Below are 57,671 nucleotides of genomic sequence, written 5' to 3' on the forward strand. Positions count from 1 at the left end.
CAGTGACTGACACTCCGCCTTCGCGGGCAAGCCCGCTCCCACAGGGGATTTGTGTCAGGCGCTGATTCTGTGGGCAATACAGGGCCCATGTGGGAGCTGGCTTGCCTGCGAAAGCGGGAGTGCAGTCACAGATGCAGTAACTGACACACCGCCCGCAGGCAAACCAATCAGAAGTAATACGGGAATTTCAGGCTGAACGTAAAGTCCGGCGCATCATCGGTCATCCCAATCGCCAGGTTCGGCACGATGGTCAGGTTATCCGAGGCGGCAATCGTCATGCCCACGTTGAAATAGCCGGCGTTGGCATCGCTGGACACCACTGATTGCCAGTCGCCGCCATCGGGCTTGAGCTTGCTCTTGCGCTGCACCAGGTCGGAAACCGAGAACGACATGCTCATCTTCTCGTTCAAGGCAAAGGCGACGCCGACCCCGAATTGGAAGCTGTCGCCCAGGCGTACCTTGCCTCCTACCTTCTGATTGACTTCGCTGCTGATGTCATCGAAAGAATCTTCAAAGTTGTGGGTGTACGACAACGAACCGAACAGCACGGCCGGGTCGAACGTCTTGACCAGGGAGATGCCCGGTGTGACCGACCAGACCCCGTTACCCGTGGGCAGGCTTTCGGGCACGTAGAGGTTATCGTTGTTAGGTTGCTTGACCAGTTTGATGCCGAAGGGCTCTTTGCCCGTCGGGGCCTTGACGCGCACCGATACCACCGCATCGGGCAAGGTCGGGGTTTCGTCGAGGAACTTGTAGGCCACGCCAAAGTTGACATCGCCGATGGTCGGGTCACGAGTCACGGAACCTTCGGAGGTGGCCGTGGCGTCGTTGCCGGCGCCGCCCGACTGGTAGGTGGACTCGCGGTACACCACCGGTACGTTCAGGTCGAACTGCCAGCGGTTGTCGACGTTGTAGCGCCCGGTGAGGTCCAGGGTCCAGCTGTCGGACTTGATCCGGTCCAGGTTGATGTTGCCCAGGAAAATCGAGTCCAGCGCCAGGAAACCATTGAGCGTCAACTGGCGCGCGTCATAACGTGCATAGGTGATGCCGGTTTCCACGCTGAACTTGCCATTGCCGAAAAAGCCGCTGGCCTCGTTGTACAGGTTGCTCACACTTTGCGCAGGGGCCGAGTCGTCCTTGAGGGCCTGGCCGTAGGAGCTGCCACCCCCGCCAGCGCCACCGGATGCCGCGGCTGCGCCCGTACCGCTAGCCGCGACAGTGTTAGCGCCGTTCTTGAAGTCGGCCGGTGATTTGGCCAGGCGCCTGGGGGCGGGCGTTGCCGGTTGGTCCTCGACCTGGCGCACACGTTGCTCCAGCACGGCCAAGGCTTTTTGCTGCACGTCGTAGCGTTGCTTGAGTTCCAGCAGTTCCTTCTTCAGGGTTTCGATGTCAGCGTCTGGCGCGGCATACAGCACGGATGCGGGCAAGAGCGTACTCAAACAAACCACCGCACGTAGCGATAACGATCGATGCATGAAATAAGCCGTCCTTTTCTAATGCGTAAGTGTCGAGGGTCAGCGTAGTTCAATAACCGAGCGTGCGTAGGCCTTTGAGTTGATCCAGGTTGCAGTTCAACGCGGCGTTGTTCAGCCCGTTATTGTTCATCACCACGTTGATCTGGGTGATGTTTCTGACAAGGTTGCTATCGCCGGTCAATACCGTGCCCTGCAGCACGTTCCCCGCGCCGATCTGTTGCAGGCTGTTGCCCTGGTTGTGATTGGCCTGGATGGCCATCTGCACGCCGCCACTGTTGGCCGATACGCTGACACGGCCCGCGGCGCTGTCCCCGGTCACTGTACCGCCCGCCACAAGCACCTGGCCGGACTGCAGGTTATTGGCGGGGCTAACCCCATTTTCGACGTTGATGCCCACATTGTTGTAGGCGGCGTTGCCATCGCCGGCGGTGCGTACACTTTGGGTCACGCCCTGGCCGCTGCCGAGGCCGGCACCACCGACCACATTGCCGGTGCCCGTGTTGGGGCGCGTGCCGGTACCGGTCGAGCCGGTGGTTTGCACGTAGAACTGTGGGGTAATGGTGGTCTTGTCGATCTGCATGTTGGCCGTGCCGGTGATGTTGCTACCTTCGGCATTGGTCCAGGTGCTGCTCATGACAATGCCAAAGCTGATGATGCGTCCCGGCATCACATAACGGCCGCGCAGCTCGGCCATTTCGGCGTCCTTGAGTTCGATGGGCTTGAACCCCGAGGACGCATAAGCAGGCATTGAGGCGGCCAGACACAAGACCGTCAGCCAACGGGAAGTGTTCATCTGCTGCTCCTGGGGCGTCCTGCCCCTTATTGCGCTTCTAGAAGAAGTCGCTCTGGATAAAACCGAAATCCATCAGCTCGGCATCGCCCACAGGCCTGAACTCATTCATCTGGCTCTTGGCGGTCAGCGGCAGGGGCGGGTCGAGCAAGACGTTGGCCTTGTCGTAACCCTCGCCCAGTACGGCGAAGACAATGCCATTCCAGCCTTTGACGAAATCGTCATGGGAATAGCGCTTGTGGCCCAATACGGGGTCGCCGATGTACACCCAGTCCTTGTCGGCCCGTTGCAACACCACGAAGTGCTTGTAGCCGCGGATTTCCAGCAGCACCACCACGGGGATTTTCACGGTCAGCAGGGTCTCGGGCGCGATCTTGTAGCCCCGGGCACGCATGCCGATGCTTTCGAGGTAGCGCTTCATGTCCAGCATGGAAAAACCCTGGGTTCGTACCAGGTCCTGGTCGGCGGTGACCAGCATGCCTTTGATGATGTGTGCTTCGTCGACGTCCAGCCAATAGGCCTGGCGCAGGATGGTGGCGAGTGCCGCGGCACCGCAGCTGAAATCGGTTTTCTGTTCCACCAGGTTGGCGAACCGGCGCTCGCGAATACTCTCGACCTTCTTGAAAATCACCGCCCCGCCGGGCATGGCGGAAATCGCCATGGTGCCTGCCCAGGTCGTGCCGGTGAGCAACATCAAGAGGGTAAGGGTCGCGATACGCATGATCGAATGACCTGTTGGACACTGGAATAAAAAAGGGCCTTGTCGCCAAGGCCCCGTTGGATCAGAAGCGCACGCCGCTGGCGCAGACGCTGCAACCTTGGCCGATCGACAGGCTGTTGCTGCCTTGGTTGCCCGCACCCGATTGCAGGTTGACACCTACGTTGCCGGAGTTGCGGTTAACCGAGTTGTCGAGGCTTGCGTTGTTGGACACGTACTGAGGCTTGCCATAACCATGGCTGCTGGCGGCCGTGTTCAGGTAGCTGTTGTTGAGCGAGTTCTGCTCGGTGTTGGACGCTGCTGCGATGTTCTTGCCGTCAGCGGTGGTGATGGCCAGGTTGTTTTTACCCTGGTTACCCTGGCCGGCCTGGCCGTTGTAACCCACGTTGCCGGAGTTGCCGGTGATGGAACCGTCCAGGGAGGCGTTGTTTTGCGTGCCTTTGTTGACGAAGTTGTTATGCGAGCTGCCTTGGTCGACATCGATCACGGCAAACACGGTGGCGAAGTCGCCTTTGGCACTGGAAATGGCGCCGGCGTTGTCAGCCTGGTTGCCGGAACCTGATTGTGCGTTGACCCCGACATTACCGCTGTTGCTATTTACCGAGTTGTCGGCTGATGCGTTGTTCTCGGTGTTGGTGTCGTCGAATTTGTTGTGTTCGCTTTTCTGTACGTCAGTGACCACAGCGGCCACAGTACCGGTGGGTTGTGGGGTTGGATGCCAGCCACCCGCTTGAGCAGCAGCAGCCATGAGTGCGGCGAGAGCGAAAACCATTGGTTTCAGAGCCATTTGAGGTTTCATGGTGTTTCTCCTTGCTTCTAATTAGTTGGTTAAGTGTTGGTACGGTCTAACGAACGTCTACCAAGCGGTTACTTGATAGTGATGCCCAGGGTGTTAGCCACTCGGTTCCCCACCCCGGCACTCTGGTTCACCTGTGTCACTCCTCGGCTGCCGGTGAAGGCCTGGTCGCTGGTCACGACCTGGCGGCTGCCAGTGGTGCGGGTGAGCCCTGAGTCGGTTGCCAGCGTCGTCGTGTTCTGTTGCAACAGGACGCTGTCATCGATGCTCTGCGGGCCAGGGTTGAGGCTGATCCGCACAGCGTTGATGGATTGGTTATGAGCCCCGGCAGACTGGTTGATGCCCAGTACGCCGTTGCCACTGCTGAATGAGTTGCCCTGGATCGCGGCCTTGGCGTTCAGGGACGGGTCGACCTTGCCGTCGACGCGCTGGATGTCGACGTTGGTGGCCTGGCCACCGAGCGCGATGGCGCGGCTGTTGGACATTTGTTGCCCCGTGCCGGCGGCCTGGTTGATCGACAGCACGCCGTCGTATTGCTGGCCGCTGTGGTTGATCACGGCGGTGTTGTCGGCCATGGCCGAGGCGCTGCCCAGCAGGGCAAGCACCAACAGGGCGCGCTTCATCACTTGCCCCCCATCATGCTGCCGAGGTTGTTGAGCGGCGCCATGCCACGCTGGATCGAGTCGCTGATCTGCCCGCCCATGCTGCTGCCGCTGCCCGCACCATGGCCTGCCGCTGCGCCAGCGCCAAGTGTCGACATGCTGTTTTGGGTGGCGCCCAGGCCCGACAGGCTGCCGTTGGGCTGCAGGGAGCGGGCGAGGCTGGAGCCACTGCTGATGCCGCCGATATCCCTGTCGCTGAGTTCGCCGGTCAAAGCGTTGTTGATCTCTTTGCTGGGGTTGGCATTTGCGGTGTTGGGGTAGGGATCGGGCAGCGAGGTGCGCCCGTACATGTGGCCCTGCACCGTACGCCCGGTCACGATCACACCGTCACCCGCCTGGCTCGTCAGGCTGACACCTGCACTGAGCACGCAACTGATCAGCAGTACGTTTATCGACGAGGTGTGTGTGAGTGTGTTCACGGCGGCAGTCCTTATTCTTAACGCTGACCCTAAACAGCGTTGTCAGGGAAAGAGCAGAAGGCGTGCCGCTTTTTATTAGATGTGGTTATTCAAGGGGTTGGGAGAAAGTCGAGGCAAAGTGATGGCAACCCTGTTTCAGGGGTGAAACAGTCTCAAAGGCGTGAGATAGGCCCATGCTCATCTCACGCTGTCTCAGTCATGTAACACTGCCTGTGACAGAACCATGAATCCGCATACGGCGGGCGATGCAGGTGAGGGAGGTGTTTCAAAAATGGACACCTGCGGCCCAAACGTCCCGCTTCGTGCGAGCGGGCTCAGCCCTTGGGGGCTTTACGGGGAATGGAGTTGAGCACGGGGTTGCCGTCCTGGTTTTGGGTCAGGTACACCGGCAACACCTTGGGCAGGGAGGGCACGAGGTTGTTGACCTCATTGATGTTGTAGATACCGCCGACGCGAATCGCGCCGGTACTGGCGTCTGCGAGCATCACCGGCTTTTTCAGGTAGCGGTTGATCAGGGGCAAGGCGTCCGTGAGGGTCAGGTTGTCGAGCACCAGCTTGCCCTGGCGCCATGCCAGCGCGGTGTCATCGGGATTGATAGCGGCGACCTGCGGGGTCGCGTCACCCTGATGGAAACTGGCTTGCATGCCTGGGCTAAGCGGCACACTGGCATGCTCGCCGTCGCTGGAGAGCTGCACCGAGCCCTCCAGTAACATCACCCGCACCTGATTTTCATATTCCCAGACATTGAATTGCGTGCCGGTCACTCGCACCTGGCCTTCGCCGGCCCGCACGATAAACGGGTGGTGGCTGTCGTGCGTGACGTTGAAGAACGCTTCGCCCTTTTTCAGGGTGACACGGCGCTGGTCCTTGTAATGGCTGTAGACCAACTCGGTGCCCAGGTTCAACTCCACTTGGCTGCCATCGCCCAGGGTGACTTTTTTCAAGCCATTGGCTGCTTCGAACCGTTCATAGGAGCTGGGCAACCAGCCCGCTTCCCAGCCGGTGAAGGCGGCAAGCGGCAATGCCGCCAGGCACACCGCTGCGGCCACCGCGTAGGTGCGCAAGCGGCTGGCTGGCTTCTTGATTGGGACCACCACCGCCTCAGGCTTGTCGCGGGGCAGGTGGTCGGCCACGTCCCAGATCTCGAGCATGGCTGCATATTCGAAGGCGTGCAGCGGATGGGCATCGTGCCACTGGGTAAAAGCCTGACGTTCGCCCGCCGTGCAATCTGCAGCATGCAGGCGCATGCACCAATGCGCGGCGGCGTCGGTGATGGCGTCATATTCGGTTTCTGAAAGGGGCTTTTCGCTCATTAACTCATCCTGATTTCCCACATTCTAACCTCCCAAGGTGGACGGCGAGAACTGCATCATGGCGATTGCACATCAATTGGAACTTATTCTTGTTTGTGTGCGCCTAAAAATTCAGGAATTAACCTGTCGTCCACTATGGAGTACGAAAATGTTGAAGAAAACCTTGATCGCCCTGTGTGCTACTTCCGCGCTGTTGAGCGCTGGCGCCGCCATGGCCGACAAGCCGGGTGCAGGCTGGATCACCATTGAGAAAGCCATCGAGGTGGCGAAAACCAAGGCCGGCTACATTGAGGTCTACGCCGCTGAAGCGGATGACAATGGCTATTGGGAAGTCAAAGGTCGCAAGTCCGATGGCATCGTGTATGAGGCGCGCATCGATGGCGCTTCCGGTAACGTGCTGCGTGACCAGAAAGACTGATGCACTCGCCGGGGGCCGTTCAGGCGCCCGGCTCCACCTGGCGGCCAAGATGGGTGATCAGGTACGTCACCGAGTCGGCGTTGGCCAGAATGGTGTCAATCCGTTTATCAGGGACTGACATGAAAATGATCCTCGCGTCCTGCAAGGTCTTGGCGCCGGTGGCCTTGAAAATTTTCTTTTCAATTGCAGAACCTGGTTTGAAGTCTTCCCACAGTTCGGTGAGGGTGTCTTGAGTCTTGAACAGCATCGTTGCAGGCGTCATCGTCGATAACGCGGTGCTGCGCAGATCCTCCAGGGTGGTTTTAAGCACTTCGGCGCCGGGCCTTTCGATATTGATCAAGTCTGGGAAGGGTCGCATGCTGTCCAGGTAGGCAATGTCCACGGTGTCGAGCTTCAAGTGCGATAATTCGTGAATCAGCGTGCTGGCCCTGGCGTGCGTCGATATGTTGAACGCTACATTCTCCAGCAGACGGTTCTGGTAGACGTCCAGATTGGGGTCGAAGAATCGGCTCAGAAGATACAGCTTGCGTTCTGTGTCAGCGGGAATTATGAATGCATAATCCGACGCCGGATCCTGTCGGCTGGTGCCCGCGACAAAACGCATGGAGTTCGGACCGGTCAAGCTGGGGTCGGTGAGTTCATCGATGATCTCGTCGATTATTTTTGTGACTCTCAAGACCTGGTCCGGGGTCAGTGTGACGACACCAAACATTTCCCCTAAAAATCGCCCAACCCGGCTGTCAGGGTCGCGTTGTACAGCAAATTGCGCAACGTTGCGGCGGCAGTTCAGCGCGTAATAAGTCGCAAAGTTCAACGCTTCGGTGATGGCCTGGGCTTTCCAATAGGTCAACGCGCCAATATCGCGGATACCGACCGCTTCAATGTTGATGTCCCGTACCTCATTGCGCCACGTCTTGAGGTACGACTGGGCCCTGCCGAAGCGCGGCTCCTGGCCGTCCAGCTTCAGTACCCATATGCCCTGCGCATTACGGCCGATGTACGGCCCCACCTGCTCGTCGTTGGCGAGGCGCCAATGTTGTGCGGCGTTCTTGACGCTATACACCTTGCCGGCCAGCGGCACGTAGTATTTCGCGTTTTTCTGGTCTTCATACACCTGGCTGAGCGTGCTCTTTTTCAGGTCTTGCAACGCCACGTCCTGTGCCTCGAACGGTTGCAGCCGGGTGCGCGAAGGGCAGGTGACATGCCAGGTGGCGAGGGTGGTGGCTGCGGGCAGTGACTCATCTGTCAGCTCGGCCAGCGAGCGCTCCTTTTCAGTGGGTGGGGCAAGGGCGGTGCCGTCCACCGCACTGCGCAGGGCGGCCATTTGCGCCACGCCCCTGACGAAATCCTTGAATGCAGCCTGCCACTGGTGTAGCTGCAAGGCTTCGGCCGAGCGCTTGAACAAGGTGTAGCTACGCCATACCACCAGCGGGTAGGCGAGTTTGCCGGCCATGAACTGCACCGCCGTCGGGATTTGCGTGCCGAACAAGCGGGTCGCATGATCCCACAAGGTCTTGGTGCCTTCTTCGAATTGGCTGCCCAGTACCTTGAGCAACATCAATGTGTTCTCGCTGAACAGGTAATGCAGCACATTGCCCGTCACTGCCGAAGCGGCCAGGCGGATATCGGACGGGCTATGCTGGTTGTTTTTCAGCAAATGGCGGTAAGTGGCCTGGTGCGGATCTTCCATGTGCATAAGCACCCAGTCCTGCAGGATGCCGGGCCTTTGTATCTCATCCAGCAAGGCCGTTTCATCCGCGTATTCCTTGAACACATGCTGTTCGCTGTACGGCGCGTAGAGCACCCATGGACCCTCGCCAGGAAACTGCGGGCCGATCAGGTACACACCCAGCACCTTGGCGGTACTGGCGCCTTCGGTGGCGATCAGTTCCAGCGGTCGAATCATCGCCGTGGTCCCGCTGAGTGACGCTCGGGCCACGGTGTCCGGCATATCGAAAATCTGCTGGACCAGGCTCAAGGCTCGGGTGGAAAGTCGCTCCTGCAAACGTTGCTCGTCGGCGTGTTGCAGCGCTTGCCACGGCAACTGACGGCAAAACAGACGCCTGCGTTGGCGTGCATCATCGGTTTGCGCCTCAAGGTGGCTTCGCACCTGTTGCTGATAAGCGCTTTTGAGATCCAGCTGTCGCACCATTTGTATCACGGCACTTGCGTCCAGGGCTTGCGGTAATGGCTTTGCCGTGCGTGAACGTGGGCGGATGTGTTGAACTGTCAGATTTGGCCAGTGCCGCAACGCAAAGTCGGTCAGGTTGTCGACATTCACATCGAGCACTGCATCGGTGGGGAGCAGGATGTGATCGGGGTTGAGCGCCTGGCCGGGAAAGCGCGCCTCAAGCAGCGTCATCAGCGTGGTGAAGGCATAAGCACGCAGGGGTTGGATGTCATGCAGGTAGTCATGTTCCTCGTCGGCGTTGTTGCAGTACTGCTCCAGAAGCTCAGCCTGGTGGATTTGGTCCTGGGCCGGCGCCATACCCAGCCACACCGGCAGTGCCTGCTGGTTGACCATGGCATCGGCCAGTGTGATTGCCCTGCCAAGGTTGGTGGGCGGAGGCTGTTCGATGACGGCGTCCAACCGATCCTGCAAGGCACGGGCGCGCAGGCCCATGGATTGCAGGTGATCCACGCCTTCCATGACCGCGTCGTTGTAGCTGTTTACTCGGTCATTCAACAGGTCCTGATCAATACGTTGCAGCGGGCCCTGGCGAAATGCCTGATGGGGCTCGCGCAAGCTGAACGGCAGATTTTCCAGCAGGCTCAAGCTGTTGATCGGGTGCGCCAGGCGCTGGGTGATTTCATCGCGCAGGGCGTTGATCGAGGCAAAGACTTCGTAGCCCAGGCGCGGGGTCCAGAGCAGCGCCTGGCCCGAGCGCTGCGGGTCGATACCGCCGCGCTCAGTAATCACGAACGTATTGGCCAGCGGTTGTGGCGTATCGACGGCGTTCAAGTCCAGCGTCAACCCATAGGCATCCGGCAAAAATCCGTTAAGGCCATGGCGTGTCAAGCGCGACAGACTGTCGGGCTGAAGTAGCGTGTCGAGAATGGCCTGGCTTGTGGGCGCCAGGGTTTTATCCAGCGACCTCAGCTCGGCTTCGCTGCGTAACCCCACCAGCATCGAGTGGGCGTGTTTGGCGTGAGTCTTGACCAGAAACTCGTGGGGTTGCTGGCGCATGGCGTGCTTGGAAAACAGCAGCAGGACGCGCTCGATGACGGTGTTGAACGTCTTGAGCGTCATGCTTGGCAATTGCACGAAGACATTGCCTTCGCCCCGCGTATAGAACTTCGTCCTGGACGAGAAGGGCACCGCAGGCGCCTCTTGGGCCAGACGTTCAATGAAGTGCTCAAGCATGCTCAATGACTGCACTGTCGCACGCTCTTCACGCTCCTGGGCACGCGTGGCGTAGGTATTGATAAACACCTCTTCGGCTTTGACTGACTGTTGCTGCAGTTGCAGTTCAGCGTTGAGCGTGTCAGCGACGATGCTACGTAAGGTCGGGTGGTGCGCGCGCTCCATCGCCAGCGCACGCTCAATCGCCCGCAGGTTCTGAAGCTGCAGCCGGGCGCGCTCGGCCTTGACGGTCGTAGGGCGGCCATTACCACGGGTGACCGGATGCAAGGTCCAGCGCCCGTCGGTCTCTAGTGTGGCCAGTTGATTGTCCAGCAAGGCACGTACGTCCAGGGCACTGTCCAGCAGGGCTGTGAGGTCCACTTGGCCATCGCTGCGCCGGTAGATTTCCAGGGCGTGGTTAAGGTTGTCCGTTTGCTTGCGCGCAATGTCTTGTACCAAGGTCACGAACACATTGCCGGGTATCGGCCTTGCCGCGATGGTGATCGGGTCCAGGCCGAGCAGCGTGTCGCGCTCATCCAATGAGAGGAAGTTGAGCCATTCGTCCTCGTAGCCTTCGGCCTTGAGCATGCTCAGTAACCGGTCTTTGAGGTCGTCGAGGTTTTCCAGCACCTGTAACCCGCGCGATTGGGTGTAGAGGTACGCGTGGTGCTCGGTGATCATCAAGGTGCTCGCTGGTTCAACGAAATGTTGATGAGGGGCATAAAGGCGCACCTTTTCCACGCTGAGGTTTTCGGCATGGGCGCTGCGGGCGCTTTGGTCGCTGAGGAACAGGGCCTGAAGTGCGTGGCTTTCCTCGGCGGTAATAATCTCGCCCTGGCGCTTGAGCAACACATCGAGGCGAAACTTCTGCGCCACGCCTTGAGCAAAAAAATCCACGCGCGAGGTGCCGCTGTCGATATCTTCATTCCAGTAGGTCTGCAACAGGCTTTCCAACAGCTTCGAGAAAGTACTGGAGCTTTGTTCGATCAAGGCCTCCCAACGCCGGTGATCTTCTTCCCGTTCGGAGGCAGTGAAACCAGTGGTGTCATGTTTTGGGTTCGAGTATTCGCGTATCTGCCCTTTGGGCCACCTGTGACGCACATAAAATTGCAGCAGCGCTTCGCTCAAGGTCTGCGAGTTGACCCAGCGTGGCGTTGCTTGCTCAGCTTCGCGGGTTAAGACATTGACCCGTGTGTCCCGTTGATCCAGGTGTTTGAAATGGGGGCGGGCCATGACGCTCAGCAGCGTGTCGAGCATGTCAGGCAAGGTCGGGGTTTTTTGCAGGTGGTCGAGCATGGCCTTGACGTTATCCAGCTGGCAGGCCTGGAGCATGCGTGCTTGCTCCGGCATGACTTCACCTTCGATGAGCTGAGTGGTCAACACCATGGGCGTGTCAGCGCCCAGCGCATTGCGTTGGTCCATCGACAGGTAGCTCAGCAAAGGGGCGCTCTGCAGTGGGTCTTCCAATTGCTCGATCAATTCACTCAGCAGGGCAGCGTGGCTGTCATAGACCTGTATGCCGTTATCCGGCATGTAGAGCAATGCCTTGGCGGCGTCGGGTGTCGGGCTGATCGCGAACGCGCCGGCAAGGGGAATGGGGGGCTTGCCGGAAATGTTGATCAGGACCTTTTCAACGCGCATGGGGTGATCATGCCGGCTTGTGTCCTGCCGAGACTCGTCGGTAGCCAGGTAAAGGTTGTACAGCCAATCAAGGTCTTTGGCGGTGAGCCCCAGCGTACGTTCACGAGCGGTGGGCGAGGCTTTGCCTTGGGGTTTGAGAAACTCAGGGAAGAAATACGGGGGCGTTAAGCGAACCACAGCCTGTCTCCGGCGTGCCAGGAAAAGCACAGGGTAGGCAGGCGTCCGTGGTGCAAGGCGGTAAATATTCAGCGCTGCGCACGTTGACAACGCAGAGTGTGCGTGGTGTTTAATCGAGGGTCTGGATGTCCCATTCGTTGCCCCTTCCAATCATAAAAACGGAGCTTCAAATGTCTGCGCAGTCCCCGACAGTTGCCACCGCTTGTGCCTCGATCCGCTTCGCTGAACTGGAGGAGTTACTTCATCAGGTGTTCGTTCGGCACGGCACATCGGCGCAGGTTGCTGCGATTCTTGCGCACAACTGCGCAAGTGCCGAGCGTGACGGTGCCCACAGTCACGGTATTTTTCGCATCCCCGGTTACCTTTCGACGCTGGCCAGTGGATGGGTCAACGGCACCGCCGTCCCCAGCGTGACCGATGTGGCCTCAGGCTTTGTGCGCGTCGATGCGGGCAATGGTTTTGCCCAGCCGGCCCTGGCGGCGGCGCGCCCGTTGCTGGTGGAGAAGGCACACAGCGCCGGCATCGCGTTGCTGGCAATCCATAACTCCCATCACTTTGCTGCCCTGTGGCCGGACGTCGAGCCGTTTGCCGAGGAGGGGCTGGTGGCACTCAGCGTGGTCAACAGCATGACCTGCGTGGTGCCCCACGGCGCGGATCGTCCGTTGTTCGGCACCAACCCCATCGCGTTTGCGGCGCCCCGGGCCGACGGTGCGCCGATTGTGTTTGACCTGGCCACCAGCGCCATCGCCCATGGCGATGTGCAAATCGCCGCGCGCAAAGGCGAGCGGTTGCCACCGGGCATGGGCGTCGATAGCCTCGGGCAGCCGACCCAGGACCCTAAAGCCATTCTGGAAGGCGGCGCACTGTTGCCATTTGGCGGGCACAAGGGTTCGGCACTGTCGATGATGGTGGAGTTGCTGGCGGCAGCGTTGACGGGCGGCAACTTCTCTTTTGAATTCGATTGGACGGACCACCCAGGCGCGCGCACGCCGTGGACAGGCCAGCTTCTGATCGTGATCGACCCGAGTAAAACCGCTGGGCAAAGCTTCGCCCAACGCAGCCAGGAGCTGGTGCGGCAGATGCATGCGGCGGGGTTGCGTCGATTGCCGGGGGACCGACGCCATCGTACGCGGGCGAAGTCGCAGGAAACCGGGATCGAACTGGACGCGCAGGCGTTGCGCGAGTTGAGGGCGTTGGCGGCGGGGTGAAACAGGCTGCGCGGGGGGGCGCAGCCTGAATGGATCAGTTACGGCGACCCAGCAACAGGCCGACCACCAGGCCAAAGCCTGCGGAAATGGCCACGGTCTGCCATGGGTGCCCGCCGATGTAAGTCTCGGTGGCATCCACGACCGGCTTGCTGCGTTCACGCACATTGGACACCGATTCCAGGGCTTGCTTGAGTTTGATGGCAACCTGCTCGCGCAGGGTTTCACCTTCCTCGCCCACCAGGGATGCGCTGCTTTTGAGCAGTTTGTCCGACTCTTCGATCAACGCGCTCAGTTCGCTGAACGCTTGGTCCTTGATTTGATCTTCGACAGCTTGGGCGGCGGTTTTGCGGGCCATTGAGTGACTCCTTGCAGGTGGATGTGGCAGTGAACAATGGAGTATCGGGGGGTGGCAAAAGTTGCAGTTTTTTTCCCCACGCGCTCATCCGAGGCAAAATCCGGATCGGGAACTTTGGGCCTACAGTGTAAGATGTCACCTATTTGTGCAGCAGGTAATTCAACATGAGCTTCAATCTCGCCAACAAGACCCTCGCCGAACGCGCCGAGCTGGAAGATGAAAAGTCGCGCCTCTACGACCTGTGGCAAACCAACCTGGGCAAGGCCAAGGGCGAAGCCGCGCGCTTGTTCGGTGAGCGCGCCAAGCGCAAGGGCAAGTGGGCCGAATGGGTGCGTGCCGAACTCGACGGCATGTCGCCGCCGGAGTTTTCCAACATGGTGCGCAGTGAAGTCAACAAGCTGATGGCGGCGGCGAAGTAAAGCACGCCACAATCGCTTCGCGCACCTTGAGCAACAGCGGGTCCAACTGAGCCTGGGTGCGCCAGCCCAACTCCACCGGGTAATGCGGTAGCGCCAGCGGGCAGGGCAGCACGCGCAGGCCGGTCATTTGCGCAATGGCGTGGGCTGCATGCCCGGGAATGGTTGCCACGGCGGTGCTGCCTTGGAGCAGATACGGCAGCGCGGCAAAGTGGCTGGTGGACGCGCACACGTGGCGGCGCAGCCCGTGGGCGGCCAAACCTTCATCGGTAATGCCGATAAACCCGCCTGACGACACCAATACATGTTCCCGTGTGACAAACCCCTGCAGGTCGATAGCCTCCTGGCCCGGCGCCAGGCTATGGGGGTCTACCAGGCAACGATAGTCACCTTCCCCCAGCACCTGTCGGCTCAGCCTGCGCTCGGTAAAACCGCCGGCGGTAATGGCCAGGTCCAGCGTGCGGTCGAGCAGGGCGGCGGCGACGATCTGGCTGTAGGTCTGGCGAAAGATCACCCGTAGTTTGGGCAGGCGCAGTGCGATGGCCTCCATCAGGCTTCGGCCATAAGCAATCTCGAAGTCATCCGACAGCCCCAGCACCACCGAGCGGCCCTCGTAGTGCGAGTTTTGCGGGCTGATCATCGCCAGGCTCTGGCGGCAGCGATCCAATGCCTCACTGATCACCGGTTTCAACTGATTGGCTCGCAATGTGGGCGCCAGGCCGCGTCCGGTGCGCACGAACAAAGGGTCGCCGTACAGCTCACGCAAGCGCCGTAGGCCCGCGCTGATCGCCGACTGCGTCACACCCAGTCGCAGCGCCGCACGGCTGGCACTGGACTCGTCGTGCAGGGCTTCGAAGGTTTTGAGCAGGTTGAGGTCAACCTGGGCGATATTCATTTGGCTCATATCATTTAGCACTGAGGTGGGCTTTATTCATGATCGAGTCTGGCCAGAGAATGGGCAACCCCTATCTATCGGAGTAAGCCTGATGCCCGTATCGACTGTCGCAGCCCTGCAAATCGGCGCCTTGCCTGGCGGCAAGGCTGACACCCTGGCGCAGATCCTGGCCTATGAGGATCAAATCCAGCGCAGTGGCGCGCACTTGGTGGTCATGCCCGAGGCGTTGCTGGGCGGCTATCCCAAGGGCGAAAGCTTTGGCACGCAATTGGGTTATCGCCTGCCCGAGGGCCGGGAAGCCTTTGCACGGTATTTTGCCAATGCCATTGACGTGCCGGGGCCAGAAACCGAGGCGCTGGCCGGGATGTCGGCGCGTACCGGTGCCAGCCTGGTGCTGGGCGTGATTGAACGCAGTGGCAGTACGCTGTATTGCAGCGTGCTGTATTTCGAACCCTCGGGCGGCCTGGTGGCCAAGCATCGCAAGCTGATGCCGACCGGCACCGAGCGGCTGATCTGGGGCAAGGGCGACGGCTCGACCCTGCCGGTGATTGACACCGCGGTTGGGCGTATCGGCGGCGCGGTGTGCTGGGAAAACATGATGCCGTTGCTGCGCACCGCGATGTACGCCAAGGGCGTCCAGGTGTGGTGTGCACCCACCGTGGACGAGCGCGACATGTGGCAGGTGAGCATGCGCCATATTGCCCATGAAGGGCGTTGCTTTGTGGTCAGCGCCTGCCAGGTGCAGGCATCGCCTGAAGCCTTGGGTGTGGAGGTTGCCAACTGGCCGGTGGACCGTCCGTTGATTGCCGGCGGCAGCGTGATCGTTGGACCCATGGGCGATATTCTGGCGGGGCCGTTGGTGGGCGAAGCGGGGTTGTTGACGGCGCAGATCGATACTGATCAGTTGGTGCGGGCCCGCTACGACTACGACGTAGTGGGGCATTACGCCAGGCCGGATATTTTTGAATTGGTGGTCGACGAGCGCGCCAAGCCAGGCGTTCGCTATATCACTGACTGAACGCAATCAACCTGTGGGAGCAGGCAAGTCAGCTCCCACATGTGGTTTTCAGCCACTTACCAGGTGGCAGTGTTCGGTAAGTCCAGGGTGCCACGCTCCACAAAACGCATGGTGCCAAACAGGCCACCCGCCAATTTGCCGCGCAGCACGTAGGGCAGGTTGTTCAGGCTTTGGGTCTGGCTAAGGCCCAGGGTCTGGCGCAACACCGAAAACGCCGAAACGCTGACCGGCACCATCAGTACGGTTTCGGAAAAGCGTGGGATGCTCCCAGCCTGATCGCTGACGCCAGAAGCGAGTGGCCGGCCATTGACCTCCAGATCCAGCGCCACGCCGTTGTAGTCGATTGCCGCTTCATTGGGGTTTTGCACCCGCAGCTTCACGGTAAAGCGCACTTCCAGGTCCTGGCTTTGCAGCGGCTCGATGCCCACCACATTGATGTTCACCGGGTCGCGGTTGGGGAACAGTGCGCAGGCGCTCAAGGTCAGCAGCAACAGCGATACAACCATGAGCTTGCGCATAAAGAAATGCTCCTACTTTGGGGTAACGTCCGGGTCCTGCATGACCTTGAGGGTAGAGGACTCCGGCTCGAATTCATCTTCTTCCAGCTCTATGAACTCTTCGGGCAGGAAAATGTTCAGCAGGATTGCACAGAATGCGCCCACGGTGATCGGCGATTCGAAGATGTTGTGCAGCGCCTTGGGCAGCTCGCGCAGCACTTCCGGCACGGCGGCGACGCCCAGGCCCATGCCTAGGGAAATCGCCACGATCAGCACATTACGTCGATGCAGGCCCGCTTCAGCGAGGATCTTGATGCCGGCCACGGCCACGGTGCCGAACATGATCAGAGTCGCGCCACCCAATACGGGCTTGGGCATCAGTTGCAGTACCGCGCCGATCATCGGAAACAGCCCCAGCAGCACCAGCAGGCCAGCAATGAAGTACGCCACGTAGCGGCTGGCCACGCCGGTCAATTGGATCACGCCGTTGTTCTGGGCAAAGGTCACCATCGGCAGGCTGTTGAACGTGGCGGCCATCGCCGAGTTGAGGCCGTCGGCCAGCAGGCCGGACTTGATGCGCTTGATGTACAGCGGGCCCTTGACCGGTTGCTGGGAAATCATCGAGTTGGCGGTCAGGTCACCGGCGGCTTCCAGGGGCGAAATCAGGAAGATCACCGCCACCGGGATAAACGCCACCCAGTCGAACGAGAAACCATATTTGAACGGCACGGGCACGCTGATCAGCGGTACTTGGGGCAGGGCGGCCATGTCGACGCGGCCCAGCAGCCACGCTACTACAAAGCCCAGGGTCAAACCGATCACGATCGAACCCAGGCGCAGGAACGGGTTGTTGAAGCGGTTGAGTACCACGATGGTCAGCAGCACCAACGCCGCCAGGCCCATGTTGCCCGCCGCGCCCAGATCGCTGGCACCATAGCCGCCAGCCATGTCGGTGACGGCCACCTTGATCAGTGACAAGCCCATCAAGGTAATGATGGTGCCGGTGACCACCGGGGTGATCAGTTTGCGCAGTTTGCCGATGAATTGGCTGAGCACCACTTCGATAAACGCCGCGAAAAAGCAGATGCCAAAGATCGTCGAGAGGATCTCATCGGTGCCGCCGCCCCGGGCCTTGACCATAAACCCGGCGCTCAAAATCACACTGATAAAAGAAAAACTGGTGCCTTGCAGGCACAACAGCCCCGAACCCACCGGCCCGAAGGTGCGCGCCTGCACAAAGGTGCCGAGCCCCGAGACAAACAGCGCCATGCTCACCAGGTACGGCACTTCGCTTTCCAGCCCGAGTACGCCGCCGACGATCAGGGTGGGCGTGATGATGCCGACAAAACTCGCCAACACATGCTGCAACGCGGCAAAAATCGCGGCGGTGAAGTGCGGGCGGTCTTCGAGGCCGTACATGAGGTCGGATTTATAGCGCGGGCGGGGGGCTTGAGCGTCAGACAAAATGATGGCTCGGGTCAGAAAATGGAGGCGCAGGATGCCAGAAAGTGCCAGGCGCCTGAAGTGTAAAAAAATATTTATAAAAACCCTGCGCTAAAGCCGTGGCCCAGCCGATATCAAGCATAGGCCCACACTACAACGACAACAGTGGTGACCAAGGTCTGGGCAGCGCGTTGACGCTGACGGATCGTTTCGCGGCAAGGACGCTCGCAAACACTACTTCTGAGAGCAGCCCTATGTCCCTCCGTCACCTGAATATTGCCCCTCGCGCGTTTATCGGTTTTGCCTTCATTGCGGTTCTGGTGGTGCTGCTGGGCGTGTTTGCGGTCAACCGCATGACGCAAATGCGCCAATCCTCCCAGGACATGAGCGCCAACCAACTGCCCAGCATGACCCACCTGGGCACCATCACCGAAAACGTGCTGCGCATGCGCATTCTGTCGTTTCGTGTGCTGGTCAACCGCGAGCCTGCCGCCTTGCAGGAAGCCGAGACCCGCATCGGTGTGTTGGCTGACAAGGTCAAGACCGCCCAGGCCAAATACGCCACGCTGCCTGCCGGCCCGGAGGAGGCAGCGCTGTACAAGACCTTTGGCGTGACCCTGGACAATTACCTCAAGGCCCAGGCCGAGATGGTGGCATTGTCTAAACAGGGCAAGGTCGATGAGATGCGCGCCCTGATCAACAGCCGTATCAAGGACGGCACTGACCAGATGGGCGAGCAACTGAACAAGCTGATTGCCATCAATGCGGCCGACGCCAAGCAGGCCGACGAGGATGCCGGGCAAAGCTACGAAGGCGCGATCACCGGTGTGGTGGCAGTCTCCGTGGTGGCGGCATTGCTCACCGTTCTGCTGGCCTGGTTGCTGACCCGCAGTATCGTGACCCCGTTGCGCAAGGCTGTGGAAGTGGCTGAAACCATTGCCGCCGGCAACCTGAGCAAAACCATCGAGGACGATGGCAAGGACGAACCGGCACGGTTGCTCAGTGCGCTGTCGACCATGCAAGCCAGCCTGCGCCAGACCATCCAGCACATCGCCGGTTCGGCCACGCAGCTCGCTTCGGCGGCGGAAGAGTTGAGCGCGGTCACCGAGGAAGCCTCCCGTGGCCTGCAACAGCAGAACAATGAAATTGACCAGGCCGCCACGGCCGTCAATGAGATGACGGCGGCAGTGGAGGAGGTGGCGCGTAACGCGGTTTCCACCTCCGAGGCGTCCGGGCAGTCCAACCAGGCCGCGCGGGAAGGCCGTGATCGGGTAATGGAAACCGTCGGCGCGATCCAGACCATGACCCAGGACGTACAGAATACCTCCGCGATGATTGAAGGCCTGGCCGCTCAGGGCCGGGATATCGGCAAGGTGCTGGATGTGATCCGTGCGATTGCCGAGCAAACCAACCTGCTGGCGCTCAACGCGGCGATTGAAGCCGCCCGTGCCGGCGAGGCCGGACGTGGCTTTGCGGTGGTCGCCGATGAAGTGCGCGCCCTGGCCCATCGCACCGCGCAGTCGACCCAGGAAATCGAGAAAATGGTCGCCGGCATCCAGAACGGTACCGGTGAGGCGGTGCAGTCCATGCAACAGAGCAACCAGCGCAGCCAGACCACCCTGGAAATGGCACGCGCAGCCGGCGCCTCACTGGAGCAGATCACGGCGTCTATCAGCCTGATCAACGAACGCAACCTGGTGATTGCCAGCGCGTCGGAAGAACAGGCCCAGGTCTCCCGCGAGGTGGACCGCAACCTGGTCAACATCCGTGACTTGGCCACCCAGTCGGCGGCGGGCGCCAACCAGACCAGCGCGGCCAGCCATGAGCTGTCGAGGTTGGCGGTGGATTTGAATGGGATGGTGGCCAGGTTCGTCGTCTAACAGCCGCCACAAAACCCTGTGGGAGCTGGCTTGCCTGCGATAGCAATCTTACAGTCAGCACATCATGGGTTGGCTTACCGCTATCGCAGCATAGGGATCTACACAACTTGGGCCGGTGCTGACCTGTGGCGAGGGCGCTTGCCCCCGTGACGGACTGACAGCCGACGCTGATCTAACTGACGCGCCGCAATCCAAATGTGGGAGCTGGCTTGCCTGCGATGGCGGCCTTACAGCCGACCAGGATGTTGGATCTGACCGCGTACATATCCGTTCCTGCGGTAACGGCCACCTATGGTTCCGCTCTTACAGCGGGTCACTTTTGGAAAGGCCCAAAAGTAACCAAAAGGCCTTCGCCCCACCACTCGGCACCTCGCCTAGGCTCGGTGTGCCCGAACGCAGGCTTGAAGTCGTGGGCCGCCGCCACGCGCCATCCATGGCGCGGGGCGGCTAACCCGGCGTCCTGCCGGGTTGCCCACGACCTCAAGCCTGCGTTCGGCCAGCATAGTTTGACGGGGCGCTTCAGATCAAAAGCCAGATCAAGATCAAGAGCGGCTCGCTTAGCATCGTGGTTACCGTCGATCGCTTCAGAGTTGTGTAGATACCTATGGCTATCGCAGGCAAGCCAGCTTCCACCTTTGCTCTTGTGTTGTGTCAGTGCCGCCATGCCCCTGGATTCACCAGGTTTACCGGCTTTTCGCCAGCCAGTGCCGCCAACAGATTATCCACCGCACACTTGGCCATCGCCTCCCGCGTCTCATGGGTGGCCGAGCCGATATGCGGCGTAGCCACCACATTGTTCAACCGCAACAACGGCGATGCGTGATCCAGCGGCTCCTTCTCAAACACGTCCAACCCCGCCGCGCGGATAGTGCGTTGCTGCAATGCTTGCACCAGTGCTGCCTCATCCACCACCTTGCCTCGGGAGATATTGATAAAGATCGTCTCTGGCCCCATCAGCGCAAACTCCTCGGCGCCAATCAACTTCTCGGTCTCAGCGGTCAACGGCAACGTCAGGCAGACAAAATCCGCTTCTTTGAGCAAGTCCTTGAGGCTTCGGTACTGCGCGCCAAAGCGCGCTTCAACCGCCGGCTTGGGCGAATGGCTGTGGTAGATCACCGGCATGCCGAAGCCAAAATGCCCGCGCTGGGCCAGGGCTTCGCCGATGCGGCCCATGCCGATGATGCCCAGGGTCTTGCCATGTACATCACTGCCAAAATGCGCCGGGCCGATGTTTTTGTTCCATTGCCCGGCGCGTACCATGTCGGCCAGTTCCACCACGCGCCGGGCGGTCGCCAGGATCAGCGCAAAGCCGGTGTCGGCGGTGGTTTCGGTGAGCACATCCGGGGTGTTGCTGAGCAGGATGCCGCGTTGGGTCAGGTAATCGATATCGTAGTTGTCGACGCCCACCGAGACGCTGGCTACTGCTTCCAGCTTGGGTGCCAGGTCGAGCAATCGGGCGTCCAGGCGCAGGCTTGCACCCAACAGGCCATGGGCAGTGGGCAGTGCATCGCGCAGTTTGGCCAGGCCGGTCTCATCCAGTGCATCAATCAGCGTGACCTCGGCCTGCTCATGCAGGCGGGCCATCAGCGGCGCGGACAGTTTCTTGTACAACACAACGGACTTTTTCATGAGGTCTTTACCTTCAACTCCAGGGTTGGCGCCGGCGAGCGGTCACTGGCGCCGGGCTTGAGGAAAATCGTCAGCACCACCGAAAGCAGCAGCGCGCCGCTCATCAGCAGGTACGAAGCGCCGGGCGAGCCGGTGCTGCTGTTGAGGTAACCCACCAGATACGAGCCACCGAACGAGCCCAAGGCGCCCATGCTGTTGATCAGTGCCATGGCGCCACCGGCGACGTTGGCCGGCAGGATTTCCGGGACGATGGCGAAAAACGGGCCGTAGGGTGCATACATGCAGGCCCCGGCGATCACCAGCAGGGTGTAGGACCACCAGAAGTGTTCGGCGCCCAGCACGTAGGACGCGTAGAAAGCAATCGACGCAATCAACAGCGGCGGCCAGACAAAACGCTTACGTTTCTGCAGCTTGTCCGAACCCCAGGACACCACGAGCATGCCAATCACCGCCGCCAGGTAGGGCAGGGCCGAGAGCCAGCCGGCTTCGACCATGTCCATCTGCAAACCGGCCTTGAGGATCGATGGCAGCCACAGTACGAAGCCATACACGCCAATGCTCCAGCAAAAAAACTGCAGGGCGAGAATGATCACCTTGGGCGAACGGAACGCCTCGGCGTAGTTCTTCACGGCCTTGATCCCCACCTGCTCGGCGGCGAGGGCGGTTTCCAGGCTGAGCTTTTCGGCGTCGCTCAGCCACTTGGCATCCTTGGGACGCTCATCGGCCAGCTTCCACCAGATAAACGCCCACAACACCGCCGGCAGGCCCTCGATGATGAACATCCAGCGCCAGCTGAAATGCTGCACCAGGTAGCCCGACACCACCGACATCCACAGCATGGTCACCGGGTTGCCAAGGATCAGGAAAGTGTTGGCCCGCGAGCGTTCGGCACGGGTGAACCAGTGGCACAGGTACACCAGCATGGCCGGCATCACGGCCGCCTCGACCACCCCGAGCATGAAGCGGATGACGATCAGCATGTAGGCGTTGGACACCACGCCGGTCAGCGTCGCCAAGCCGCCCCACAGAATCAGGCTGACGAAGATCAGTTTCTTGACGCTGCGCTTTTGCGCATAGATCGCCCCCGGCACCTGGAAGAAAAAGTAGCCGAGGAAAAACAGCGCGCCGAGCAGGGAGGACATGCCCGGCGTGATCATCAGGTCCTCGGCCATCCCGGAGGCGGCGGCGAAGCCGTAGTTGGCGCGGTCCAGATAGGCCAGGCTGTAGGTGATAAACACGATAGGCATGATGTACCACCAACGGCGGGTGGCGAGTTTCACGGTTTCCATGGGGTTGCTCCTGAGCTTGTTGTAGTTGTGGCAACAGGTAATGGGTCACGCAACGGATCGAGTGGGTAATTCGGCGCGGGTCGGCAAACCCTCCATGTCGCCACGGCTCTGCACAGCGCGGCTGCCGATCCAGTTAGCGCGCTGGACCGCCTCGGGGAAGCTTGAGTTTTCCAGCAGGGCGCTGATCATCCCCACGGCAAAGCCATCGCCGGCACCCACGGTATCCACCACCTTGTCCACCGGTACGGCGGCGACAAAACCCTGGTCCATATGAGTGCGGTAATAGGCGCCCTCCGAGCCGAGTTTGATCGCCACGGCTTCGGCGCCCTGGTCGAGATAGAACGCGGCGATGTCTTGCGGGTCGTCGAAACCAGTGAGCAGGCGACCTTCGCCCAGGCCCGGCAGGACCCAGTCGGCCAAAGCGGCAAGCGCATTGATTTCGCGGATCATCTGCGCCTGGCTGGCCCACAGGGACGGGCGCAGGTTCGGGTCGAACGACACACTGCGCCCGGCCTTGCGCATTTGCGCCATCAGCTCGAACGACAGTGCGCGAGTGGCATCGGACAGTGCTGGTGGAATGCCGGTGGCGTGTAGATGGCGGGCTTGCAGCAGCGTTGGGTGGATGGCCTCGATGGACAAGTGGCTGGCCGCCGAGCCTCTGCGAAAGTACTCCACTTGAGGATCTGCGCCGGCCTCTTCCCGGGATTTGAGTTGAAAGCCGGTAGGGTGCAGCGGGTCGACGGCCACATGGCGGCAATCGAGCCCCTCTTTGGTCAGGGTATCGACCACAAAACGTCCGAGGGAATCGTTACCCACGCGGCTCAGCCAGGCCACGTTGAACCCCAGGCGCGACAGGCCGATAGCGACGTTGCTGTCGGCGCCGGCAATGCGTTTGTGAAACTGCCCGACCTGGGCCAGGTCGCCGGTCTGTTCGGCGACAAACATCGCCATGGTTTCGCCAAACGAGAGGATATCGATCTCAGACATGGGCGTTCTCCACATGGGGTTGGCCAAGGCGGGCCAGGGTCGCGACCTGTTGTGCGGTAACCTCGATCAGGTCATCGCCCTGCAACGGAAATTCCACCGCGCGGGTAATACCTTGAGTCATGTGTTTGAGCAGTTGTTCCCACAGATGCACGTCGGTGGCGCCCGGCGGCAAGGCGACGAGCCTGCCATCGGCGCGGCGGGCCACGGCCTTGCAGTGCAGGTAATCCACATGCCGACCCAGCAACCGCGCGGCGGTGAGCGCGGATTGGTCTTGCCACTGCCAGTTGCCGATGTCGAAGGTCATTTTCACCGGCAGGCCGAGACGTTCGACTTCAGTGAAAAACCGTTGCATCGGTTCAATGCGCCCACCGTGCAGGGTCTGGTCGTTTTCCACCAGCAGCTTGACCGGGTGGCGGTTGAGCAGGGCGTGCAGGCTTTCCAGGTCGTTTGTGTCGGTGAAGTAACCGAGCGAGACCTTCAGCCAGCCCGAGCCAAAGGCCTGGGCGCGGTCCAGCGTGGCGGCCAGCTCGGCATTGGGCTGGGCACGGCCGGCGACCCACAGCTCCAAGGGCGAGGAAAATACTGATTCCAGGCCTTGTTCTGCAGCGGCCAGGGCCAGCTCGGCCGGTTGCTCGGTGGTGAGCAATTCTTCGCGCCATTCAATGCGCTGGGCACCAGCGGCGCTCAGCAGCGCGACAAAACTCAATTGGCCCTGCTGGCGAACCAGGTCGGCGCCGTAGCTGGAAAGGCTGATGGAGACGGGGTATTTATGCATTGTTGTTTACCTCTGAAACCGGTTTCATTTTTATACGCAAAACAAAATGTGGGAGCGGGCTTGCTCGCGAAGGCGGTGTGTCAGTCAGCGCAAGAGTGGCTGATCTATCGCGTTCGCGAGCAAGCCCGCTCCCACAGGGGATTGTGTCGAGCCACGGATAATCAGCTCCGGTAAAAAATCCAGGGTGCGCGTGGGGGCGGTATCGCCGCGCAGGCGCTTGAGCAAACAGTCAAAAGCGCTAGCGCCAATCGCTTGCGTCGGTTGGGCGAGGGCGGTGATGCCGCTACCTACCAGCGGGTACCAGTCCAGGTCATCCAGGGCGATCAAGCCCACGTCGCCGAACAGCTCGCAGCCCAGGGCCTTGAGTGCACGGGTGCAGGCCAGTGCTGCCACGCCGTTGGCGCAAAACAATGCCTTGGGGCCGGGTTTGGCGAGAAAGGCTTGCAGACGGTTTTCCAGTTCACCGTCCAGTTCAACCACGGCACCTTTCAACGCCGGGCGCTTGGCAATCTCGGTGTTGAAACTCTCCAGACGCTCCAAACGTGAACTGGTGCCATCGGTGGTCTCGCTTACCAGCAGCACGTCGCGGTAACCCTGTTGCTCCAGGTGTTCCACCGCCATGCGCACCGCCGCCGGGTTATCCAGGCCGACCAGGTCGCTGTGCAGTGGTTCGACCTTGCGGTCCACCAGCACCAGGGGCATTTCCCGTTGCAGTTCGAGCAGTTGGTCGAGGTGATGGCCCAGGGTGTTCACGATCAACCCTTCGATGTTGTACGAGCGCAGCGCCGCCAAATGCTGGTGCTCCTGTTCGTCATCGCGGTCGGTGTTGCACACCACCAGGCTGTAGCCGTGCTGACGGCAGGCGGTTTCGACGCCGTGCATCACGGCGATGGAATAGGGGTTGCGGATATCGGCCACCAGCATACCGATCAGGCGCGTGCGTCCACGTTTGAGGCCGCGGGCCATCTGGTTGGGGCGATAACCGAGTTCGTCGATGGCCTGTTCGATGCGCAGGGCAATGGCATCGGAGAGCAGGGCGCGGTCATCGCCGATAAAGCGCGAGACGCTGGCCTTGGACACGCCAGCGCGCTCGGCGACGTCGAGCATGGTCACGCGGCTGCGCTGGGCGGCTGAAAAAGGAGTCACGGTAAAGCCTTTCTTATTGGAGTTGGGAGAGACGCTGAAACCGGTTTCAGAAAACACCAAGTATAAGAAACCGTCAAGTTAATCTTCGACATTCAGACGCGGCAAGCTCGAGACAACTGACGAATGGCACTCGCAACCTGTTAGATCTGACAGTACCCAGAAAGGACGGTTTGGCGTTTACTTTTCCATAACTTGACGGGGTAGGACGGTTCTGTGAACCCGCCATTAAAATTAAAAGAGTAAAGAACATGTCCATCTCAAAACTGAGTCACCTTCCTGAAGCGACCAGTGGCGGTGTACTTGCGCTAGACCCGATGGACATCCCAGGTGTCGATCCTCTTGACCCAAACGGTCTCGTACCGGTCTCACTGACTCTTGCGCCTCTGTTGGTCAGGATACCTATGTGGCTCCCGGCGCCTGAACCATTGGATACACCCCACCGGGTGCAACTTCTCTGGGAGCGAGACGGTATTGAAAGGCAGGCTGATCTGAAGTTTATCGATGCCCCACCTCCACCTCTGCCTGCGTTTGTGCCAATGCACGTGCCATTAGCCATGCTCAGAGAGCGTTCAGGCACTGTGAAACTGTTTTATCGCGTGATCGATTCCGAGGGACAACGCAGCGAGCTTGATCCAAAGGTCACGTTGACCATTGATTTGGAATCCCCGGAATTGCTCCGGCCTGATGACCAACTCAGCTTCGTGAATCCACCCGTCACAGGTGTTGATGAAGCCTATTTGGCGAGCAATGACCCGATGCGCTTCAATATTCCGCCTTATCGGGGGCGTGAGCGAAATGATCGTATCGAAATGGTGCTATCCAATAGTCCGAACCCAGCTGCTGCTGCGCCGGACGGCGACTATGTACTGGTAGATGTTTCAGACCCGCTGGTCTGTGAGTTGCCAGCGGCTGCGTTTCGTCGCCTGAATAACGGCCCAGCCTATATCTTTTATCAAGTGTTCGACGAGGCCGGGAATTTCAGTACGCGTAGTGCCGGTTTACCGTTTTCACTCGATCTGATAGCAGGTCCAGATGTACCGCTGCCTGCACCCACTATCATGCCGCCGGCCTACGATGACAATATCATCAAGCGCGACGACGCCCGGGCCGCGGTGGTGCTGCTGATTGACCCCTATATCAATTGGGCCGCCGGAGATCACGCCCGGGCTTTTTGGGACGAGCGGCCGCTCGCAGATGTGCCGGTGTTCGACGGCGTCGTAACACAGGTACCGGTTCCCTGGGCCACTATGCGGGGGCCATCCCCAGTTCTGGTGGCAGAAGAGATCCGGATACGTTACGAAATCATCCGCGGTCTGACGATCTACCCGTCATACCGGCGTCGTATCAGCCAGGATTTCACGGTTGCCGGGCAAGACCATGCGGGTGCGCCCGCACTGCTAAACCCCGATCTACCGTTGGCTGAAGTACGTGGCCTGGTGTCAGATGAGGCCAATCTGGTTGACCTTCGCGACAAGGATGTAGGCGCCCGTGCCAGGGTGTTTCTCTATGACGACCCACAGCCAGGCCAGGTATTGAGATTCTTTTGGAATGGTATAGGGCCTGTGGCTACCAAGACAGTTCAAGTCGGGGAAGTCGCCGGCCAATTAGTATTCTCCAGTGTTATTCCATGGGCGGTGATGGAGGGCACTATTAACGCTTCGTTGCCTGTGCATTACACCACCGATAATGGGATTAACCAGCAACAGTCCCGACATACTGAAGTCGATGTTCATACCGGGCCGCTGCTCAGCTTTCCTACTCCGATTATTCAGCACACGCTGGTGGGTAGCACGGGTACGTTTCTCACCTGTTGCTCATCCCCAGAGATATTTGCCGGCGTGCGTTGGAAAGTTGTCGCTCATGGCGATTTTGATTTGAACGATGAAGTTCGATTTTTTACCCATGGCTATAACAATAACGGCTGGGATGACCCCGTGGTGGAGGACAGTCGATTTACTCAAGACAAGACATTTGATACGCCGGCGGACTTGGTGAATGGGTTGGACTTTACAGTGACGCCTTTCGATCCAGTGGTGTATTCGCTGCGCCAGGAGAGTACTGCTGTCGCGTGGTATGAGGTGTGGCGTGGTGGGCGCAAAATCGGTGAATCCATCCTGCGGCGCTTCAGAGTTGACCTGGCTTATCCCGCAGGTGGTTACTGCCAGGCAGGCGACATTATTCAGTGTTCAAGTGACGGCGTGCCCACCCTGATAAACACCAAGTGATTACTTCGGTGCAAGGTTAAACGCCAGAAATGCATCCCGTAGGGAAATAGCGATACTAAAGGGTTAAACGAATAGTTTTTCGCTGTTGTTCGTCGCCCATATTGTGACTGATGGAGAACGATGATGAACAAAAGAACGCGTGATTATTTTGCAAGGTTGAATTCCGTTAAAAATCCTCCGCCAGCTGTTTTGGCGGAGCTGGCTCCCCCCGAAGTTGAATTTGTTCCCGGATTTCCAGGGTTGATTTATCGGGAACAGGCATTGTCCGAAGAGTTGGAACTAAAAATACCGCGTTGGGAAGACTTTAGTACCGACCCCGCAGCGCCAGATACTGTATTCGTGTACATAAAACCGGTGGATGATGCTGAGTATGGGCTCCCGTTCATAACGTTCGAATTCAATTTCGATGCGGCTCTACCCCAGGACCATGCAACCGTTAATATTGCCCGAGGCAGACGCCCACCCGGCTTGTGGGATATCAAGTATGAGGTCTATATCGTCCGCATTCCGAATTTGAGTGAGTCGGACCCAATGCGCTTGATTGTCGACACGGATGCACCCTACGCATCATCACCGAATCTTCCCCCAGCGCCTATACTGCCGGCAGGCTTGACACTGCCCATTGACGAGACCGATTTTCCAGCTGCTCCCAATGATCGGTTGTTTTTTTCAATTCCAGATTATGTTCTCAACGGGCGTGCGCCGGGTGACAGGCTGAGGGCGTTCTACGGCGGTTCCGATACCCCTTATGCTCCTGATCCTCCCTCTACCGAGGTGGATTGGCCGGTCACGGACCTTAGGTTTCCATTGCCCAAGAGTGTTGTTTCGGCTGGACCGGACGCGTTTAACACGCTTCGATATCAGTTACTGGACGCCGCGGGCAATCCCAGCCAGCTTTCCTCCTCCTTGCGGTTGGATGTGGCCTTGCTACCTGCACCGGCTAATCTGAAGCAGCCCTTGATCGGCAGGGCGTTTCCGGGAGATAACCGCTTCGATCGGATTGACGGCTCCATTGACCTGGGAATGATTGTAAGAATTCCCGCTTATGACAATCCGCAGCGGGGCAATGACGGTGATGTCTTTGACGTCATACTGTCGACCAGCGTCGGTACCGAAACCATCGAGGGTACTTCATTGGGCGGTACGAGCTTTCCAGTGCCCATTGTTGTTGCACTTCATATTTTGCAAATTCTCTGTGGCGTGTTGACAGGTGACGTGCCGTTGACGGTCACTTACGTCATCCGCCGTCGATCCGTGACGTATCCTGCAGCGCCGTCGACGATCATCAATTTGAATTTGCACGTGGTCGGGCCGACTCCTACCGATCCTCCGGAACTGACGAACACCGACCTGGATCCGGTGGTGATCAAGGGGGTAAATGCCGCTGGCGTGGAGGGCGCTGACAACGAGCTATTGCCGGAGCACGCCAATCGGCCCGCCAATGCCTATATCACGTTGTGGGATGAAGCCCCAACCCCTGACGCCGAGGACTTTTTCATCCGGCTGTGGTACGAGGGAGAACTCGCCGCCACTCGCCAGATAACGGGCGGGATCGCCGGCGCCCCGGTCACCCCGCCGCTGCAGATTCCGTGGGCGCTGATCGCCAAGCATGGTAATGCACCGCCTATGAAACAGGTGCATTACACAATCGACGCGGGCCTCGGTACGAATCGGCAGGAGTCTGAGGTGACCTCGGTGGACGTACAGGCCAATGTCCAGTCCCTTGCCATGCCTGAAGTTCGTCATCTGGAATTGTTTGGCGGCCCCCCAGGCGTGATCAACTGCAATACAATCAGGCCTTTGAATACGGACGGGAATGTCATTGTTTTTATTCCGCCGTCGCGCTTGTTTGAGGAGTTCATGGTGGTCCGGGTGGACTGGAAAGGCTACAGCGATAACGCCGGTACGACTGAGGTAACAGCAGCTGCAGGGTTCAAAGACTCCCCTCCATTGACCCCCGCTATGATCTCGCTGGGTTTTGAAGTGAACCTGGGCCCTTTCTCTACCATCATGAAGTTGATCCAGCCTCACCAGGGCACACGGCTCATGGGGGCGGCGAGGATCAATTACACCATCCAATTGACGTCTGGGCCTTTGACATCGAGTGATGCCTTGCACTTGTCACGTTCGATCAAGTCCGGCGCCAATCCTACCTACTGCGACAACACGCCGGTACCCGCAGCGCCTTGACGTGGTTGCGAAAACAGCCTGGGAGCAGCCACGCTGCTCCCAAGGTTCATAGAGGGACAACTCATTTGTTCTCACCGTGCGCATCGAGATTGATTCGGGGGTATTAAGATTAATCCTACATAAATAGGGAACAACTCTGGATAACTTTGGCACCGCTTGATTGGCAGGGTTCCACGCTCTTAGGTACCGGCCAATTTCTTCAATAGGAATGCCAAACCCAGAGGGTTTTTCGATGTCGTCAATGTTTAATTTTAAGCTCAAGCCGTTGAGTTTTGCCTTGAAGGCCAACGCGGTTTCATTAGCAGTTCTTATGTCAAGCGTGGCCGAAGCCCGCGTGGTTACGGGCCCGAATGAAACAGTTCGGCCTGGCCCTCCACCTGACAGTTTCGAGCTCAAGCCCGGCTCAGGCCTCACCGTGGAAGGGGCCACCACCAAACAAATCCGTACCCAGTCTGCCAACTTGACCGTTAATCCGGGCAGCAAAACTCAAGACATCACGGCATTCAATTCGAACGTGAATATTGATGGCGCCGAGATCACTGCGCGGGCGACACAGCCGGCAGCAGTGTTCATGAGTGGCGGGACGCTGTCGCTCAAGAACAGCACACTTACCCACAGCAATGGCGTTGGCCTGGTCGTTTCTCGTCCGATCGGCAGTGACGAGGGGGCAATTGCCTCGGTATTCAACAGCAGCATCACCGGCACCACGCGTGGCGTCAGTGTGGGTGGTAACAGCGCGTTGGCCCTCTACCAAACCGACGTTGCAGGCACGGGCGAAAATGGCGTGGGCCTGTATCTGTTCGGTCAAGCCATTGCGATCGATAGCTCCATCACCGGTGAGCTCAATGGCGTGCGGCTGGATATGGACCGCAGCCCCGACGTGCCAGCTGCATTGATACTTGATGGCTCATACGTAGAAGGAAAAGCGGGCGCAGCCATTCTGGTCGAAAGCTCGAAGGCGGGTACACCGGCTAATGCAACTATAGATGTGCGCAACGGTGCGACCCTCAAGGGCGGCAACGGCAATATCCTCGAAGTCACCGGCGGCTCCTTCGCCAACATGAATGTCGACGGCAGTACCTTGTTCGGTGACGTCGTGGTCGAGGAGGGCAGCACTGCCAAGTTGCAGCTCAACAACGGCTCGTGGTTGACCGGCCAGCTGAAAAACGTAGCTGAGTTAAGCGTGAACAACGCCTCCCACTGGGCGCTTGTGGGTGACAGCGAAGTCGGTGACCTGAAAATGGCGGGCGGCAGCGTGCATTTTGGTGGGCCTAATGAGTTCTACCGGTTGGATGTCGACAGCCTGTCGGGCGAAGGCACGTTCGTGATGCATACCGACTTTGGCAGCGGCCAGACCGACTTGCTCGCCGTTAATGGCATCGCCGAAGGTAACCACAGCCTGTTGCTGGCGGCCACGGGGTCGGAGTTGGCCACGGCCGAGCCGATTCGCGTGGTGAGCACCGAGGGCGGTGATGCACAGTTCGCCCTGGTCGGCGGAACGGTTGACGCAGGTGCCTACAGTTACGGGCTCAAGCAGGAAGACACCGATTGGTACCTGGACCCTAACCGGCGCGGCACCAGCAACAGCACCAAAGCGGTGATGGCGTTGTTCAACACCTCGCCCACAGTGTTGTACGGCGAGATGACTTTGTTGCGTACCCGGATGGGTGAGCTGCGCTTCAGCCAGGGCAACAACGAAGGTTTCTGGATGCGCGGCTACGGCAACAAGTACGAGGTCAGCGGCAATCAGGATGGTGGCGGCTACACGCAGAACCAGCGCGGCTTTACCTTGGGTATCGACACGCCGCTATACGGCGGCGATGGGCAGTGGGTGGCCGGTGTGATGGCCGGTCACAGCACCTCCGATATCGACCTCAACCGCTCCGGTGGCGGTACAGTCGACAGCTACTACGTGGGCGGTTATGCCACGTGGCTCGATGACGAGAGCGGCCTGTATTTCGACGGTGTGGTCAAGCTCAACCGCTTGCACAACGAAGTCAACGTGAGCATGAGCGACGGCAAAAAAGCCAAGGGCAACTACACCCAGAACGCCGTGGGGGCTTCGGTGGAAGTCGGTCGGCATATCAAACTGGATGACGGCTACTTCGTAGAGCCCTACGGGCAACTCAACGCTGCGATCACCCAGGCTCAGAGTTATGACCTGGACAATGGCCTGCACGCCAAAGGTGACCGTTCGGCCTCGGTCGTGGGCAAGGCTGGCGTCACGGTGGGCAAGAATATCCAGTTGGACAGCGGTGGTGTGTTGCAACCGTACTTGCGTACCGCGTTGGCCCATGAGTTCAACCACAACAATAAGGTCACGGTAAACGGCGAGCGCTTCAACAACGATGTATTCGGTTCGCGCATTGAAATGGCCGGTGGTGTGGCGATGTCGGTGACTCAGAACGTCAAGCTGCATGCGGACCTCGAGCATACACGTGGTAAAACCGTCGACCAGCCATGGGGTGTCAACTTCGGCGTGCGTTACGACTTTTAATTCATCCATCCACCCGAACAGGGGAGGCTTAGGCTTCCCCTTTTTTTCGCCTTCAGATCAGCACACTCAGCCAGGCTGAGCCCAACAGCAGCAAGGCCATGACCCGGTTGAATGCGCCTACGGTCCTGGGGGAGCGCAACAGGCGGCTAGACCCGGCACCCAATAAAGCCCAGGCGCCGAGGCAGGGCAAGGCGATCAGGAAAAACATCAGGGACAGGTACACCACCTGGCGCTGCCCACCCTGGCCAGCGAACACACTGACTACCGCCAGTGCCATCATCCAGGTTTTGGGGTTGATCAATTGCAGGGCCGCGGCGCCCAACAGGCCCAAGGGTTTTTGCGTGTCATCGGCATTGATGGCCTGGGCTGGCGCCCTGAAGATCTGCCAGGCCAGGTAACTCAGCCAAGCCACGCCGGCCCACTGCATCGCCGTTTGCACGTTGGGCAGTTGCACCAATGACTGACCCACACCGCAACCCACCAGCAGCACAATCCCCGATGCCCCCACGCAAGCCCCCATGATGATTGGCAGCGCAGCCTTGAAACCGTAACGGGCGCTGTTGCTGAGCACCAGGATATTGGTCGGGCCGGGGGTGATGGAGGCGACAAAGGCGAACAGCATGAAAGGCACGAAGGTGGACAGCATGGCGGGTGACTCCGGCGGGCTCATTTAGAGCGACCATCTTCACAAGCCCGGGCGTTACCGGTCTGGAAGATTTGTGCAGCGCTTGCGGTACGCGGCCGGTGTCAGCCCATAAGCCCGCGTGAACCAGCGGCCCAAATGACTTTGATCGGCGAAACCCAGGGCCATCGCCACGTCTGCCGGTTGATCGCCCTTGGCCAATAGATACCGGGCACGGGCCAGGCGCAGTTGCACCAGATAAGCGTGGGGCGGCAGGCCGAAGGCACTCTTGAACGCGCGGCTCAGGCGAAAGCGGTCGACGCCGCAAGCCTGCGCGAGTTCATCCATGCCGACGTCCTGATGCAGATGGGCGTGCAGGTATTCCCGGGCCTTGTGCGCCACCTGCGGCAAGCGCGGGTCATCGCGGTAGCGCATGCGCCAGTAAAGCTGGCCTGTGAGGCGTTCCAGTAACTGATCCAGCGCGCTTTGCCGCACGATCCGCAATTCACCGTGATGCAAGCTCTGAAACGCGTGGCTTGTGGCCAGGGCCAGGCGCGGATCACTGGCCAAGGTGCTGGCGAAACTCAGCTGATGATGGGCGGGTGCTTCCTCGAAGACACTGGCGATTTCCCGTTCCAGCCACTGCGGGTCGAGGTAGAGCATGCGGTAAGTGAAGCCGTCGACTGTCGGGGCATACCCGTCGTGGAGTTCCCCGGGCTCCAACAGGAACACCTGCCCCGGCACACTGTCATGGCGCATGCGCCGACAGTTGAATTGCTGCACGCCTTGTTCGGTCACGCCCACCAGGTAGCTGTCGTGCCAATGGGGGTCATACGCATGGCCTTCGAAATGCGCGCGCAGGGTCTCGATACCGGTGTCGGCGTCCTGGGACAAGTCGATCCAATTGTGCGCAGGCATACAACACCGAGGCGGAAAGTGAAGGGCTATTAGCGGCGACGCCTCAGTGGGCGTCTAGAAGGTTTGTGCAGTCTAGCCAAACAACCCGGCGGCGATGTTGATCGAAAAGCCCAGAATGGCCGTGTTGAACAAAAAACCGATCAACGACTGCCCCAGTACCACCTTGCGCAGGCTACGGGTGGCGACGCCCACATCCGAGGTTTGTACCGCTACGCCGATGGTGAAGGAAAAGTACAGGAAATCCCAGTAGTTGGGCGTGAGCAAGCCTTCGGCAAAACGCAAGGCGGGTTCCTTGCCTGGCCAGGTGTAATAGAGCCTGGCGTAGTGCACGCTGAAAATCACCCCGATCAATAGCCAGGAGCCGATCACCGTCAGCCCGGTGAAACCGTAGTGCAGCAGGCGCTCGGAGGTGGCCAGGTCCTTGCTGCCGACCAGTTCGAACGTAATGGTCGCCAAGCTAGCGATGGCGGCGATACATACCATGAACAGCACCAGGCCGGCGTTCTCGTCTTCGATTTCGGCGATGCGCTTGACGTCCTCGGCCTTGGCGCGAATGGTCAGCCACAGCATCAGTATCAGGTAGGTCCAGACCCCGGCGTTCCAGCCGATCAGGATTTTACTGGCGAGGGTGTCGGCCGGCACCAGGAGGCCGACGGCAAGGCCGAGTAAGGCGGCGGATGAGAGGCGAGGGTGGGTGCGGGCGAGGAAGGGCATGGTGGCTCACAAAGAACTATGTGTGAGCACCATAGCTTATTCGGATGTACCTGATCATGAATGCAATCAATAACCCTGTGGGAGTTGGCAAGCCAGCTCCCACATTTGGCTGCGGCGTTGATCAGTTTGCTTTATGGCGCTTGCGCACCAGCTTCATCACCACCACGAAGAACACCGGCACAAACACCACCGCCAATGTCGCTGTGATCATCCCGCCAATCACACCGGTACCAATCGCCTGCTGGCTGGCCGAACTGGCCCCGGTGGCAATTGCCAATGGCACCACTCCGAGGATAAACGCCATCGAGGTCATGATGATTGGTCGCAGGCGCAACCGCGCCGCCTTCAAGGTGGCGTCGATCAAATCCTCGCCCTGGTCATACAGGTCCTTGGCGAACTCGATGATCAGGATCGCGTTCTTCGCCGACAGGCCGATGATGGTGATCAGGCCGACCTTGAAGAACACATCGTTAGGCATCCCGCGTAGCGACACGGCTAACACCGCGCCCAGCACCCCAAGCGGCACCACCAGCAACACCGAGGTGGGGATCGACCAGCTTTCATACAGCGCGGCCAGGCACAGGAACACGATCAGCAGCGACAGGCCCAACAGCAACGGTGCCTGGGAGCCGGACAAGCGCTCCTGCAACGACAAGCCCGTCCATTCCTGGCCCAGCCCGGCAGGCAACTGGCTGACCAGGCGCTGGATTTCGTTCATGGCCTCGCCCGTGCTGTGCCCCGGCGCCGCTTCGCCGCTGATGGCGATGGCCGGGTAGCCGTTGTAACGGGTCAACTGCGTTGGGCCCTGGGTCCACTTGGCTTCGACAAAGGCTGACAGCGGCACCATTTTCCCGGCGTTGTTGCGCACGTGGATTTTCATCAGGTCGGCCACCTGGCTGCGCTGGTCGCCTTCGGCCTGTACCACCACGCGCTGCATGCGGCCCTGGTTGGGGAAGTCGTTGATATACGCAGAACCAATCGCGGAGGACAGCACGTTGCCCACGTCGGCAAACGAAACGCCCAAGGCGTTGGCCTGCTTGCGGTCCACTTCCAGCTGCACTTGCGGTGCTTCGGCCAGGGCGCTTTCACGCACGTTGGCCAGGATCGGGCTTTTCGCTGCAGCGTCCAGCAATTCGGTACGCGCGGCCATCAACCCGGCGTGGCCGACGCCACCGCGGTCCTGCAAACGGAACTCAAAACCACTGGATGTGCCCAGGCCGTCTACCGGAGGTGGCAGAACCGCGTAGGCAATCGCGTCCTTGAGCTCGCTGAAGGCCATGTTGGCGCGGTCGGCAATCGAGGAAGCGGAGTCGTCGCTGCCACGCTCCGACCAGTCCTTGAGCGTGGTAAATGCCAGCGCCGCGTTCTGCCCGGAACCGGAAAAGCTGAAACCCATGATCATGGTGGTATCACCCACCCCAGGCTCGCCGGCGTTATGCGCCTCGATCTGCTCGGCCACCTGCACCGTGCGGTTCTTGCTGGCGCCCGGCGGCAACTGTATATCAGTGATGGTGTAGCCCTGGTCTTCCACCGGCAGGAACGAGGAGGGCAGGCGGCTGAACAACATCCCCATGCCCACCAGCAAGACCAGGTAGATCAGCAAATAGCGGCCGCTGCGCTTGAGGGCATAGGCCACCCAACCTTCATAACGGTTGGTGAGGTGCTCAAAGCGCTGGTTGAACCAGCCGAAGAAACCACCCTTGGCATGATGCTCGCCCTTGGCAATCGGCTTGAGCAGCGTGGCGCACAGCGCCGGGGTCAAGGTCAGGGCCAGGAACGCCGAGAATAGAATCGAGGTGGCCATCGACAGCGAGAACTGCTGGTAGATCACCCCCACCGAACCCGGCATGAAGGCCATCGGCAGGAACACCGCCACCAGCACCAGGGTGATACCGATGATGGCCCCGGTGATCTGGCCCATGGCTTTCTTCGTCGCTTCCTTGGGCGACAGGCCCTCGGTGGCCATGATGCGCTCGACGTTCTCCACCACCACGATGGCATCGTCCACCAGGATACCGATGGCCAATACCATGCCGAACATCGTCAATACGTTGATCGAGAAGCCCAGCAGCAACATGGTGGCGAAGGTGCCCATCAGCGCAATTGGCACTACCAGCGTGGGAATCAAGGTGTAGCGCACGTTCTGCAGGAACAGAAACATCACCGCGAACACCAGCGCCATCGCCTCCAGCAAGGTGTAGACCACCTTGGTGATCGAGACTTTGACAAAGGGCGAGGTGTCGTAGGGAATCTTGTATTCCACATTGGCAGGGAAGTAGCGTGACAACTCGTCCATTTTCGCCCGCACCAGCGTTGCGGTGCTCAAGGCATTAGCCCCGGGCGACAGTTGCACGCTGACGGCGGTAGACGGCTTGCCGTTCAGACGCGTGGAGAACTGGTATTCCTGGCTGCCGACTTCCACCCGTGCCACATCGCCGATGCGCACGGTGGAGCCGTCGGGGTTGGCCTTGAGCACGATGTCAGCGAATTCGGCCGGGGTGGACAGTTGCCCCTTGACCAGCACCGCCGCGGTGATCTCCTGGGTGTGGGTGCCCGGCAAGTCACCGATGCTGCCCGCTGAGACCTGGGCGTTCTGGGCGCTGATCGCAGCGTTGACGTCGGCCGGCGTGAGGTTGAAACCGATCAGCTTCTGCGGGTCGATCCAGATACGCATGGCGCGTTCGGCGCCATACAACTGAGCCTTGCCGACGCCGTCCAGGCGCTTGAGCTCGTTCATCACGTTGCGCGCCAGGTAATCACTGAGCGCGACGTCATCGAGCTTGCCGTCGTTGGAGGTCAATGTGACCAGCAGCAGGAAGCCGGCGGAGACTTTTTCCACTTGCAAGCCTTGCTGAGTCACGGCCTGGGGCAGGCGCGGCTCGACCACCTTGAGGCGGTTCTGCACATCCACCTGGGCCATTTCCGGGTCGGTGCCCGGCTGGAACGTGGCGGTAATGGTCGCCGAGCCCAGGCTGCTCTGGGATTCGAAATACAGCAGGTGATCGGCGCCGTTGAGCTCTTGCTCGATCAGGCTGACCACGCTCTCATCCAGGGTCTGGGCCGAGGCGCCGGGGTACACCGCGTAGATTTCCACCTTGGGTGGCGCGACGTTGGGGTACTGCGCCACCGGCAATTGCGGGATCGCCAGGAAGCCCGCCAGCAGGATAAACAGGGCCACCACCCAGGCGAAGATCGGGCGGTCAATAAAGAACTGCGGCATGACGGGTTATTCCTTTACGAGCGGGCTGTCGTCCACTTCAACTTTTTCACCGGGGCGTGCGTGTTGCACGCCCTCGACGATGATGCGGTCGCCGGGCTTGAGGCCACTGGTAACGATCCAGCGATTGTCGACCACTGCACCCAACTCCACCGGCTGCTGGCTGACGGTCTGCTCGGCGTCCAGCAGCAACACCATCGGGATACCGGCGCTGTCACGGGTGATGGCGCGTTGCGGCACGCTGAGGCCTTGTTTGTCCACGGCCTGTTCCACGCGCACCCGCACAAAGCTGCCGGGCAACAGGTCGAGGTCCGGGTTGGGGAACTCGCTGCGCAGGATGATCTGCCCGGTGCCCGGGTCGACGCTGATGTCAGCGAAGAGCAATTTGCCTGGCAACGGGTACTGGCTGCCGTCGTCCTGGATCAAGGTAGCCTTGGCCTGGTCCTGGCCGACCTGCTTCAGGCTGCCGGCACGAAACGCACGACGCAGGTCATTCAACTCACGGGTGGACTGGGTGAGGTCGGCGTGGATCGGGTCCAGTTGCTGGATAATCGCCAGCGGCGTGGCTTCGTTCTGGCCGACCAGCGCGCCTTCGGTCACCAGGGCGCGGCCAATGCGCCCGGAAATCGGTGCGGTTACGGTGGCATAGCCCAGGTTCAGCCTGGCACGCTCGACGGCAGCCTTGTTGGCGGCCACTTCGGCGTTGGTCTGGCGCAGGGCGGCGCGGGCGTTGTCGTACTCCTGGCCGCTGATGGCGTTGCCTTCGACCAATTGGCTGTAGCGCTGTTCTTGCAGGCGCGCCTGGAACGCATTGGCCTCGGCCTTGCTCAGGTTGGCCAGGGCACTGTCCAGGTCGGCCTTGAACGGCGCCGGGTCAATACGGAACAACACGTCGCCTTGCTTGACGTCGTGGCCTTCGTTAAACACCCGCTGCATCACCACCCCTGCGACCCGGGCGCGTACCTCGGCGATACGCGGTGCGGCGATGCGCCCGCTCAGTTCGCTGGTAATAGAGAGGGGCTTGGCCTGCAGGGTTTCGATCCGCACTTTGGCCAGGGGCATTTGTGGCGTCTCGTCTGCCGACTGACCACACGCGCTCAGCGCCAGTGTGAGGGCCAACAGGCAAAACGGCGCAAATAGATTCTTCGACATGCTCTTATCCCAATATTGACTGGCGCATCCTAGAGGCACCTGCGCCGTGGTGCTGTGAAGCTGTGTAGCGGGTCTGTGAAGAAGTGTAAGGTACGGCGCACGTGGCGTCGGGGGCGTATATCCTTGCACAATCCTGCAACACACCAACAAACAGCATTATTTGGAAACACCATGCCCAACATCCTCCTGGTGGAAGACGACGCCGCACTCTCCGAGCTGATTGCCAGCTACCTGGAACGCAATGGCTACCACGTCAGCGTGCTCAGCCGTGGCGATCATGTACGCGAACGTGCACGCCTGAACCCGCCGGACCTTGTGATCCTCGACCTGATGCTGCCGGGCCTCGACGGCCTGCAGGTGTGCCGCTTGCTGCGCGCCGATTCTGCGGGCCTGCCGATCCTGATGCTGACCGCCCGCGATGACAGCCACGACCAGGTTCTGGGCCTTGAGATGGGCGCCGACGACTACGTGACCAAACCCTGCGAGCCGCGCGTATTGCTGGCCCGGGTGCGCACATTGCTGCGGCGCAGCAGCCTGTCCGAACCCCAGGTGGCCAGCGACCAGATCGTCATGGGCAACCTGTGCATCGACTTGTCCGAGCGCACCGTGACCTGGCGCGAACAGGCGGTGGAGCTGTCCAGCGGAGAATACAACCTGTTGGTGGTGCTGGCCCGGCATGCCGGCGAAGTGCTCAGCCGCGATCAGATCCTGCAACGCCTGCGCGGTATCGAGTTCAACGGTACCGACCGTTCGGTGGACGTGGCCATCTCCAAGCTGCGGCGCAAGTTCGACGACCATGCGGGCGAGGCGCGCAAGATCAAGACGGTGTGGGGCAAGGGGTATCTGTTCAGCCGTTCCGAGTGGGAATGCTGAACCATGTTTCGCGTACTGCTGCGCCTCTACCTGATCACCATCGTCACCTACAGTGCGGCGATTTACCTGATTCCCAAGCTGGTGATCCAGCTGTTCGAACACCGCTACATGAACTACAACATCGAACAGTCCCGCGGCCTGCAAAAACTCATGGTCAAGCAGTACCAGCGCGCACCGGTGGAGCGCTGGTCCCAGGTGACCGACCAGTTGAGCCGCGATTTTGCACCGTTGAAAGTGCAACTGTTGCTGCGCCAGGACGCCCGCTACACCCCTGAGGAAGAACAGTTACTGGAGCAAGGCAAACCGGTGATCCGCCTGGGCGAGTGGGGCTGGATGGAGGAAATCAGTTCGCCGATCAACCAGCAGTTCGCGGTCAAGCTGACCGTACCGCCAGACCCGTTGGACATGAACCTGCTGTATTGGTCGATGAACGTGCTGGTCGGCGCCGCCTTGTTGGCGTGCCTGCTGGTGTGGCTACGTCCGCACTGGCGTGACCTGGAACGTCTGAAAAGTACCGCCGCGCTATTGGGTAAGGGCCACTTGGAGGCCCGTACGGGGCTTGCACCCAGCTCCAGCATCGGCGGCCTGGCGGCGGTGTTCGACACCATGGCCGACGATATCGAGCATCTCTTGAACCAGCAGCGCGACTTGCTCAATGCGGTCTCCCATGAACTGCGCACGCCGCTTACCCGCCTGGATTTCGGGCTGGCCCTGGCGCTTTCCGAAGACTTGCCCCTGGCCAGCCGCGAGCGTCTGCAAAGCCTGGTGGCGCATATTCGGGAGTTGGATGAATTGGTGCTGGAATTGCTGTCTTACAGCCGCCTGCAAAACCCGGCGCAATTGCCCGAGCGGGTAGAGGTAGCGCTCGACGAGTTTATCGACAGCGTGTTGGGCAGCGTCGACGATGAGTTGGAAAACCCCGAGATCGTCATCGATGTGGCGCTTGATTGTGCCGTTGAGCGCTTCAGCCTCGACCCGCGTCTGACTGCCCGAGCCTTGCAGAACCTGCTGCGCAATGCGACGCGCTACTGCGACAAGCGCATCCAGGTGGGCGTGCGCGTATGCCCCAAAGGCTGTGAAATCTGGGTGGACGACGATGGCATCGGCATACCGGCTGACCAGCGCGAGCGCATCTTCGAGCCGTTCTACCGCCTCGACCGCAGCCGCGACCGCGCAACCGGCGGCTTTGGCCTGGGCCTGGCGATCAGCCGGCGCGCCCTGGAGGCCCAGGGCGGCACCTTGACGGCCTTGGCGTCGCCCCTGGGTGGGGCGCGGTTTCGTGTGTGGCTGCCTAACCTTTCGTGATCAAAGTACTTTGACTGCTCGGCCGATCCCGTGAATCGGCCCGGTGGGTTTGCCGGTAGGCGAGCCATTGGGCCCTTCCAGCGTCAGTTCAAACAACTGGTTCGGCGCCAGCGGCGGCAGCTTGTCCAGGGGCACCGACAAGGTCTGCCCAGGCTTGACCAGGCCCAGGGATACGGGACCCTGCCAGCCATCGGCGTTGGTCCAGAACTCCAGGGCTTTGTCTGCGGGAATCTCCATCACCCCCAATGGGATCAACTGGATCTGCCGATTATCACTGGCCTGCACCACCCAGCCCGGTGCCTGGCTTTGTGGCGCCATCAGCACCACCACGAAGCTGGGTGCGGTCATGGGCGGGCGCGTCAGTAATAAAGCCGCCAGCACCACGCTTGCCATCAGGCCGACGGCAGAAAGCCCGCGCCAGAACGCCAGCAGGTTCCACCACGCCACGCCCGTTTCGGCGATTTTGATGCGGCGTTCAATGCGCCGCCACAGCTGTGCCGAAGGCGGCACCGGTTGCGCCAGCGCCACCAGAGGCAACAGACGCTGCTCCCAGGCATCCACCGCTGCGCGCAGTGCCGCATCATGGGCCAGGCGTTGTTGTACCTCAGCGCGCTGTTCGGCGGGCAGGGTCCCCAGCACGTATTCACTGGCCAGTTCATCCAGGCTGTCGTTCATGCCATGCACTCGCGCAAGGCGGCGAGGCTGCGTTTGATCCAGGCTTTGACCGTGCCCAGCGGGGTACTGAGTTTTTGCGCGATTTCGCTGTGGGAGTAACCGTCCACATACGCGTGCAGAATGCAGGTGCGACGCGTCGGGTCGAGCCGTTCCAGGCACTGGTGGATCTGCCCGGAGCGTGCGGCAAACTCGATGGACTGGGCCGGCTCTGCCAGCGGCTCGTACTGATCGTCCAATGGCACGTCACGCCCGGCGCTGCGTACCACGTCCAGGGCCAGGTGGCGGGTCACGCTGAACACCCAACCCCGTGCGGAGCCTCGCAGGGGGTCGAAACTGTGTGCGCCGTGCCAGATCTTGATAAAGGCGTCATGCACGATGTCCTCGGCCAGTGCCTTGTTGCGGGTAATGCGCAGCGCCACACCGAGCAAGCGGCTGCTGTCCTGCTCATAGAGCTGGTGCAGGGCGCGATGATCGCCGCGGGCGCAGGCTAACAGGCACACTTGATAATCAAAGATGAGTTCAGCCAAACCAGAATTCCTGCCACTGAGGAGACGTCTACGCGTGGTAGGCGCGAGGTTGCTCGCGCCTACCTGGCCAGCGTAGCTGAGTTTGCTCAGTTGGCGGCCCAGAAGAGGTAGTCCGCCTGGTATTTCACCATTTCCTTGGCGCCTTTGTTCGCCGTGGTGCAGGGCGCAGCCGGAGCGACCCCGCCTTTGAGCGCAACCCGCTGGATATACACCACGCCACTCATTGCACCTTTGCCCTCGGCTGGATTGGCCTTGACCAGTTGATAGGGCAGGTTGCCGGGGCTCGACGGCGCCACGGCCAATTGCGTGCCGGTGATGGTCGAGCCGTCCTTGGCCTGCCACGTGGCGGGTGGGCCGAAGTAGGTGCCGACCTGCTGGCCATTACGGTCGTTCAACACGGCTTTAGGGCCGACGAAGGTCCACTCGGTCTGGCCGGCAGCGTTGGCCTTGTCGCGGCATTCATAGGTGATTTCGCCGACCCCGGTGGTGTGCATCGCTACCTTGTGGCCATCGGGCACCTTGATGCTGTCCGGCAGGCCCGCCTGGGCAAACGCCGACGGTGCGGCGAGGAGCAAGCTGGACAGGCACAGCAGTGTTTTAGCGTTCATGGTGTTTCTCCATTGGGTAGAACAGCAGGGTTACGTTGATGACTACGGCCCAGGCCCGACCATTGGATGCAGTTTTGTGCAAAAAAATTGGAGTTTCCAAAAAGGCATAAACTCAGATCGCATCGGTATAAGTGGTTATAAGAAAAATCGCTATCCTGCGGCCAGAAATTTATAAGGCCGCGGGTAGCTGGAATGGATGTAGGTAATATTGGTTTCGTGGTTGCCGGCTTGATCGTGGGGTTTATCGTGGGCATGACGGGGGTGGGCGGCGGTTCGCTGATGACCCCGATCCTGCTGTGGTTTGGCATCAACCCGGCCACCGCGGTGGGCACCGACCTGCTGTACGCTGCTATTACCAAGTCCGGTGGCGTGCTGGTGCACAGCAAGAACAAGAACATCGACTGGACCATCACTGGCTGGCTCACCCTGGGCAGCGTGCCGGCAGTGTTGCTGACGTTATGGTTCCTGGCCAGCTTGCACACCGACCCCAGTGCGATGAACGCGGTGATCAAGCAGGCCCTTGGCGTGGTATTGCTGCTGACGGCCCTGGCGATCCTGTTCAAGAAAAGCCTGTTGGCGTTTGCCCAGCGTCATGCTGGCGATTCCTACCATCTGCGCCCGCGCAATCTGAATGCGCTCACTGTTGTGACAGGTGCGATCCTTGGCACCATGGTGGCCCTGACCTCGATCGGCGCCGGCGCTCTGGGCACGGTGGCGCTGTTTATCCTGTACCCGTTCCTGGCCACGCGGCGCCTGGTTGGCACCGAGATCGCCCATGCCGTGCCCCTGACATTGGTGGCGGGCCTGGGCCATGCCAGCATGGGGAACATGGACTGGCATCTGCTGGGCTTTTTGCTGATGGGGTCGCTGCCGGGGATCTACATGGGCAGCCATATGACCGGCAGGATTCCCGACGGGGTACTGCGGCCGTGCCTGGCGGTGATGTTGATGGCGGTGGGGTACAAGTTGGCGTTCTGAGTGAGTGGCCTGACACCCCACGATCCAAATGTGGGAGCTGGCTTGCCTGCGAAGGCGGCCTCACAGTCGACACCGTTATACCGAGTACATATCCATCCCTGTCGATTCCGGCCAGCGTGGTTTAACGGGGCGCCTAAGATCAAGATCAAAAGCAGATCAAGATCAAGAGCTACTCGCTTCGCATCGTGGGTACGCTTGGTGCTGGTCGCAACTGTTGCTCCAGCAACAGCAGATCCACAAACTGCTGCGATCCCAGACACTGGCAAGCCATCGCTTCAATCCCCCTTTTTTCCGCAACCCCCAGGCTACGGGCATTTGCCTGCCCCTGGCACGCTTGCTGCCTAAGCACTGGTACATCCCCTGTGCGAGGTACCGTCCGATGAGTCAGCAAGCCGTGAAATTTGCCTATTGGGTACCCAACGTCAGCGGTGGGTTGGTCGTCAGCAAGATTGAACAACGCACCCACTGGGGCATCGAGTACAACCGCAAACTGGCGCAACTGGCGGAGGCGGCGGGCTTTGAGTATGGCTTGACGCAGATTCGCTTCACCGCAGGCTACGGCGCCGAGAACCAGCATGAGTCTGTGGCGTTCAGCCATGCGTTGCTGGCGGCGACCACCACCCTCAAGGTCATCGCGGCGATCCTGCCCGGGCCGTGGCAACCGGCGTTGGCGGCCAAGCAATTGGCGACCATCGACCAACTGACCAATGGCCGTATCGCGGTGAATATCGTCAGTGGTTGGTTCAAGGGCGAATTCCAGGCCATTGGCGAGCATTGGTTGGAGCATGATGAGCGCTATCGGCGTTCCGAAGAGTTTATCCGTGCTCTCAAAGGCATCTGGACCCAGGACGATTTCACCTTCAAGGGCGATTTCTATCGTTTCAACCAATACACCCTCAAGCCCAAGCCCCTGGGCCAGCCGGAGATCTTCCAGGGCGGCAGTTCGCGGGCGGCTCGGGACATGGCGGCGCGGGTCTCGGATTGGTATTTCACCAATGGCAACACGCCTGAAGGCGTCAAGGCCCAGGTCGATGATATTCGTGCCAAGGCCGCTGCCAACCACCATTCGGTGAAGGTGGGCGTGAACGCCTTTGTGATCGCCCGCGACACGGAAGAGGAGGCACGTGCGGTGCTGGCGCAGATCATCGACCAAGCCGACCCGGAGGCGGTCAACGCCTTTGGTGACGCGGCCCGGCAAGCGGGCAAGGCGTCGCCGGAGGGCGAGGGGAACTGGGCCAAGTCCAGCTTTGAGGACCTGGTGCAATACAACGATGGCTTCAAGACCAACCTGATCGGCACGCCGCAGCAGATCGCCGAGCGCATCGTGGCACTCAAGGCCGTGGGTGTGGACTTGGTGCTGGCAGGCTTTCTGCACTTCCAGGAAGAAGTGGAGTATTTCGGCAAACGTGTATTGCCGCTGGTGCGCGAGCTTGAAGCCAAGGCCACTGTAGGAGCGAGCTCGCTCGCGAAAAACGTCAACGAAGAAGTGGGTAGCCTGGTTTAACGCGTAGTCCTTGAGGCCTTCGCGAGCAAGCTCGCTCCTACAGGGTGTGAAGGTTTTGAGGGGTTTGCAAGGTCAGCACTTCAAACCCGTCCGCCGTCACCGCCACGGTATGTTCCCATTGCGCCGAGAGGCTGTTGTCCTTGGTGACCACCGTCCAGCCGTCTTTCAGGCTGCGGGTTTTGGCGCTGCCCTGGTTAAGCATCGGTTCGATGGTAAACACCATGCCTTCGCGCAATTCCAGGCCGGTGCCAGGCCGGCCGAAGTGCAGAATTTGCGGTTCTTCGTGCATTTGCCGGCCGATGCCGTGGCCGCAGTATTCGCGCACCACGCTGTAGCCGTTGGCTTGCGCATGGCTCTGGATGGCATGGCCGATATCGCCCAGACGCGCCCCGGGCTTGACCTGGCGTATACCGGCCCACATCGCCTCGAAGGTCATGTCCACCAGGCGCCTGGCCTTGGGCGTCACGTTGCCGATCATGTACATCTTGCTGGAGTCGGCAATGAAGCCGCCTTTTTCCAGGGTGATGTCGATGTTGATGATGTCGCCGTCCTTGAGCAATTGCTTGGCGCTGGGCATGCCGTGGCACACCACTTCGTTGATCGAGGTGTTGATGCAGAAGGGGTAGTCGTACTGCCCCAGGCTGGCAGGGCGGGCCTTGAGGTCATTGCGGATGAAGGCTTCGACGGCGCTGTCCAGCTCCAGGGTAGAGCGGCCGGCGGCGACGAAGCCGTCGAGCATGTCGAAGACCTGCGCCAACAGGCGCCCGGCTTCACGCATTACGGCCAACTGTGCGGGGGTCTTGATCATCAGCTACGCCCCCGGATCAGGTCGGGTTTGTCCAGCAACAGCTTGTTGATCAGCTCGTTGTAAGGCAGGTGCGGGTTGAGTTCGGCGAGCAGGCCGATCTTGATCCAGAACTCGGCTTGGGCGTTGATGGAGCGGTCCATGGCGGCGCTGGCCAGGCGCAGTTGTTCGTGCAGCTGATCGGTGATCTTGACGATGCCCATAAGGTTCACTGTGTTTAATTGATATACGAATCGTATATGGTTCGTATGTCGATCGCAAACCTTCTTCGGCTGAACGGTGATGGGTTGATGGGCTGCGATAGGTTGCCGAAAAAAGGATTCCCACCTAAACGCCGGTCCCCACGCTGCGGGTTAAACGTTTAATCGATGTAGTTCGACGAGGATGCCAAACAAGCCGTTTTCTTTAATATGAGCAAGCGGTTTGCTTATGAGGAAAGGTTACAACCACCACGGTTTTTGCCGAGTAGGCTTACTGATTGAAAGCGTCTTCCAGGGTTGGCAAGACGTGGCAGGCAAGTGCCTGTCGGATACATATAACTGTTGGCAGTCTCAAAAAAGGAGAGGTTAGCCATGCTTTCAGAACTAGAGCTTCGCAGCATTATTGAAGGAAGTTTCCTGCCTAAACGGTGCGAATGCACCAAAGCCGAAGATGCCTCGTTGACGATCAGGGTCTACGACGATCGCGACCGGGATCGGGTGGATTTGGAAGTCAAAGGTATCCACCCTGACAAGCTCGACAGCAGCCGAGCGATTTGCAACCTGATCACCGGGTTGCGTGAAGACCTCAAGCAAAGCCACGCACCGGTACTGCAACGAGCCGGCGCTCGCGGTTATCACTAGCGGATGCTTGAGTGCAAGTTGACCCATGGGCCTGGTAGTTGCCAGGCCCAATGTTGACATCCTTCCTGTTTACCAACGCGCTCTTACGCCGAAATTGCCACTGACACCCTCAAAGTTGTTGTCGTCCAGTTGGGTGCCATAGTTACCCTCCATATAAACACTGACCGTGGATGACAATTGAGCCACAACACCGATGCCCATATCAGCCGTGGAGGACTTGTGATCGCTCTTGATCCGGTCCACCCCGTCGAACGTCACCGTGTCGCTACCGCCGAAGGTGTGCCAGACATTCGCCCGTAGGTACGGCTCCACGGGCGTGTTGCTGACCAGATAGCGACCCTTGAGCCGTGCGCCGATGCGGCCGGTCCAATACTCCTGGGAGTCGAAAGAGACCTTGGAAATGCCGTCGTGCTGGTTATCCAGATCGATCTTCTGGCCGATGACCTGGGCCTGAGGTTCCATCTCCCAATGCTCGGACAGCCTGAACGGGTAGCCGGCCTCGGCGGAGAACGCCAGGGCGTGGCCCTTGGTATCCATCTTCACCCCTCGGTCGGACTTGTTGTCGCCATCCAGGCGGGTACCCATGGCCACCAGGTCGACGTACCAGCCGGTCGGATCGGTGAGTGTCCAGTAGGCACCGAAGTTGTCGCCGTCGAGTTTGACCCGCCCGGAGCGATGGTTCTGCCAGCCCATTGCAAAGCCCTTCACGTCGCCGCGCAGGCGGCTCTGGCCGATAAAGAGGCCAAGGCGTTGCGTCTGCCCGCCGCTGGTTTCGGCGGCGTAAAGGTCATGGCCAACCTGATAGCCCTTGACCGTGCCGTCAAAACTCGGCGCCACGCTGCCCGACCAGCTTTTGTTGAAATCACTGCCATAGGCGCGGCCCCAACCTGCCGGCACTGCACCGGTATCGGTCAGCAGGCTTTGCTCGCCCTGGCGTTCATGGAAGGTGCCCAGCGCCTGCAACGTCATCAGTTGCGCAGCGGGGATGTCTACGGAGTAGACCGGAACTTCCAGGCGATACAGTGGAATCGGCGCGGCACCCGCCACGGCGGTGGGAAGTACAGGGTTACTCGCCGCCGATTGCGGCGACGTGGCTGCAGCGACTTGGCTGGGCGGTGGCGCGGCAGGCTCTATTGGGGGTTGCGGTTGCGCAGTGGGCGGTTCCACGGAAGGTTCATCCGAGTCCACTACAGGGGGAGTGGCGGGGATCGGCGGCACCGGCACCACCACGGCCGGTGTCGGTGGTACGGGTGGGACCGCCGGCGGTTGCACGGCCACCACTGAGGAACGAAGGAACCAGCTGTCTTTCGTATTGGCAAGGGTGCCGCCCTTGAACAGCAGGTATTCATACGCCCCGGCGGAGACCGAGCCCTTCAAGGCAAACGCATCGTTGCTGCTGATGGCGCCGTTGGGTGCCTGGACCACTTCGATGCCGTTGTTCTGAGTCAGCCCGCCGATACCGCCGAGGTTGCTGACACTCAGTTGGGTGTGACCGCTGATGTTGCCGTCGGACACTACCAGCTTGTCGGTGGCAGAGTTTTCGTCGCCGAGTACGGTTTGCAGATGCAACTGGCCGTTGTTGCCCACGTAGTTGCCATGCACCGTCAACACGCTGGTAGCGCTGTTGTCAGCGGTCATGTCGACAGTGCCGGTGTTGTTGAGCGTCGCCAGTTGCCCGGCGGTGTAGGGGCGGATGCTGCCTTGGGTCACGGCCAGGGTACTGCTGCCGTCGATGTTGAACGTGCCGGTATTGCTGCCACTGTCACCGAGGAAAAAATCCCCGGCCAGATTCAGGCGTGAGTGGTTGGTGAGGTTGACGGTCTCCCAGCCGATATAGCGGGCCGCAGTGCTGGATGTCGTTGTGTCGAAGGTCAATTGATCGTTGCCCAGGCCACCATCGACGGAGGGTTTGGTGGCCAGCAGGCTTTCATTCAAACCGCGCAGCAGGGCGGTGTCGTCACCATCGCCCATCAACACCGAGGACTTGATCTGCCCACCGTCAAGCCACCGGAAAGTGTCGTTGCCGACGCTGGCACGGATCTCACCACTGATCACGCCGCCACTCACGGTAATGCTGTCGTCACCACCGCTGGTGCTGATATTGCCGCCGATGCTGCCAGCGGAAATGATGATGGTGTCAGTATCAAAACCGGTGACCAGGTTGCCCAGGATGGCGCCTCCGGACATGTCATAAAGGTTCTTGTCCAGCTTCATATTCACTCGGCCAATGGTGCCACCGCTCTGGTAGGCCACATCGCCGTCCTCAAAGGCATCGACGATGGTGCCTCCCTCCATCCTGAAGGTGTCGAGCCCATCGCCCTGGAACAGCGCCTGTATTTGCCCTCCGAGCATGACGAAGTCATCGATGCCAGCCCCTTGTTGCACCGCGCCGGTGATCTGCCCGGACTCTATGCGCACCGTATCCACGCCAGGGCCAAAGGTGACATTACCGTTGATGGTGCCGGTGCCGCCTGCGGGGAGGGTCAGATGGTTATCCCCGGAAAGGTCGGTAAGGCCGGGACTGCTGCCGCTGTCGCACGTATAGGTATCGTTACCGGTTCCCGGGGTGAGAACGCAGGCGGCGGGGGAGGGTTGAGGGATCATGTACTGCAATGAAATGAGGCCGACAGCTAAAACGGCCCGGGTCGAGAAACCACTGGGCTTTTGCATGGGTGTGTCCTGAGTTTGTTGTAATAACTGCTCCTGTTTTTGGGTTTAGCACAGTTTTCCAGTAGCGCAATTTTTTATGCATGGCGCGCAGGCCACGGAATACGTGGCCTGCGTGATGGCACTTTGGGTTTTTGCCCGCTCAGCTCAAGCCAGTTGTTGACGATAGGGCAGGTCTGGGCCGGTCTTGCCGCAGGTCAGTGCGGCAGCCCGGATCGCGAAGCCCAGCATGGCGTCGATCTGCTCGCGGCTCAGTCGTTGCAGCCCTTCAACCGAATCCAACTGCTGTTCCGTCAGCCACGCAATCAGCGCCGCCTGGAAGGTGTCACCAGCGCCCACCGTATCGGCCATCACCACCTTGACCGCAGGTTGCGACCAGCTGCCATGCTGGCGGCTGAACACCGACGCACCGTCGCCACCACGGGTGAGGAACACCAGTTGGCAGCGGTGTTGCAGCCAGCCTTGCAGCACGCTTTCCGGTGTCTGGTCGGGGTAGAGCAGGTGCAGGTCTTCGTCGCTGACCTTGATCAGGTCGGCGTGTTGCACCAGCTCTGCGACGCGGGCGCGCCACAGGTGGATATCGGGCTGCGGGTTAAGGCGCACGTTGGGGTCGAGGCTGATCAGACGCTTGCCGCTTTCACGCTTGACCAGGCTGAGCAGGGTGTCACCAATCGGTTGCACCACCAGCGAAAACGAGCCCACATGCAGCCCGCGAATCTCATCGCCCAAAGGCGGCAGGTGGGTCAGTTGCAATTGCCGGTCGGCGCAGCCTTCGCCGCGAAAGCTGTACTGCGGCGAGCCATTGGCGCCCACGGCCACCATCGCCAGAGTGGTCGGCGCGTCGAACGCCACCAGAAAGCGTTCGCTGATACCTTCGTCATTCAGGACCTGCTGCAAGCGCCGTCCGAGGTAATCGGTGGACAGACCGGCGAAGAGCCCCGACTCGATCCCCAGGCGGCGCAAACCCACCGCGACGTTGAACGGCGAGCCACCGGCAATCGCCTTGTAGTTGAGCTTGGCGGCCTGCCCGCTGGCATCCTCCTCGCTGAAGAAATCAAACAGCGCTTCACCACACACCAGATACATAGTTGCTCGCTCTCAAAGGGTTGCCACGTGCTGTTGATAACGCTCATACGCCTGTTGATAAGCGCTGACATTGGCCGCCACGGGTAAGGTGCGGCTGGCCGGGTCAATGCTCACGCATTTGTCGCACAGGCTGGCCAGCGGTTCGCCGCTCTGGCACCACGCCGCCTGGATCGCCGCGCCCAGGGCGGCCGCCTCGCTCTGTTCGGTACACACCACTTCGGTGTGCATGATATCGGCGACCATCTGCCGCCACAGCGGGCTTTTCGAGCCGCCCCCGATCAGGCGGATGCTCTGGCTTTGCAGGCCGGTCTGGCGCAGCAGGTCCAGGCCATAACGCAGGCCGAAGGTGGTGCCTTCGACCACCGCGCGGCACAGGTTGGCACGGGTCAGGTTGGTCATGGTCAGGCCCTGCAGGCTGCCGGTGGCGTGGGGCAGGGCGGGCACGCGTTCGCCGTTGAGGAACGGCAGCATGCTCACCCCATCGGCCCCGATGGATGCCTGTTCGACCAGCGCGTTGAAGGCATCGAGGTCCAGTTCGAACAGCTCGCGAATCACCCCGGTGGCGTTAGTCAGGTTCATGGTGCAGATCAGCGGCAGCCAGCCGCCGCTGGAGGAGCAGAAGGTCGCCACCGAGGCCTGGGGACTGACGTTGGGCTGGTCGGCAAAGGCATACACGGTGCCCGATGAGCCCAGGCTCATGGTGATCACGCCGGGGGCGATATTGCCGGTGCCAATGGCGCCCATCATATTGTCGCCGCCACCACTGGACACCACCGCGTTGGGGTTGATGCCCAGGCGCTCGGCAATGGCCGGCAGGATCGTGCCCACCGCTTGGTCGGCTTCGATCAACGGCGGGAGCGCTGCCTCCAGGCGTCCGCTGGGGTCGATGTGCCTGAGCAGCGCCACATCCCAGGTGCGGCTGCGCACGTCAAAGTAACCGGTGCCCGAGGCGTCGCCGTACTCGGCGCAGGCGCGGCCGGTGAGCCAGTAGTTGAGGTAGTCGTGGGGCAGCAGGATATGGGCGATGCGCGCGAACACGTCCGGATGCTGCTCGCGGGTCCAGAGCAGTTTCGACACCGTGTACCCCGGTGCGATTGCAACGCCCAGGCGCTCCAGCGAGCCGCTTTCGCCGCCAAGGTGTGCCAGCAGGCGCTCGTTCTCCGGCGCGGTTTCGGTGTCGCACCACAACTTGGCCGGGCGCAACACTTCACCTTGTTCGTCCAGTAGCACCAGGCCATGTTGCTGGCCGGATACGCCGATGCCGAGGATGTCCTGGCCGTCCACCCCGGCTTGTTGCAGGGCGCGGTGGGTGGCTTCGGTGAAGGCGTCCAGCCATTCCTGGGTGTGTTGTTCACGCCGGCCGTTGGCGCCGCTGATCAAGGTGTGCGCGGCGGCGCCCAGGCCCAGCACCTTGCCGCTGGAGGCGTCGAGGACGATGGCCTTGGTGCCTTGGGTGCCGCAGTCGATTCCGAGGAACAGGTTTTGCTGGGTCATGATGGAGTGCTCAGCATTATTATTGGGTTGAAAATACGGTCGATGTGGGAGCTGGCTTGCCTGCGATAGCGGTCCGGCAGTCATCACAGGGTTTACTGGACCACCGCTATCGCAGGCAAGCCAGCTCCCACCTGTTTAATCCGGTTTGTTCAGCAGGTTTTGTAGTGTGGTGGTGACGCCTTTGTCGCGCAGGCTTGCATAACACCGCTCGAACGCTGCCACAAACGCCGCCGACTTGGGAATAGCTGTGCCAAAAATCTCTTCCACCCCCAGCAACCGCTGGCTGATCAGCGCGTCATCGCTCACCAGGTCCTGGCAGAACGCTGCCCGCGGATCCGGGATGCTGTAGCGCACGCCGTTTTCATCCACACCTTTCAAGTACAGCGCCCAGGCCGCCACCACCAGGGCGGCACGGTCCGTGTCGCGGCCGTCGGCAATCAGGCGGTTGATGGTCGGCACGGTGAACTTGGGAAACTTCGATGAACCGTCGGAGCACACGCGCTCCAATTGGTCGGCAATCGCCTGGTTGGAAAAGCGTTCCACCAGGGTCTGCTTGTATTCGGTCAGGTCGATACCAGGTACCGGCGCCAGGTTCGGCGTGACGTCCAGGTCCATGTAGGCGCGCATATACGCCACGAACAGGGGGTCGTTCATGGTCTCGTGAACGAACCGGTAGCCCTTGAGGAACCCCAGGTACGTGAGGGCCAGGTGGCTGCCGTTGAGCAGGCCGATCTTCATTTCTTCATAAGGCGTGACGTCATCGGTGAACTGTACGCCGACCTTTTCCCAGGCCGGGCGGCCGTTGACGAATTTGTCTTCCAGCACCCACTGCACAAACGGCTCGCACACCACCGGCCAGGCATCGTCGATCCCGTGCTGGTCATGCAGTTGCAGGCGGTGGGCGGTGCTGGTCATGGGCGTGATGCGGTCAACCATGGCGTTCGGGAAGCTCACGTTGGCCTTGATCCAGTCATGCAGGCCCGCGTCGTGCAGGGCGGCGAAGGCCAGCAAGGCCTTGCGGGTGACGGCGCCGTTGTGAGGCAAATTATCGCAGGACATCACCGTAAAGGCCGGGGTGCCAGCGGCGCGACGCTGGGTCAGCGCGGCGCAGATAAAACCGAACACGGTTTTCGGCACTCTCGGGTGCGCCAGGTCATGCTGGATCTGCGGCAGGTGGGCCATGAACTCGCCGTTGCTGTCGTCGATGCAGTAACCGCCTTCGGTGATGGTCAGCGAGACGATGCGGATCTGGGGGCTGGCAAGTTTATCGATCAGCGCCTGGGCGCCGTCTTCGGCCAGCAGCATGTCGCTGATCGAGCCGATCACGCGCACTTGCGTGTCGTCGGTGTCGCCCAGTTCATACAGGGTGAACAAATAATCCTGGCCGGCCAGGTCATCGCGGGCCTTGCGGTCTTCACTGCGCAGGCCGACGCCGCAGATGCCCCAGTCCAGGCCTTCGCCAGTGTTCATCAGGGCATCAGTGTAAAACGCCTGGTGCGCACGGTGGAAACCGCCGACGCCAATGTGCGCGATGCCCTGGCGGGTGTCGGCAATCGCATAGGCAGGCAACTGCACTTGGGGCGCCAGTTGGGTAAGGTTGGTTTTATTCAATTTCATCTGGAAATACTCACGGAATCAGGCGGCAGCGCGCAGTGGACGGGCCACGGCTACGCCATCGGTGTCGAACAGATGGCAGTGCGCCGGGTCCAGGTGCAACTGCAGCGTTTCGCCGTATTGGCTGGCCATGTCGCCACGGATACGCATGGTCAGCGGTTCGCCGTTGCGGGTGATGACGTGGCAGAAGGTGTCGCTGCCCAGGCGCTCGCCAACGTCAGCGGTCACGGTCAGGGTGGTTTGCCCTTGCGCGGCGATTTCCAGATGTTCCGGGCGAATGCCCAGGGTTACCGCGCTGCCCACGCTCAGGGTGGCGCCGCTCAACGGCAGGCTGATCAGGGTGCCGGCGTCCAGTTGCACCTCGCAGCCTTGGCTGTCGACGCGGGTGACCTGGCCCTTGAGGAAACCCATCTTCGGCGTGCCGAGAAAACCGGCCACAAACAGGTTGGCTGGCTGGTGGTACAGCTCCAGCGGCGAGCCGACCTGTTCGATGCGCCCACTGTTGAGCACCACCACCTTGTCGGCCAGGGTCATGGCTTCGACCTGGTCGTGGGTCACGTAGATCATGGTCGCTTGCAGTTCTTTATGCAGGCGCGCCAGCTCCAGGCGCATCTGCACACGCAGGGCGGCGTCGAGGTTGGACAGCGGTTCGTCGAACAGGAAGATCTTCGGATTACGCACAATCGCTCGGCCAATCGCCACGCGCTGGCGCTGGCCACCCGAGAGTTGCTTGGGCTTGCGCTCCAGCAAAGGCCCCAGCTCAAGGATGCGTGCCGCTTCGCTGACTTTGCTCTCGACCAGCTTCTTGTCGACGCCCGCCAGGTCCAGGGCAAACGACATGTTCTTGCGCACGCTCATGTGCGGGTACAGCGCGTAGGTCTGGAACACCATGGCCAGGTCGCGCTTGGCCGGGGTGACTTCGGTGATGTCGCGGCCATCGAGTTCGATGGTGCCGTCGCTGACTTCTTCCAGGCCGGCGATCAGGCGCAGCAAGGTGGACTTGCCACAGCCCGACGGGCCGACGAACACCACGAATTCCTTGTCGTTCACTTCCAGGTCGATGCCCTTGATGATGGAAAAACCTTCAAAGCCTTTTTGCAGATTCTTGATTTTCAGGTTGGCCATGATGGGCCCTCCGCTGGGAATTATTATTTGACGGCGCCAAAGGACAAACCGCGTACCAACTGCTTCTGGCTGATCCAGCCAAAGATCAGGATCGGCGCGCAGGCGAGGGTCGAGACGGCGGACAGCTTGGCCCAGAACAAGCCTTCGGGGCTGGAGTAAGAGGCGATCAAGGCGGTCAGCGGCGCGGCGCTGGAGGAGGTCAGGTTCAGCGACCAGAAGGCCTCGTTCCAGCACAGGATCAACGACAGCAGTACCGTGGACGCCAGGCCACCCTTGGCAATCGGCAGCAGCACGCGCACCATTTCCTGCCACAGGGTGGCGCCGTCCAGGCGGGCGGCTTCGAGGATGTCCTTGGGGATGTCCTTGAAGTAGGTGTACACCATCCACACCACAATCGGCAGGTTGATCAGGGTGTAGATGATGATCAGCGCAATGCGCGTATCCAACAGGCCAAAGCTCTTGGCCAGCAGGTAGATCGGCATCAGTACGCCCACCGGCGGCAGCATCTTGGTGGACAGCATCCACAGCAGCGTGCCCTTGGTGCGCTGGGTTTCGTAGAACGCCATGGAGTAGGCGGCCGGTACCGAAATCAGCAGGCACAGGGCGGTGGCGCTGAACGAAATCACCACCGAGTTCCAGGCGTAGGCAAAGTAGTTGCTGCGCTCGTTGATGTGCAGGTAGTTCTCCAGCGTCGGCGTGAAGATGAACTGCGGCGGCGTGGCGAACGCGTCGATTTCGGTCTTGAAACTGGTCAGCACCATCCAGAAGATCGGGAAGAAAATCAGGATCGCAATGGCCCAGGCCAGCGTGCCGAGCAACAGGCTTTGCAGGCGGCGGGATTGTTGAAGCGTCATGGCGCGGCCCTCAAGGTTTGTCAGTCAGATTTTTGCCAATCATCCGCACCAGGATGATCGCCGCGATATTGGCGATGACCACGGCAATCAAGCCGCCGGCCGAGGCCATGCCTACGTCGAACTGCACCAGCGCCTGGTTGTAGATCAGGTAGGCGAGGTTGGTCGAGGCGTAGCCGGGGCCACCGTTGGTGGTGGTGAAGATTTCGGCGAACACCGAGAGCAGGAAGATGGTTTCGATCATCACCACCACGGCAATCGGGCGGGCCAGGTGGGGCAGGGTCAGGTGCCAGAAAATCGCAATGGCGCCGGCACCGTCCAGGCGTGCCGCTTCCTTTTGCTCTTGGTCTAGCGACTGCATCGCGGTCATCAGCAGCAGGATCGCAAAGGGCAGCCATTGCCACGACACAATGATGATGATCGACAGCAGCGGGTAATGCGCCAGCCAGTCCACCGGCTCGGCGCCAAAGAACTTCCACACGGCGGCGAGAATCCCCGACACCGGGTGAAAAATCAGGTTCTTCCAGATCAGCGCGCCCACCGTGGGCATGATGAAGAACGGCGAAATCAGCATCACCCTGACGATGCCGCGCCCCAGGAACTCACTGGCCTCCAGCAGCGCACTGATCAACACGCCGAACACCACGCTGATCAGCAAGACGCTGCCCACCAGCAACAGGGTATTGGTGGCGCCGGGCAGGAACCCCGAATCGGTGATGAAGTAGCTGAAGTTTTCCAGCCCCACGAATTGGTTTTCGCCGGGGTAGAGCAGGTTGTAGCGGATCAGCGAAAAGTACAGGGTCATGCCCAGCGGCACGATCATCCACAGCAGCAACAAGGCCACCGAGGGGCTGACGAGAAACCAGCCGGGGTTGGCCAGGCGGTTTTTTGGAGGTGTATTCATGGTGATCAGAACCAGTCAGATGCCTACAGAACCTGCGTCGGAGCGCGGTCACTGTGGGAGCTGGCTTGCCTGCGATGGTATCGCCTCGGTACTACTGATAGACCGAGTTGTTTCCATCGCAGGCAAGCCAGCTCCCACAAAAGCCCTGCTCCTACATTTGCGCGGGTGAAGCTGGGTTACTTGGGGTAACCAGCCCGCTTCATTTCCCGCTCGGTGGTGGTCTGCGCGGCGGTCAACGCAGCATCGACGCTCTGCTGACCGGTCAACGCGCCCGAGAAGAACTTGCCCACCTGAGTACCAATCGCCTGGAATTCAGGAATGGTCACCAACTGGATACCGATATACGGCACCGGCTTCTCGGTCGGCTTGGTCGGGTCCGCCACTTTCAGCGATTCCAGCGTCACCTTGGCGAACGGCGCGGCCTTCATGTATTCATCGCTGTAGGTGGATTGGCGCGTACCTGGCGGCACATTGGCGATGCCATCGGTCTTGGCCACGAGCTGGCCGTATTCCTTGGAGGTGGCCCAACTGGTGAACACCTTGGCGGCGTCCTTGGCCTTGGAACTGGTGGGGATCGCCAGGCTCCAGGAGTACAGCCACGAGGTGCCCTTATCGGTTTTCTCATGGGGCGCGAAAGTAAAGCCCACATGGTCTGCGACCTTGCTCTGGCTCTTGTCGGTAACAAACGAGCCGGCCACGCTGGCATCCACCCAGATCGCGCACTTGCCGCTGTTGAACAGCGCCAGGTTTTCGTTGAAACCGTTGCTGGAGGCACCCGGCGGGCCGGATTTTTTCATGTTGTCGACGTAGAAGTTCAGCGCGTTCTTCCACTCGGGGCCGTTGAATTCTGGCTGCCACTTCTCATCGAACCAGCGCGCGCCGAAGCCGTTGGCCAGGGTGGTGATCAGCGCCATGTTCTCACCCCAACCGGCTTTGCCGCGCAGGCACAGGCCGTATTGCTCTTTGGACTTGTCGGTGAGTTTGGCGG

At 60.4% G+C, this 57,671-nt stretch carries 48 protein-coding genes (1 of these 48 cut by a window edge); 13 read left to right on the plus strand and 35 right to left on the minus strand.

Annotated elements, in window-relative coordinates; translation table 11 throughout:
• Positions 1 to 167 precede the first annotated feature (167 nt).
• From BT199_RS05220 to BT199_RS05250, 7 genes are all read right to left on the minus strand, one after another.
• The gene (locus BT199_RS05220) at positions 168 to 1,475 is read right to left on the minus strand and encodes a coiled-coil domain-containing protein (protein WP_014718742.1); all 1,308 of its coding nucleotides are present in this window, start codon (positions 1,473 to 1,475) and stop codon (positions 168 to 170) included.
• Positions 1,476 to 1,524: 49 nt separating this feature from the next.
• On the minus strand, positions 1,525 to 2,268 hold the full coding sequence (locus BT199_RS05225) for a hypothetical protein (protein WP_032901657.1): 744 nt from the start codon (positions 2,266 to 2,268) through the stop codon (positions 1,525 to 1,527).
• Positions 2,269 to 2,305: 37 nt separating this feature from the next.
• Positions 2,306 to 2,986 carry a C39 family peptidase gene (locus tag BT199_RS05230; protein ID WP_019817800.1) on the minus strand — a complete coding sequence of 227 codons (681 nt, stop codon included), beginning with the start codon at positions 2,984 to 2,986 and terminating at the stop codon, positions 2,306 to 2,308.
• 61 nt (positions 2,987 to 3,047) lie between these two features.
• The gene (locus tag BT199_RS05235) at positions 3,048 to 3,782 is read right to left on the minus strand and encodes a hypothetical protein (RefSeq protein WP_003190893.1); all 735 of its coding nucleotides are present in this window, start codon (positions 3,780 to 3,782) and stop codon (positions 3,048 to 3,050) included.
• A 68-nt stretch (positions 3,783 to 3,850) separates the two neighbouring features.
• Positions 3,851 to 4,402, minus strand: coding sequence for an adhesin (locus BT199_RS05240; RefSeq protein ID WP_072434061.1), 552 nt, complete (start codon positions 4,400 to 4,402; stop codon positions 3,851 to 3,853).
• Positions 4,402 to 4,860, minus strand: a complete 459-nt coding sequence (locus BT199_RS05245) for a hypothetical protein (protein WP_014718738.1) — start codon at positions 4,858 to 4,860, stop codon at positions 4,402 to 4,404. The genes BT199_RS05240 and BT199_RS05245 overlap by 1 nt, the downstream gene beginning before the upstream one ends.
• Before the next feature lie 314 nt (positions 4,861 to 5,174).
• Positions 5,175 to 6,173, minus strand: coding sequence for a FecR family protein (locus BT199_RS05250; RefSeq protein ID WP_072434062.1), 999 nt, complete (start codon positions 6,171 to 6,173; stop codon positions 5,175 to 5,177).
• Between the two features lie 148 nt (positions 6,174 to 6,321).
• Between BT199_RS05250 and BT199_RS05255 the strand changes: the two genes are divergently transcribed.
• Positions 6,322 to 6,591, plus strand: a complete 270-nt coding sequence (locus BT199_RS05255) for a PepSY domain-containing protein (protein ID WP_014718736.1) — start codon at positions 6,322 to 6,324, stop codon at positions 6,589 to 6,591.
• A gap of 19 nt (positions 6,592 to 6,610) precedes the next feature.
• Here the strand turns inward: BT199_RS05255 and BT199_RS05260 are convergent, their stop codons facing one another.
• Positions 6,611 to 11,752, minus strand: coding sequence for a dermonecrotic toxin domain-containing protein (locus BT199_RS05260; RefSeq protein ID WP_139271600.1), 5,142 nt, complete (start codon positions 11,750 to 11,752; stop codon positions 6,611 to 6,613).
• Positions 11,753 to 11,922: 170 nt separating this feature from the next.
• Between BT199_RS05260 and BT199_RS05265 the strand changes: the two genes are divergently transcribed.
• Positions 11,923 to 12,960: an Ldh family oxidoreductase gene (locus BT199_RS05265; RefSeq protein WP_072434064.1), complete on the plus strand. Its 1,038-nt coding sequence runs from the start codon at positions 11,923 to 11,925 to the stop codon at positions 12,958 to 12,960.
• A gap of 34 nt (positions 12,961 to 12,994) precedes the next feature.
• On the opposite strand, the gene BT199_RS05270 is transcribed toward BT199_RS05265, so the two are convergent.
• Positions 12,995 to 13,315 (minus strand): ElaB/YgaM/YqjD family protein, encoded by a 321-nt coding sequence (locus BT199_RS05270; protein WP_019817806.1) that lies wholly within the window; start codon positions 13,313 to 13,315, stop codon positions 12,995 to 12,997.
• 164 nt (positions 13,316 to 13,479) lie between these two features.
• On the opposite strand from BT199_RS05270, the gene BT199_RS05275 reads away from it, so the two are divergent.
• Positions 13,480 to 13,734, plus strand: a complete 255-nt coding sequence (locus BT199_RS05275; RefSeq protein ID WP_003190904.1) for a hypothetical protein — start codon at positions 13,480 to 13,482, stop codon at positions 13,732 to 13,734.
• Here the strand turns inward: BT199_RS05275 and BT199_RS05280 are convergent.
• Entirely contained in the window at positions 13,706 to 14,626 is a 921-nt protein-coding gene (locus BT199_RS05280; protein ID WP_020301094.1) for a LysR family transcriptional regulator, read from the minus strand. The two genes, BT199_RS05275 and BT199_RS05280, sit on opposite strands and share 29 nt — an antisense overlap.
• A gap of 91 nt (positions 14,627 to 14,717) precedes the next feature.
• Between BT199_RS05280 and BT199_RS05285 the strand changes: the two genes are divergently transcribed.
• Entirely contained in the window at positions 14,718 to 15,644 is a 927-nt protein-coding gene (locus BT199_RS05285) for a carbon-nitrogen hydrolase family protein (RefSeq protein ID WP_019817808.1), read from the plus strand.
• Positions 15,645 to 15,700: 56 nt separating this feature from the next.
• Here the strand turns inward: BT199_RS05285 and BT199_RS05290 are convergent, their stop codons facing one another.
• Both BT199_RS05290 and BT199_RS05295 read right to left on the minus strand, forming a co-directional pair.
• Positions 15,701 to 16,162: an LEA/WHy family protein gene (locus BT199_RS05290; RefSeq protein ID WP_072434065.1), complete on the minus strand. Its 462-nt coding sequence runs from the start codon at positions 16,160 to 16,162 to the stop codon at positions 15,701 to 15,703.
• 12 nt (positions 16,163 to 16,174) lie between these two features.
• Complete coding sequence (locus BT199_RS05295) at positions 16,175 to 17,605, minus strand: nucleobase:cation symporter-2 family protein (protein WP_003190912.1); 1,431 nt, start codon at positions 17,603 to 17,605, stop codon at positions 16,175 to 16,177.
• Positions 17,606 to 17,838: 233 nt separating this feature from the next.
• Between BT199_RS05295 and BT199_RS05300 the strand changes: the two genes are divergently transcribed.
• Positions 17,839 to 19,464: a methyl-accepting chemotaxis protein gene (locus BT199_RS05300; protein WP_014718728.1), complete on the plus strand. Its 1,626-nt coding sequence runs from the start codon at positions 17,839 to 17,841 to the stop codon at positions 19,462 to 19,464.
• A 651-nt stretch (positions 19,465 to 20,115) separates the two neighbouring features.
• Here the strand turns inward: BT199_RS05300 and BT199_RS05310 are convergent.
• From BT199_RS05310 to BT199_RS05330, 5 genes are all read right to left on the minus strand, one after another.
• Entirely contained in the window at positions 20,116 to 21,093 is a 978-nt protein-coding gene (locus BT199_RS05310) for an NAD(P)-dependent oxidoreductase (protein WP_072434067.1), read from the minus strand.
• A complete protein-coding gene (locus BT199_RS05315) occupies positions 21,090 to 22,382 on the minus strand; it encodes an MFS transporter (protein WP_072434068.1) in 1,293 nt (430 codons plus the stop codon). The genes BT199_RS05310 and BT199_RS05315 overlap by 4 nt, the downstream gene beginning before the upstream one ends.
• A 45-nt stretch (positions 22,383 to 22,427) precedes the next feature.
• Positions 22,428 to 23,369 (minus strand): sugar kinase, encoded by a 942-nt coding sequence (locus BT199_RS05320; RefSeq protein ID WP_072434069.1) that lies wholly within the window; start codon positions 23,367 to 23,369, stop codon positions 22,428 to 22,430.
• A complete protein-coding gene (locus tag BT199_RS05325; RefSeq protein WP_072434070.1) occupies positions 23,362 to 24,144 on the minus strand; it encodes a sugar phosphate isomerase/epimerase family protein in 783 nt (260 codons plus the stop codon). The genes BT199_RS05320 and BT199_RS05325 overlap by 8 nt, the downstream gene beginning before the upstream one ends.
• Positions 24,145 to 24,228: 84 nt before the next feature.
• Entirely contained in the window at positions 24,229 to 25,290 is a 1,062-nt protein-coding gene (locus BT199_RS05330) for a LacI family DNA-binding transcriptional regulator (RefSeq protein ID WP_072434119.1), read from the minus strand.
• A 248-nt stretch (positions 25,291 to 25,538) separates the two neighbouring features.
• Here BT199_RS05330 and BT199_RS05335 point away from each other — a divergent pair, with 248 nt between their 5' ends.
• The 3 genes from BT199_RS05335 to BT199_RS05345 all read left to right on the plus strand — a co-directional run bounded on the left by BT199_RS05335 (position 25,539) and on the right by BT199_RS05345 (position 32,202).
• Complete coding sequence (locus tag BT199_RS05335) at positions 25,539 to 27,515, plus strand: hypothetical protein (protein ID WP_072434071.1); 1,977 nt, start codon at positions 25,539 to 25,541, stop codon at positions 27,513 to 27,515.
• A gap of 123 nt (positions 27,516 to 27,638) precedes the next feature.
• Positions 27,639 to 29,705: a hypothetical protein gene (locus BT199_RS05340; RefSeq protein WP_256575929.1), complete on the plus strand. Its 2,067-nt coding sequence runs from the start codon at positions 27,639 to 27,641 to the stop codon at positions 29,703 to 29,705.
• Positions 29,706 to 29,937: 232 nt separating this feature from the next.
• Complete coding sequence (locus BT199_RS05345) at positions 29,938 to 32,202, plus strand: autotransporter outer membrane beta-barrel domain-containing protein (protein WP_072434073.1); 2,265 nt, start codon at positions 29,938 to 29,940, stop codon at positions 32,200 to 32,202.
• A gap of 52 nt (positions 32,203 to 32,254) precedes the next feature.
• On the opposite strand, the gene BT199_RS05350 is transcribed toward BT199_RS05345, so the two are convergent.
• From BT199_RS05350 to BT199_RS05370, 5 genes are all read right to left on the minus strand, one after another.
• On the minus strand, positions 32,255 to 32,848 hold the full coding sequence (locus tag BT199_RS05350; protein ID WP_072434074.1) for a LysE family translocator: 594 nt from the start codon (positions 32,846 to 32,848) through the stop codon (positions 32,255 to 32,257).
• Between the two features lie 54 nt (positions 32,849 to 32,902).
• Positions 32,903 to 33,742, minus strand: coding sequence for an AraC family transcriptional regulator (locus tag BT199_RS05355; protein WP_072434075.1), 840 nt, complete (start codon positions 33,740 to 33,742; stop codon positions 32,903 to 32,905).
• 72 nt (positions 33,743 to 33,814) lie between these two features.
• The gene (locus BT199_RS05360) at positions 33,815 to 34,456 is read right to left on the minus strand and encodes a DUF1345 domain-containing protein (protein WP_060767814.1); all 642 of its coding nucleotides are present in this window, start codon (positions 34,454 to 34,456) and stop codon (positions 33,815 to 33,817) included.
• Positions 34,457 to 34,577: 121 nt separating this feature from the next.
• Entirely contained in the window at positions 34,578 to 37,676 is a 3,099-nt protein-coding gene (locus BT199_RS05365; RefSeq protein ID WP_072434076.1) for an efflux RND transporter permease subunit, read from the minus strand.
• Between the two features lie 6 nt (positions 37,677 to 37,682).
• The gene (locus tag BT199_RS05370) at positions 37,683 to 38,825 is read right to left on the minus strand and encodes an efflux RND transporter periplasmic adaptor subunit (protein ID WP_072434077.1); all 1,143 of its coding nucleotides are present in this window, start codon (positions 38,823 to 38,825) and stop codon (positions 37,683 to 37,685) included.
• Positions 38,826 to 38,996: 171 nt separating this feature from the next.
• On the opposite strand from BT199_RS05370, the gene BT199_RS05375 reads away from it, so the two are divergent.
• Together BT199_RS05375 and BT199_RS05380 are read left to right on the plus strand one after the other, a co-directional pair.
• The gene (locus BT199_RS05375; RefSeq protein ID WP_003190934.1) at positions 38,997 to 39,698 is read left to right on the plus strand and encodes a response regulator; all 702 of its coding nucleotides are present in this window, start codon (positions 38,997 to 38,999) and stop codon (positions 39,696 to 39,698) included.
• Between the two features lie 3 nt (positions 39,699 to 39,701).
• Complete coding sequence (locus tag BT199_RS05380; RefSeq protein ID WP_019816856.1) at positions 39,702 to 41,003, plus strand: ATP-binding protein; 1,302 nt, start codon at positions 39,702 to 39,704, stop codon at positions 41,001 to 41,003.
• Here the strand turns inward: BT199_RS05380 and BT199_RS05385 are convergent, their stop codons facing one another.
• The 3 genes from BT199_RS05385 to BT199_RS05395 form a co-directional block, all read right to left on the minus strand.
• Positions 41,004 to 41,678 (minus strand): anti-sigma factor, encoded by a 675-nt coding sequence (locus BT199_RS05385; protein WP_072434078.1) that lies wholly within the window; start codon positions 41,676 to 41,678, stop codon positions 41,004 to 41,006. It lies immediately after the preceding gene.
• On the minus strand, positions 41,675 to 42,205 hold the full coding sequence (locus BT199_RS05390; RefSeq protein ID WP_014718711.1) for a sigma-70 family RNA polymerase sigma factor: 531 nt from the start codon (positions 42,203 to 42,205) through the stop codon (positions 41,675 to 41,677). Before BT199_RS05390 ends, BT199_RS05385 begins: the two co-directional genes overlap by 4 nt.
• Before the next feature lie 86 nt (positions 42,206 to 42,291).
• Positions 42,292 to 42,813, minus strand: coding sequence for a DUF3455 domain-containing protein (locus tag BT199_RS05395; RefSeq protein ID WP_014718710.1), 522 nt, complete (start codon positions 42,811 to 42,813; stop codon positions 42,292 to 42,294).
• Between the two features lie 192 nt (positions 42,814 to 43,005).
• On the opposite strand from BT199_RS05395, the gene BT199_RS05400 reads away from it, so the two are divergent.
• Both BT199_RS05400 and sfnG read left to right on the plus strand, forming a co-directional pair.
• Entirely contained in the window at positions 43,006 to 43,791 is a 786-nt protein-coding gene (locus tag BT199_RS05400; protein WP_014718709.1) for a sulfite exporter TauE/SafE family protein, read from the plus strand.
• Positions 43,792 to 44,170: 379 nt separating this feature from the next.
• Complete coding sequence (gene sfnG / locus BT199_RS05405) at positions 44,171 to 45,295, plus strand: dimethylsulfone monooxygenase SfnG (protein WP_072434079.1); 1,125 nt, start codon at positions 44,171 to 44,173, stop codon at positions 45,293 to 45,295.
• 37 nt (positions 45,296 to 45,332) lie between these two features.
• On the opposite strand, the gene map is transcribed toward sfnG, so the two are convergent.
• Together map and BT199_RS05415 are read right to left on the minus strand one after the other, a co-directional pair.
• A complete protein-coding gene (map, locus tag BT199_RS05410) occupies positions 45,333 to 46,103 on the minus strand; it encodes a type I methionyl aminopeptidase (protein ID WP_003190945.1) in 771 nt (256 codons plus the stop codon).
• Positions 46,103 to 46,303 carry a ParD-like family protein gene (locus tag BT199_RS05415; protein ID WP_003190946.1) on the minus strand — a complete coding sequence of 67 codons (201 nt, stop codon included), beginning with the start codon at positions 46,301 to 46,303 and terminating at the stop codon, positions 46,103 to 46,105. Before BT199_RS05415 ends, map begins: the two co-directional genes overlap by 1 nt.
• Before the next feature lie 369 nt (positions 46,304 to 46,672).
• Between BT199_RS05415 and BT199_RS05420 the strand changes: the two genes are divergently transcribed.
• Positions 46,673 to 46,942 carry a DUF1652 domain-containing protein gene (locus BT199_RS05420; protein WP_014718706.1) on the plus strand — a complete coding sequence of 90 codons (270 nt, stop codon included), beginning with the start codon at positions 46,673 to 46,675 and terminating at the stop codon, positions 46,940 to 46,942.
• A gap of 69 nt (positions 46,943 to 47,011) precedes the next feature.
• Here BT199_RS05420 and BT199_RS05425 read toward each other — a convergent pair whose 3' ends face one another.
• The 8 genes from BT199_RS05425 to BT199_RS05460 all read right to left on the minus strand — a co-directional run.
• Entirely contained in the window at positions 47,012 to 49,612 is a 2,601-nt protein-coding gene (locus tag BT199_RS05425) for an autotransporter family protein (protein WP_072434080.1), read from the minus strand.
• A gap of 144 nt (positions 49,613 to 49,756) precedes the next feature.
• Positions 49,757 to 50,695 carry a carbohydrate kinase family protein gene (locus BT199_RS05430; protein WP_072434081.1) on the minus strand — a complete coding sequence of 313 codons (939 nt, stop codon included), beginning with the start codon at positions 50,693 to 50,695 and terminating at the stop codon, positions 49,757 to 49,759.
• Positions 50,696 to 50,707: 12 nt separating this feature from the next.
• A complete protein-coding gene (xylB, locus tag BT199_RS05435; protein ID WP_072434082.1) occupies positions 50,708 to 52,189 on the minus strand; it encodes a xylulokinase in 1,482 nt (493 codons plus the stop codon).
• Between the two features lie 135 nt (positions 52,190 to 52,324).
• Positions 52,325 to 53,806, minus strand: a complete 1,482-nt coding sequence (locus BT199_RS05440; protein ID WP_072434083.1) for a mannitol dehydrogenase family protein — start codon at positions 53,804 to 53,806, stop codon at positions 52,325 to 52,327.
• A gap of 18 nt (positions 53,807 to 53,824) precedes the next feature.
• Entirely contained in the window at positions 53,825 to 54,928 is a 1,104-nt protein-coding gene (locus tag BT199_RS05445) for an ABC transporter ATP-binding protein (protein ID WP_072434084.1), read from the minus strand.
• Between the two features lie 23 nt (positions 54,929 to 54,951).
• Positions 54,952 to 55,782, minus strand: coding sequence for a carbohydrate ABC transporter permease (locus tag BT199_RS05450; protein ID WP_005788583.1), 831 nt, complete (start codon positions 55,780 to 55,782; stop codon positions 54,952 to 54,954).
• A gap of 10 nt (positions 55,783 to 55,792) precedes the next feature.
• Positions 55,793 to 56,683 (minus strand): carbohydrate ABC transporter permease, encoded by an 891-nt coding sequence (locus BT199_RS05455; protein WP_034127650.1) that lies wholly within the window; start codon positions 56,681 to 56,683, stop codon positions 55,793 to 55,795.
• 176 nt (positions 56,684 to 56,859) lie between these two features.
• A protein-coding gene (locus BT199_RS05460) for an ABC transporter substrate-binding protein (protein ID WP_072434085.1) crosses the window boundary here: on the minus strand, positions 56,860 to 57,671 show its 3' portion. The gene runs 499 nt beyond the window's last position; the window shows 812 of its 1,311 coding nt (coding positions 500-1,311); the start codon falls outside the window, past its right edge; it ends in the stop codon at positions 56,860 to 56,862.

Origin of the sequence: Pseudomonas sp. NFR02, assembly GCF_900119375.1 — a bacterium.
GTDB classification, from domain to species: Bacteria; Pseudomonadota; Gammaproteobacteria; order Pseudomonadales; family Pseudomonadaceae; genus Aquipseudomonas; species Aquipseudomonas paracarnis.

What these genes read in the sequence shown, in the direction of transcription:
- BT199_RS05220 (WP_014718742.1), bottom strand. Translation starts at nt 1,475, where the DNA reads ATGCATCGATCGTTATCGCTACGTGCGGTGGTTTGTTTGAGTACGCTC.
- BT199_RS05225 (WP_032901657.1), bottom strand. Translation starts at nt 2,268, where the DNA reads ATGAACACTTCCCGTTGGCTGACGGTCTTGTGTCTGGCCGCCTCAATG.
- BT199_RS05230 (WP_019817800.1), bottom strand. Translation starts at nt 2,986, where the DNA reads ATGCGTATCGCGACCCTTACCCTCTTGATGTTGCTCACCGGCACGACC.
- BT199_RS05235 (WP_003190893.1), bottom strand. Translation starts at nt 3,782, where the DNA reads ATGAAACCTCAAATGGCTCTGAAACCAATGGTTTTCGCTCTCGCCGCA.
- BT199_RS05240 (WP_072434061.1), bottom strand. Translation starts at nt 4,402, where the DNA reads ATGAAGCGCGCCCTGTTGGTGCTTGCCCTGCTGGGCAGCGCCTCGGCC.
- BT199_RS05250 (WP_072434062.1), bottom strand. Translation starts at nt 6,173, where the DNA reads ATGAGCGAAAAGCCCCTTTCAGAAACCGAATATGACGCCATCACCGAC.
- BT199_RS05255 (WP_014718736.1), top strand. Translation starts at nt 6,322, where the DNA reads ATGTTGAAGAAAACCTTGATCGCCCTGTGTGCTACTTCCGCGCTGTTG.
- BT199_RS05265 (WP_072434064.1), top strand. Translation starts at nt 11,923, where the DNA reads ATGTCTGCGCAGTCCCCGACAGTTGCCACCGCTTGTGCCTCGATCCGC.
- BT199_RS05270 (WP_019817806.1), bottom strand. Translation starts at nt 13,315, where the DNA reads ATGGCCCGCAAAACCGCCGCCCAAGCTGTCGAAGATCAAATCAAGGAC.
- BT199_RS05275 (WP_003190904.1), top strand. Translation starts at nt 13,480, where the DNA reads ATGAGCTTCAATCTCGCCAACAAGACCCTCGCCGAACGCGCCGAGCTG.
- BT199_RS05280 (WP_020301094.1), bottom strand. Translation starts at nt 14,626, where the DNA reads ATGAATATCGCCCAGGTTGACCTCAACCTGCTCAAAACCTTCGAAGCC.
- BT199_RS05285 (WP_019817808.1), top strand. Translation starts at nt 14,718, where the DNA reads ATGCCCGTATCGACTGTCGCAGCCCTGCAAATCGGCGCCTTGCCTGGC.
- BT199_RS05290 (WP_072434065.1), bottom strand. Translation starts at nt 16,162, where the DNA reads ATGCGCAAGCTCATGGTTGTATCGCTGTTGCTGCTGACCTTGAGCGCC.
- BT199_RS05300 (WP_014718728.1), top strand. Translation starts at nt 17,839, where the DNA reads ATGTCCCTCCGTCACCTGAATATTGCCCCTCGCGCGTTTATCGGTTTT.
- BT199_RS05310 (WP_072434067.1), bottom strand. Translation starts at nt 21,093, where the DNA reads ATGAAAAAGTCCGTTGTGTTGTACAAGAAACTGTCCGCGCCGCTGATG.
- BT199_RS05315 (WP_072434068.1), bottom strand. Translation starts at nt 22,382, where the DNA reads ATGGAAACCGTGAAACTCGCCACCCGCCGTTGGTGGTACATCATGCCT.
- BT199_RS05320 (WP_072434069.1), bottom strand. Translation starts at nt 23,369, where the DNA reads ATGTCTGAGATCGATATCCTCTCGTTTGGCGAAACCATGGCGATGTTT.
- BT199_RS05325 (WP_072434070.1), bottom strand. Translation starts at nt 24,144, where the DNA reads ATGCATAAATACCCCGTCTCCATCAGCCTTTCCAGCTACGGCGCCGAC.
- BT199_RS05335 (WP_072434071.1), top strand. Translation starts at nt 25,539, where the DNA reads ATGTCCATCTCAAAACTGAGTCACCTTCCTGAAGCGACCAGTGGCGGT.
- BT199_RS05340 (WP_256575929.1), top strand. Translation starts at nt 27,639, where the DNA reads ATGAACAAAAGAACGCGTGATTATTTTGCAAGGTTGAATTCCGTTAAA.
- BT199_RS05345 (WP_072434073.1), top strand. Translation starts at nt 29,938, where the DNA reads ATGTCGTCAATGTTTAATTTTAAGCTCAAGCCGTTGAGTTTTGCCTTG.
- BT199_RS05350 (WP_072434074.1), bottom strand. Translation starts at nt 32,848, where the DNA reads ATGCTGTCCACCTTCGTGCCTTTCATGCTGTTCGCCTTTGTCGCCTCC.
- BT199_RS05355 (WP_072434075.1), bottom strand. Translation starts at nt 33,742, where the DNA reads ATGCCTGCGCACAATTGGATCGACTTGTCCCAGGACGCCGACACCGGT.
- BT199_RS05360 (WP_060767814.1), bottom strand. Translation starts at nt 34,456, where the DNA reads ATGCCCTTCCTCGCCCGCACCCACCCTCGCCTCTCATCCGCCGCCTTA.
- BT199_RS05365 (WP_072434076.1), bottom strand. Translation starts at nt 37,676, where the DNA reads ATGCCGCAGTTCTTTATTGACCGCCCGATCTTCGCCTGGGTGGTGGCC.
- BT199_RS05370 (WP_072434077.1), bottom strand. Translation starts at nt 38,825, where the DNA reads ATGTCGAAGAATCTATTTGCGCCGTTTTGCCTGTTGGCCCTCACACTG.
- BT199_RS05375 (WP_003190934.1), top strand. Translation starts at nt 38,997, where the DNA reads ATGCCCAACATCCTCCTGGTGGAAGACGACGCCGCACTCTCCGAGCTG.
- BT199_RS05380 (WP_019816856.1), top strand. Translation starts at nt 39,702, where the DNA reads ATGTTTCGCGTACTGCTGCGCCTCTACCTGATCACCATCGTCACCTAC.
- BT199_RS05385 (WP_072434078.1), bottom strand. Translation starts at nt 41,678, where the DNA reads ATGAACGACAGCCTGGATGAACTGGCCAGTGAATACGTGCTGGGGACC.
- BT199_RS05395 (WP_014718710.1), bottom strand. Translation starts at nt 42,813, where the DNA reads ATGAACGCTAAAACACTGCTGTGCCTGTCCAGCTTGCTCCTCGCCGCA.
- BT199_RS05400 (WP_014718709.1), top strand. Translation starts at nt 43,006, where the DNA reads ATGGATGTAGGTAATATTGGTTTCGTGGTTGCCGGCTTGATCGTGGGG.
- sfnG (WP_072434079.1), top strand. Translation starts at nt 44,171, where the DNA reads ATGAGTCAGCAAGCCGTGAAATTTGCCTATTGGGTACCCAACGTCAGC.
- map (WP_003190945.1), bottom strand. Translation starts at nt 46,103, where the DNA reads ATGATCAAGACCCCCGCACAGTTGGCCGTAATGCGTGAAGCCGGGCGC.
- BT199_RS05415 (WP_003190946.1), bottom strand. Translation starts at nt 46,303, where the DNA reads ATGGGCATCGTCAAGATCACCGATCAGCTGCACGAACAACTGCGCCTG.
- BT199_RS05420 (WP_014718706.1), top strand. Translation starts at nt 46,673, where the DNA reads ATGCTTTCAGAACTAGAGCTTCGCAGCATTATTGAAGGAAGTTTCCTG.
- BT199_RS05425 (WP_072434080.1), bottom strand. Translation starts at nt 49,612, where the DNA reads ATGCAAAAGCCCAGTGGTTTCTCGACCCGGGCCGTTTTAGCTGTCGGC.
- BT199_RS05430 (WP_072434081.1), bottom strand. Translation starts at nt 50,695, where the DNA reads ATGTATCTGGTGTGTGGTGAAGCGCTGTTTGATTTCTTCAGCGAGGAG.
- xylB (WP_072434082.1), bottom strand. Translation starts at nt 52,189, where the DNA reads ATGACCCAGCAAAACCTGTTCCTCGGAATCGACTGCGGCACCCAAGGC.
- BT199_RS05440 (WP_072434083.1), bottom strand. Translation starts at nt 53,806, where the DNA reads ATGAAATTGAATAAAACCAACCTTACCCAACTGGCGCCCCAAGTGCAG.
- BT199_RS05445 (WP_072434084.1), bottom strand. Translation starts at nt 54,928, where the DNA reads ATGGCCAACCTGAAAATCAAGAATCTGCAAAAAGGCTTTGAAGGTTTT.
- BT199_RS05450 (WP_005788583.1), bottom strand. Translation starts at nt 55,782, where the DNA reads ATGACGCTTCAACAATCCCGCCGCCTGCAAAGCCTGTTGCTCGGCACG.
- BT199_RS05455 (WP_034127650.1), bottom strand. Translation starts at nt 56,683, where the DNA reads ATGAATACACCTCCAAAAAACCGCCTGGCCAACCCCGGCTGGTTTCTC.